General features: G+C 44.9%; 41 protein-coding genes, 1 tRNA gene and 1 pseudogene (1 of these 43 running past the window's edge). 22 read left to right on the forward strand and 21 right to left on the reverse strand.

All coding sequences use genetic code 11. From position 1 onward, the window contains the following. Window positions 1-37: 37 nt before the first annotated feature. A pseudogene (locus HMPREF0650_RS13105) lies at window positions 38-199 on the reverse strand (IS1380 family transposase); the annotation flags it as partial. Between the two features lie 87 nt (window positions 200-286). Between HMPREF0650_RS13105 and HMPREF0650_RS06875 the strand changes: the two are divergent. Next, a complete protein-coding gene (locus HMPREF0650_RS06875) occupies window positions 287-1,207 on the forward strand; it encodes an IS256 family transposase, variant Zn-binding type (RefSeq protein WP_445991588.1) in 921 nt (306 codons plus the stop codon). A 97-nt stretch (window positions 1,208-1,304) separates the two neighbouring features. Here HMPREF0650_RS06875 and HMPREF0650_RS12460 read toward each other — a convergent pair whose 3' ends face one another. The 8 genes from HMPREF0650_RS12460 to HMPREF0650_RS06910 form a co-directional block, all read right to left on the reverse strand. Next, a complete protein-coding gene (locus HMPREF0650_RS12460; protein WP_050774849.1) occupies window positions 1,305-1,841 on the reverse strand; it encodes a hypothetical protein in 537 nt (178 codons plus the stop codon). An 84-nt stretch (window positions 1,842-1,925) separates the two neighbouring features. Beyond that, window positions 1,926-2,282 (reverse strand): DUF6984 family protein, encoded by a 357-nt coding sequence (locus HMPREF0650_RS06885; protein ID WP_004349491.1) that lies wholly within the window; start codon window positions 2,280-2,282, stop codon window positions 1,926-1,928. A 109-nt stretch (window positions 2,283-2,391) separates the two neighbouring features. Continuing rightward, window positions 2,392-2,916: a hypothetical protein gene (locus HMPREF0650_RS13530; protein WP_245543472.1), complete on the reverse strand. Its 525-nt coding sequence runs from the start codon at window positions 2,914-2,916 to the stop codon at window positions 2,392-2,394. A 125-nt stretch (window positions 2,917-3,041) separates the two neighbouring features. Further along, on the reverse strand, window positions 3,042-3,224 hold the full coding sequence (locus tag HMPREF0650_RS13535; protein WP_040562768.1) for a hypothetical protein: 183 nt from the start codon (window positions 3,222-3,224) through the stop codon (window positions 3,042-3,044). Between the two features lie 13 nt (window positions 3,225-3,237). Beyond that, window positions 3,238-3,762 (reverse strand): hypothetical protein, encoded by a 525-nt coding sequence (locus tag HMPREF0650_RS06900; protein WP_245543473.1) that lies wholly within the window; start codon window positions 3,760-3,762, stop codon window positions 3,238-3,240. Between the two features lie 125 nt (window positions 3,763-3,887). Then, window positions 3,888-4,010 (reverse strand): hypothetical protein, encoded by a 123-nt coding sequence (locus HMPREF0650_RS13660; RefSeq protein WP_004349493.1) that lies wholly within the window; start codon window positions 4,008-4,010, stop codon window positions 3,888-3,890. Window positions 4,011-4,023: 13 nt separating this feature from the next. Then, entirely contained in the window at window positions 4,024-4,692 is a 669-nt protein-coding gene (locus HMPREF0650_RS06905; RefSeq protein WP_004349495.1) for a hypothetical protein, read from the reverse strand. A gap of 63 nt (window positions 4,693-4,755) precedes the next feature. Further along, window positions 4,756-5,919: a penicillin-binding transpeptidase domain-containing protein gene (locus HMPREF0650_RS06910; protein ID WP_004349497.1), complete on the reverse strand. Its 1,164-nt coding sequence runs from the start codon at window positions 5,917-5,919 to the stop codon at window positions 4,756-4,758. A gap of 540 nt (window positions 5,920-6,459) precedes the next feature. Between HMPREF0650_RS06910 and HMPREF0650_RS06915 the strand changes: the two genes are divergently transcribed. From HMPREF0650_RS06915 to HMPREF0650_RS06960, 10 genes are all read left to right on the forward strand, one after another. Then, complete coding sequence (locus HMPREF0650_RS06915) at window positions 6,460-8,622, forward strand: GH92 family glycosyl hydrolase (protein ID WP_004349498.1); 2,163 nt, start codon at window positions 6,460-6,462, stop codon at window positions 8,620-8,622. Between the two features lie 40 nt (window positions 8,623-8,662). After that, entirely contained in the window at window positions 8,663-9,484 is an 822-nt protein-coding gene (locus tag HMPREF0650_RS06920; RefSeq protein ID WP_004349500.1) for a DUF4886 domain-containing protein, read from the forward strand. Window positions 9,485-9,583: 99 nt separating this feature from the next. Continuing rightward, window positions 9,584-11,200: an ABC-F family ATP-binding cassette domain-containing protein gene (locus tag HMPREF0650_RS06925; protein ID WP_004349502.1), complete on the forward strand. Its 1,617-nt coding sequence runs from the start codon at window positions 9,584-9,586 to the stop codon at window positions 11,198-11,200. A gap of 119 nt (window positions 11,201-11,319) precedes the next feature. Continuing rightward, window positions 11,320-11,934 carry a nucleotide exchange factor GrpE gene (locus HMPREF0650_RS06930; RefSeq protein WP_004349503.1) on the forward strand — a complete coding sequence of 205 codons (615 nt, stop codon included), beginning with the start codon at window positions 11,320-11,322 and terminating at the stop codon, window positions 11,932-11,934. 44 nt (window positions 11,935-11,978) lie between these two features. Beyond that, a complete protein-coding gene (dnaJ, locus tag HMPREF0650_RS06935; protein WP_004349505.1) occupies window positions 11,979-13,145 on the forward strand; it encodes a molecular chaperone DnaJ in 1,167 nt (388 codons plus the stop codon). A 51-nt stretch (window positions 13,146-13,196) separates the two neighbouring features. Continuing rightward, a complete protein-coding gene (locus tag HMPREF0650_RS06940; protein WP_004349506.1) occupies window positions 13,197-14,492 on the forward strand; it encodes a bifunctional folylpolyglutamate synthase/dihydrofolate synthase in 1,296 nt (431 codons plus the stop codon). Window positions 14,493-14,606: 114 nt separating this feature from the next. Further along, window positions 14,607-15,698, forward strand: coding sequence for an aldose epimerase family protein (locus HMPREF0650_RS06945; protein ID WP_004349507.1), 1,092 nt, complete (start codon window positions 14,607-14,609; stop codon window positions 15,696-15,698). A 50-nt stretch (window positions 15,699-15,748) separates the two neighbouring features. Next, the gene (locus tag HMPREF0650_RS06950; protein WP_004349509.1) at window positions 15,749-17,032 is read left to right on the forward strand and encodes an MFS transporter; all 1,284 of its coding nucleotides are present in this window, start codon (window positions 15,749-15,751) and stop codon (window positions 17,030-17,032) included. Between the two features lie 104 nt (window positions 17,033-17,136). Then, entirely contained in the window at window positions 17,137-18,297 is a 1,161-nt protein-coding gene (gene galK, locus HMPREF0650_RS06955) for a galactokinase (RefSeq protein WP_004349510.1), read from the forward strand. A gap of 96 nt (window positions 18,298-18,393) precedes the next feature. Next, the gene (locus HMPREF0650_RS06960) at window positions 18,394-19,560 is read left to right on the forward strand and encodes an aldose epimerase family protein (RefSeq protein ID WP_004349511.1); all 1,167 of its coding nucleotides are present in this window, start codon (window positions 18,394-18,396) and stop codon (window positions 19,558-19,560) included. Between the two features lie 471 nt (window positions 19,561-20,031). On the opposite strand, the gene HMPREF0650_RS06965 is transcribed toward HMPREF0650_RS06960, so the two are convergent. The 6 genes from HMPREF0650_RS06965 to HMPREF0650_RS06985 form a co-directional block, all read right to left on the reverse strand. Beyond that, entirely contained in the window at window positions 20,032-24,681 is a 4,650-nt protein-coding gene (locus HMPREF0650_RS06965; protein ID WP_004349513.1) for a T9SS type A sorting domain-containing protein, read from the reverse strand. A gap of 57 nt (window positions 24,682-24,738) precedes the next feature. Beyond that, window positions 24,739-24,900, reverse strand: a complete 162-nt coding sequence (locus HMPREF0650_RS13120; RefSeq protein ID WP_155813603.1) for a hypothetical protein — start codon at window positions 24,898-24,900, stop codon at window positions 24,739-24,741. 1,132 nt (window positions 24,901-26,032) lie between these two features. Further along, entirely contained in the window at window positions 26,033-28,171 is a 2,139-nt protein-coding gene (locus HMPREF0650_RS06970) for a M6 family metalloprotease domain-containing protein (RefSeq protein ID WP_040562772.1), read from the reverse strand. A 166-nt stretch (window positions 28,172-28,337) separates the two neighbouring features. Next, window positions 28,338-30,719 carry a carboxypeptidase regulatory-like domain-containing protein gene (locus HMPREF0650_RS06975; RefSeq protein ID WP_004349516.1) on the reverse strand — a complete coding sequence of 794 codons (2,382 nt, stop codon included), beginning with the start codon at window positions 30,717-30,719 and terminating at the stop codon, window positions 28,338-28,340. A 201-nt stretch (window positions 30,720-30,920) separates the two neighbouring features. Next, complete coding sequence (locus HMPREF0650_RS06980) at window positions 30,921-31,538, reverse strand: OmpH/Skp family outer membrane protein (protein WP_004349517.1); 618 nt, start codon at window positions 31,536-31,538, stop codon at window positions 30,921-30,923. A 77-nt stretch (window positions 31,539-31,615) separates the two neighbouring features. Next, on the reverse strand, window positions 31,616-31,810 hold the full coding sequence (locus HMPREF0650_RS06985) for a hypothetical protein (protein WP_040562775.1): 195 nt from the start codon (window positions 31,808-31,810) through the stop codon (window positions 31,616-31,618). Between the two features lie 93 nt (window positions 31,811-31,903). Here HMPREF0650_RS06985 and HMPREF0650_RS06990 point away from each other — a divergent pair, with 93 nt between their 5' ends. Next, window positions 31,904-33,364 carry an aminoacyl-histidine dipeptidase gene (locus HMPREF0650_RS06990; protein ID WP_004349520.1) on the forward strand — a complete coding sequence of 487 codons (1,461 nt, stop codon included), beginning with the start codon at window positions 31,904-31,906 and terminating at the stop codon, window positions 33,362-33,364. Between the two features lie 127 nt (window positions 33,365-33,491). On the opposite strand, the gene HMPREF0650_RS06995 is transcribed toward HMPREF0650_RS06990, so the two are convergent. After that, window positions 33,492-36,206 carry a 3'-5' exonuclease gene (locus HMPREF0650_RS06995; protein ID WP_004349522.1) on the reverse strand — a complete coding sequence of 905 codons (2,715 nt, stop codon included), beginning with the start codon at window positions 36,204-36,206 and terminating at the stop codon, window positions 33,492-33,494. Between the two features lie 134 nt (window positions 36,207-36,340). Here HMPREF0650_RS06995 and HMPREF0650_RS07000 point away from each other — a divergent pair, with 134 nt between their 5' ends. Both HMPREF0650_RS07000 and HMPREF0650_RS07005 read left to right on the forward strand, forming a co-directional pair. Beyond that, window positions 36,341-37,237: a DMT family transporter gene (locus HMPREF0650_RS07000; protein WP_004349524.1), complete on the forward strand. Its 897-nt coding sequence runs from the start codon at window positions 36,341-36,343 to the stop codon at window positions 37,235-37,237. Between the two features lie 40 nt (window positions 37,238-37,277). Further along, window positions 37,278-37,637: a hypothetical protein gene (locus tag HMPREF0650_RS07005; RefSeq protein WP_004349525.1), complete on the forward strand. Its 360-nt coding sequence runs from the start codon at window positions 37,278-37,280 to the stop codon at window positions 37,635-37,637. Window positions 37,638-37,850: 213 nt separating this feature from the next. Here HMPREF0650_RS07005 and HMPREF0650_RS07010 read toward each other — a convergent pair whose 3' ends face one another. Then, window positions 37,851-38,960, reverse strand: a complete 1,110-nt coding sequence (locus tag HMPREF0650_RS07010) for a hypothetical protein (protein WP_004349526.1) — start codon at window positions 38,958-38,960, stop codon at window positions 37,851-37,853. 135 nt (window positions 38,961-39,095) lie between these two features. Between HMPREF0650_RS07010 and HMPREF0650_RS07015 the strand changes: the two genes are divergently transcribed. The 6 genes from HMPREF0650_RS07015 to HMPREF0650_RS07035 all read left to right on the forward strand — a co-directional run bounded on the left by HMPREF0650_RS07015 (window position 39,096) and on the right by HMPREF0650_RS07035 (window position 50,319). Next, entirely contained in the window at window positions 39,096-40,283 is a 1,188-nt protein-coding gene (locus HMPREF0650_RS07015; protein WP_004349528.1) for an ATP-binding protein, read from the forward strand. Window positions 40,284-40,406: 123 nt separating this feature from the next. Next, the gene (gene nifJ / locus HMPREF0650_RS07020) at window positions 40,407-44,087 is read left to right on the forward strand and encodes a pyruvate:ferredoxin (flavodoxin) oxidoreductase (protein WP_004349530.1); all 3,681 of its coding nucleotides are present in this window, start codon (window positions 40,407-40,409) and stop codon (window positions 44,085-44,087) included. A 425-nt stretch (window positions 44,088-44,512) separates the two neighbouring features. Then, a complete protein-coding gene (locus HMPREF0650_RS13745; protein WP_375342087.1) occupies window positions 44,513-44,815 on the forward strand; it encodes a hypothetical protein in 303 nt (100 codons plus the stop codon). Beyond that, window positions 44,812-46,509 carry a transcription termination factor Rho gene (rho, locus tag HMPREF0650_RS07025; protein ID WP_004349532.1) on the forward strand — a complete coding sequence of 566 codons (1,698 nt, stop codon included), beginning with the start codon at window positions 44,812-44,814 and terminating at the stop codon, window positions 46,507-46,509. Before HMPREF0650_RS13745 ends, rho begins: the two co-directional genes overlap by 4 nt. 2 nt (window positions 46,510-46,511) lie before the next feature. Further along, window positions 46,512-49,337: an excinuclease ABC subunit UvrA gene (gene uvrA, locus HMPREF0650_RS07030; protein WP_040562777.1), complete on the forward strand. Its 2,826-nt coding sequence runs from the start codon at window positions 46,512-46,514 to the stop codon at window positions 49,335-49,337. A 52-nt stretch (window positions 49,338-49,389) separates the two neighbouring features. Next, a complete protein-coding gene (locus HMPREF0650_RS07035; RefSeq protein ID WP_004349535.1) occupies window positions 49,390-50,319 on the forward strand; it encodes a glycosyltransferase family 2 protein in 930 nt (309 codons plus the stop codon). A gap of 272 nt (window positions 50,320-50,591) precedes the next feature. Here the strand turns inward: HMPREF0650_RS07035 and HMPREF0650_RS07040 are convergent. Further along, window positions 50,592-50,666: transfer RNA gene (locus HMPREF0650_RS07040), tRNA-Arg, on the reverse strand. Window positions 50,667-51,304: 638 nt separating this feature from the next. Then, entirely contained in the window at window positions 51,305-51,925 is a 621-nt protein-coding gene (locus HMPREF0650_RS07045) for a TetR/AcrR family transcriptional regulator (protein WP_040562791.1), read from the reverse strand. Between the two features lie 180 nt (window positions 51,926-52,105). Here HMPREF0650_RS07045 and HMPREF0650_RS07050 point away from each other — a divergent pair, with 180 nt between their 5' ends. After that, window positions 52,106-54,397, forward strand: coding sequence for an NADP-dependent malic enzyme (locus HMPREF0650_RS07050; protein ID WP_004349540.1), 2,292 nt, complete (start codon window positions 52,106-52,108; stop codon window positions 54,395-54,397). Window positions 54,398-54,475: 78 nt separating this feature from the next. Next, window positions 54,476-55,315 carry a 4-(cytidine 5'-diphospho)-2-C-methyl-D-erythritol kinase gene (gene ispE, locus HMPREF0650_RS07055; RefSeq protein WP_004349541.1) on the forward strand — a complete coding sequence of 280 codons (840 nt, stop codon included), beginning with the start codon at window positions 54,476-54,478 and terminating at the stop codon, window positions 55,313-55,315. A gap of 32 nt (window positions 55,316-55,347) precedes the next feature. On the opposite strand, the gene HMPREF0650_RS07060 is transcribed toward ispE, so the two are convergent. Next, on the reverse strand, window positions 55,348-56,076 hold the full coding sequence (locus HMPREF0650_RS07060; RefSeq protein WP_040562792.1) for a sugar phosphate nucleotidyltransferase: 729 nt from the start codon (window positions 56,074-56,076) through the stop codon (window positions 55,348-55,350). An 86-nt stretch (window positions 56,077-56,162) separates the two neighbouring features. Further along, on the reverse strand, window positions 56,163-57,671 hold the 3' portion of the coding sequence (locus HMPREF0650_RS07065) for a RapZ C-terminal domain-containing protein (RefSeq protein WP_004349543.1). It continues 33 nt past the right edge of the window; the window shows 1,509 of its 1,542 coding nt (coding positions 34-1,542); its start codon lies off the right edge, out of view; its stop codon occupies window positions 56,163-56,165.

Genomic DNA, 57,671 nt, shown 5'->3' on the forward strand with positions numbered 1-57,671 from the left:
AAATAATATTTAAAGAGCATTAAATCCAAATCGGTCATTAGGATTTCTCTGTGTCGTACGGCAAAGAGAAATCCTTTAATTTTTTCCATATGGACAAGAATGATTGTCGTGTTTTTAGTGATCTGGCCAAATATAGGATATGCTTGTCTTTTGTTCGCCCCAGATAGGCTGGCGTTGATAGCAATTCGTACCGAATTGTCGGCTAATGTGACAAAAATGTGCATAAAAACGTTTCAACTACTTGTAAATCATTACCTATGTTCCATTTATATATTTATGGCAAAAAATCTGCTTTTATTGCGGCTCAAAATTGGTGGTAAAACGCGGCTTTCACAAGAACCGTCAGCGTTGGTATTGCAAGTCCTGTGGCCGGACATTTGTAGGTCACAAGCGGCTCACCGAAGAAACAGTGAACACCCGTTACTCAAAAGGCAATCTCACCGTCGAGGATTTGGCCACGGAGTACGCTGTGTCCACGAGGACTGTTTACCGCAGGCTGTCGAAGACCTACAAGGCTTTTCTTCCCACATGCCGCGCGCGTCCCATAGTGGTTCTGATGGACACAACCTATTGGGGACGCAACTTCGGCGTGGTGATCATGAAGGATTCGCTAAGCGGCGAGGTGCTTTGGTACAAGTTCATAGACAGGCATGAACGTCTGGAGGACTATTGGGAGGGAATCACATATCTCAATTCACTCGGACACACCATATTGGCTATCGTTGCGGATGGCTTCAAGGGGCTCAGGAAGATGTTCCCCAGGTATAAATTCCAGCTTTGTCAGTTTCACCAGGTGATGACAGTCAAGGCCAAGCTGACTTCCAGACCCAAGCTGGAAGCCTCTCGGGAATTGCTCAGGCTCACGCTTATGTTATGCCACACGGACAAGGAATCGTTCGTCGGAGCCTTGGAGGCGTGGCACGCAAAATGGGAGGATTTCATAGGGGAACGGACGGTATCGCCAGACGGGAAGTCCCATTACACACACAAGGCCGTGCGTAGCGCATATCTGAGCCTGAAGAGGAACATGCCGTGGCTGTGGACGTGGTACGACCACCCAGAGCTGAACATCCCGAACACGAATAATGCCTTGGAATCACTAAACTCTGAATTGAAGATAAAATTGAACCTGCACAGGGGTATGAGTGTGGAGAGAAGAAAGATACTCATCCAGAACCTAATAAAAGGGCACAAGCCTAGTAGATAAACGGAACACAGAAGATTCCATGCACATTTTTGTCACATAAAAGAAAACGACTCTAAATTATGCACATTTTTGTCATATAAGCCTGCATGCTTCATAATCATCTATTACCTTTTAAGCCGTGTATCAACTCTACTCGCAAAGTGTCATTGGTTATTCGTTGGCCATTAATTGTAATGAAGTCTGATGGCAGGATAGACAACACCAAGGGATTTACTATGCCAAGGGATTTATCTTTACGTTCAAATCCTAAAGGAATAGAGAGATACTCTTCCTTTCGCAGTTTATACGTGCGAACACCCTTAAGAGGCAAGTAGTTATGAATCACTAAATTATCATCATTAGTCTGCAATTTAAGGGAGTCGTAATTCACAGTACACTCACCTTTCATATAATAATCTAAATAATAACTGCCCCGAAAATACATACAATTAATCCGTATCGTTCCCATATCTGTCTTTATACAGATAAACGGATGGGACTGTCCTTCGATTGTTAGATTATGCCATATATCGCAAGAACATAAAAAGTAAGGTAATATTAAAACAAACAAACAATGTTTTAATTTATTACCATACAGGACGCGTATCCCACCATGGATAATAGTTGACAAAATCTTCATAATAATTCCTTTCATCGACAAAGTTTCCTTTTAATAGCAATGCGTTCATGCCCTGAATTCCATCATTCGCTAAAGACAAATCAATTTTCACTGCAGATTTTATATCTTCTGAATGTCTTCCATACAATCAACAGAAGGGATATGATGAATTTTGGAATTATCAACCTTCCACAAATCCAACTCATAAAGCATACCCTTCAAATCTACTAAAAGATATGCTGCGACTTCAATATTATCTGTGTCATAAAATTTACAACAAGAGATAATGCGACTTCGTTTTCGAGTATATTCTTGCATATAGTCTCTTAAAAGTCCGATACTACCTATTATCTCCTTTGTGAGAGGATAGGCTGCAATATGATTTTTCCAATCACTTTCCAAGTGATAATTAACTTTATTGGCCAAGAACGCAATGAGAGCCATTTCCTCAGAAGTTACTTTTCTGCTATTCTCCATGAATTCTTCCTATATTATAAATGTATTTACCATATATTATTTTTCTTCGTAATACGTTTTCTTGACGGTACCGATATTGAAACGGTGTTAAAACAGTTAATTTCTACAGTTATTTTTTCTTTGGTCTCCTCAATACTATTCTCAACGAATCGGTGAGTACTCTTTTATCATTACTCATTATGAAATTTGATGGCAAAACAAACAAGGCTAAAGAATCATCAAATACTTGATTTTTATCTTTACGCTCATAACGTAATTGTACTGAAATTAAACGATTCTTTATGTGTGTATTATTTTTCTTATATGTATTTGTTGCAGAAAAGGGTAATGATTTCCCTATCTTTATGTTCTTATCGCAAAATTCCAATTTTAAGGAATCGGGATTCATTACATATTCTCCTTTTAAATCAAAGAGAAGGTAATGCCAGCCACCGAAGTACATACCGCTAACCTTAACCCTACTGTCCTCCGATAGAGAAATGTTATAGCTAAATTTGTTGTTATCTAACGGAAGTATGAATCCCGTATCGCAAGATAGAACAGATAACATAAAAATCATGTAAAGCCCAAGCCATTTAATGTGTCGGCCACCCTCTGTAACTATTGACAAAATCTTCATAATAATTCCTTTCATCGACAAAGTTTCCTTTTAATAGTAATGCCTTCAAGCCTTGAGTTCCATCATTCGCTAAAAACAAATCATTTAATGCACTTGACTGTCAAAGCTGATGAGAGCAACAAACAACAGTTCCTACGGACTCATAGGAAGCGTCCCTCATCCATAACGCAGAGGATGCTCCCTAAATTGTCCGTGAAGGCAGGATAATACTTCACCGTGCCGCTATCTCTAATGACAATAGCCATGTATCTATCGTTCCTCCTATTACGATTACCTAAGTGCACCAAAATCTGGGCATCTTTGCCACATTGATACTTGTACATTCCAAAAGGCTGCCTAATGTGAATTTGATGACATACCTACAGGTCTGTACTCGAAGAAGCGATCATGGAAATCTTTCTTGGTTACAACCTGTCGGTCATAGAGTTTTCTCTCACGGATTTTATCTAATGTATAACGTTCAATTATCTGCTTTTTTATAGCATATATGTAACAGGTATCTTTAGTGTCAAAAAAGCATGGACATACAAACACAGTTGAGTCTGGCAATGCATAGAAACGTTTATCTAAGACTACTTTTTTGTTATTGATATATATCTCGGTTGTGTCTGTAGGCCAAGTTGGAGGCATCAAATCAATCGAATCCTCGCACCAATATATTAAATCACCAGGAGAATCTGACTCTGAAAGTTCTATATAAAGAGTGTCATTAGAACTATTCCTTATGCCAAATAAGGTCACTGTGTCTATAACGCAGGAAGTGAACATATAGGTACAAAAAACAAGAAATACACTACCATACAGGACGCGTATCCCACCATGGATAATAGTTGACAAAATCTTCATAATAATTCCTTTCATCGACAAAGTTTTCTTTTAATAATAATGCGTTCATGCCTTGAAATCCATCATTCGCTAAAAACAAATCATTCAATGCACGTGACTGCCAAAGATGATGAGAGCGACAAACAGCAGTTCCTACGGACTCATAAGAAGCGTTCCTCATCCATAACGCAGAGGATGCTCCCTAAATTGTCTGTGAAGGCAAGATAATTCTTCACCGTGCCATTCTCCCTGATAACGATGGTGTTACCGTCAAGGTAGTACACATACTGCTGCTCCTTAATGTGCTTCCGTCAACATGATATATATGGTTGCCTCCAGTACCTTGTCTGGGATTACCACATTCTTTCTCTTGACTTTTGCATTATGAATGTAAAAGTCATTTATATTAATAAAATAGGGAGTTTCAGTAATCACTTCCTTTACAGTAAGACCATATACTGACACCATCTTATTTATATCATTCATAAACTTAGATTTTGCAATTACATCTGACACATTGCTACTTTGTATGACATCCTCATTTCCATAGAGATCTATATATTTTTTCGATAAATTCAAACTTTCCTCTCCAAAAGAAGATATATCAAATTTTAGACAGTGTAGATTCTTTATATCATATTCTCGTGTCATATAATTCAAAATAAGTTCTATACACCGCACAACATCTTTGTATTGCAATGCTCTTGCGTTTGAATTCTGTTGCTGTGTACTTATCGTCCTATAATCTGTCACCATTCTAAGGTAAATATCCTTGTGCTCCAATCCTCTTTGTGAGGGAAGAAACACTATATTTGAATTTTGGCCTTTTAATGAAATTCTATATTCTTTATCACCCAAGTTATTTTTGCGTGTATAAATTTTATAGTCAGAAACAAAGGCATTATAATGACAGGATAAAAGAATGAATGCCATATATGCATATATGAATTTTCTCAGTGCCATCATGTTGTTGCTAAATTTATTCGGTGAACATTAACCTTATTCTACCACCTGTGCTCATGTCCCTTATCACATGTCATCAAGTGTAATGGGAATTTCTATCGGGGTGATTTTCACTTTCTTTTTCGCCCACCTCTCAGCCTTTTGGGCCGACTTCTCCGACAATCGGCCATTGAGGTATTGCTCGATGATGAGAGAGGCCATCGGTGCAGCCAAATCAGCACCGAAACCACCATTCTCAACATATACGCTCACAGCGATGCGAGGCAAATCTTTTGGGGCGAAACCCATGAAGGTAGAATGGTCATCCCCTTTGTTTTCAGCGGTTCCGGTTTTGCCACATATCTCATATTGATGAGCGTTGATGGCGTGTGCCGTGCCTCCTTTGACGGCTGCTCGCATGCCTTTGATGACAACGTCAATGGCTTCGGGCGTGGCCATGCAGTGGTGTCGCGTGGTGTCAACGGCATGTCCGGAGGCGTTTTCGTGAATATAAGGAGTGATGTAATAACCGCGATTACCAACCAGTGCAGCCAAATTGCAAAGTTGTAAGGGCGTGGTTTTTACTTCCCCCTGCCCCATTCCTACCCACATAATGGTTGTTCCGTTCCATTTCCTGTGCAGGTTTTGCAGATAAGCCGAATCAGGAATCAATCCACTGTCTTCATTTTCCAAATCAATGCCAAGCGATACGCCCAGTCCCATGCTGTGCATGTAGTCGGCCCACCGATTGATGGCGGCGGAAGGTGATGCATACAGCTGCCGGTTGTCGATTGTTTCTTGGAACGATTTGCAAAAAAATGCGTTACACGATTGTCCAATGGCTTGAATCATTGCCAGCGGCGTGCGATGTGGATGACAGCCAATACGAATGCCATTGAACGAGAAGCCATGGTGACAAGCATACGTCTTCTTCGTGTCTATGGCTCCTTCTGACAGCATGAACAAGGCTTGAGCCACCTTGAAAGTAGATCCGGGCGAATAAGATGTGGATATGGCACGATTGACGCCATCGTCCAATTTGTCGTTACTAACCAGCGCCAGCACTCGCCCCGTAGCTGGCTCGATGGCCACAATACTGCCCTGCTTGTTTCGCAACAGGCGTTTCGCCAGGCGCTGTAGCGATTGGTCTATCGTTAGCTGTCCCTCACTTGGCCCCTCTTGGGAATATCCTTGGAGGGGAAAAACAACCATGAAAAAAGCGAAAAGTATCTGGAAAATAGTTCGTATCATCGTTTAGTTCAACTCGTTGAATTTTCAGGCAAAGATAATAAAAATTATCGACCGCCGCAGCAATTTTTCTTAAAATGCCAGAACGACTTCAAACCTTCCTCATCTGGCGAAAGCGGCACGATTACGGCATCCGCCCAGAGAGGAATCTCCATGATATTAAAGTGCCGCTTTAAAGTCATTGACTTTACGCCTCATAGTCAATGACTTTAACGTCTAAACTCCATGACTTTGGCGCGTAAAACCCATGACTTTGAAAAGACTACATAATATAATGATTGCCAACGCTTTACTTCATCGAACATTTACTCTAAAATGAAGTAATACCCGTCAATTATCAGCAGCGTATTTTTCGTGGAAAAACCGGACCGTTTTCAGCACTGGCTCATGATGTAGATGCATCATTTGCGTTTTTTCAAGCTGTCCGGTTCTTTTTTCAAAAAATAAAATTGTACCTTTGCTTCTGCTAATGGATAGGCCGCCATCTTTTCTGGTAATGCGGCCTGCCCTACCCTAACTAAACTATAACTTAACGATAAGTTCATGAAAAGATCTGCCCTGCTCTCCGTGCTGCTTGTTTTCTTCACTTACCAAGCTTGGGCCACAGAGAATCTCACGCAATATGTAAACCCATTTTTGGGCACGGCCACCCTATGGACTCAACAAGATCTTCAATACGAGAGGAAACGAGAAACTCGCACATGGGGCGGCGAAACTTTCCCAGGTTCGTCTTTGCCACATGCCATGGTACAACTCACACCGGTAACCATGTATCGAAGCGGAGCCGGTTATCAGTATGAAGACAAACAGATTTATGGATTTGCACACACCTGTAAAGGCCACTGGAATTTGCTGCATCTGCCCCTATTGCCCACGAATGCAGAACGGGTGAACGCCGACGACTTTGCATCACCCTTCTCGCACCACAACGAGAGTGCCCACCCTGGCTACTATCAAGTGTACCTCGAACGCTATGGAATCAATGCTGAATTGACCTCTACCCTGCGATGCGGCTACCACAAATACACGTTCAAACCGGGAGACCAGAAGCGGCTGATTGCCGACATGACGCGCACCAATAACCACGTTCGCGAGTGGGCAATCGAAAAGGTGGGTGAGCATTCGTTCTCTGGCTATCAGCATGCGGATGGCAAAATATATTTTTATGCGATATCCAATTATGCAGTCGACCACATCGGACGGCTGCAAGGAAGGAACCACACCGTTTCGGTAGTTGACTTTAAGAATTCGAACACCCAGCAACCTTTGGAGCTCAAAATTGGCTTCTCGTTTGTGAGCGTAGCAGGTGCCAAAGCCAATTTGGAAGCCGAAATGCGACAAAAAGATTTCGAGCAAGTGAGAAAAGAAGCTGACCAGACCTGGGAGGCGCTGCTCAACAAGATTCAGGTGACAGGCGGTACGAAGCGGCAAAAACAATTGTTCTACTCCTGTCTGTACCGCTCATGCTTATGGCCTTGCCTCAGAAGCGACGTGAACAAAGACTATACAGATGCACGAGGAAACACGGTAAACAATGGATTTCACTACTACACCAACCCTTCGTTTTGGGACGATTATCGCAACAAGCTGGTGTTAATTGGACTGATAGAGCCGGAGATTACCGTCGACATCTTGCGTTCGCTCATTGACGAAGGCGAGAAGCGCAACGGTTACATGCCAACTTTCTTCCATGGCGACCATGCCTCGACCTTTGTTGCCGGTAGTTATCGACGGGGCTTACGCGGATTTGACCTCAACCGCGCCTATCAACTTATCTTGAAAAACGCCACGGTGCCAGGCAAAGGTGGAAGACCTTATCTGGATGAATACCTCAAACAAGGATGGATTGCAGAGAAGGACACAACCCAGGTTCCTTATTACGACGAATACAAGGCGGCCGTAACCAAGACCTTGGAATATGCGTACGATGACTATGCAACGGCGCAGGTGGCTAAAATACTGGGTGACACCAAGAACTATAAACTGCTGATGAAGCATTCACAAAATTACAAGAATGTATTCGACCCATCCACAGGGTTCTTTAGAGGAAGGATTGCCGACGGCTCATTTATCAAGGAGTTTGACCCTTATTATCCATACTTTGCGTACATGTACCGTGAATCCAATGCATGGAACAACCTGTTTTTCGCACCTCATGACATACCGAGCATCATCGGTTTGTATCCTAACAAGAAAACAATAGAAAAGAAGTTGGACAAGATGTTTTCGGAACCATGGCGGGGATACGAAGTTGAGAATCTTACTGGCTTCATCGGTAACTATTGCCATGGCAACCAACCTGGGCACAGCATACCCTACATGTACTATTTTGTGGGACGCCAAGACAAGGCACAGTGTGTTTTAGACAGCATCATGAACCACTATTACGATATGGGTGAAGACCGTTTGGCCTTGGCCGGCATGGATGATGCGGGGGAAATGTCATCCTGGTTTGTCTTCAATGCAATGGGCCTTTACACCCTATCGCCAGCCGACCCCGAATACATTGTAACCGTACCTTTGTTCGACCAAGTAAAACTGAAATTGAACAATGGCAAGACGTTCACCATACGCAAGCAGGGCAAAGGCAATCAAATCAAGCGCATTGAATATGGCGGTAAACGATTGAAAGGATGGTTTATTCAAGATGCAGCCCTTCAACAAGGTCGTGAGCTGACAATAGTGACCGCACCTGGAGATTGTTAAAAATAAAAGTTAAATATCAATTATCTATAAAATTACAAACATGAAACATGCATTATTAACATTATTGTTGCTGATATCGGTAACCCTGTCAGCAAAAACCATTAGAGTGTTGGCCATAGGAAACAGTTTTTCCGAAGACGCCGTTGAACAGTATCTTTACGAACTTTGTGCCGAGAACGGTGACCAACTGATTATCGGAAATGCCTACCGAGGCGGACAAGGGCTTGAATCGCACTGGAAAGTCGTGGTGAACCAAGAGCCGGCTTTCAGCTACAGGAAGATTGTAAAAGGCAAAAAGACGACATCTGAGAAGCGCACGCTTACCTCTATCGTCATTGATGAAGAGTGGGATATCATCACCTTTCAGCAAGTAAGTCAGGACGCTGGTTTGTATCGTACCTACGAACCTTTTCAGACAAACCTCATACGATACGTCAAAGCGATTGCCACGAACAAGAACCCGCGCATTGGTTTCCACATGACGTGGGCCTATCCACAATATTCAAAACACGGAGGATTCAAGAGCTATAACAATGACCAAATGACCATGTACAACGCCATTTGCGATGCCGTTCGTCAAAACTTGGAGCATCATCCTGACATCCATTTCGTCATTCCTTCTGGTACGGCTGTGCAAAACGCTCGCGCCACCTATCTTGGCGATCACCTCAACCGCGACGGTTTTCACTTGGATTTGGGCTTAGGTCGCTACATCGCCGCATGCACATGGGCAGAAGCACTGACGGGGAAAAGCTGTGTAGGTAAGAAGTTCCGCCCCGCAAAAGTAACGGCCAAGGATGCATTGACAGCACAAAAAGCCGCACATGCCGCTGTAAAAGCCCCGTACAAGTTGGCAGAATAGCAACGACTGGCTGGTGTAATTTATCAGCCAGTTGCACCAAAATTGTAGATAAAAATGATTACCTTTGCACCCAAATCATAAATAGTTAAGGTAAAGAACATGATAACAGTTTCAAATCTTGCCATCCAATTCGGCAAGAGAGTACTCTACAAGGACGTCAACATCAAATTCACGCGCGGAAACATCTATGGGATTATAGGTGCCAACGGTGCAGGAAAATCAACACTGCTGAAAGCCATCAGCGGCGAATTAGAGCCCAACAAAGGGACCATTGAACTGGGACCAGGTGAGCGTTTGTCGGTACTCGAACAAGATCACTTTAAATATGATGAATTCAAGGTGATGGATACCGTGTTGATGGGGCACGAGCCTTTGTGGAACAACATGAAAGAGCGCGAAGCCCTTTACGGCAAAGCCGAGATGACGGAAGAAGATGGGAATCGCGCAGCAGATTTGGAACTGAAGTTCGCAGAAATGAATGGTTGGGAGGCAGAGAGTAATGCAGCCCAGCTCTTGCAGAATCTTGGCATCAAAGAAGACTTGCACAACAAGCAGATGGCAGAGCTTTCGAACAACGAGAAAGTGCGCGTCATGCTGGCAAGAGCCTTGTTTGGCAATCCTGAAAACTTATTGCTTGACGAGCCTACCAACGACTTGGACCTTGACTCGGTGCAGTGGTTGGAAGAGTATTTGAGCAACGTAGAGCAAACGGTGTTGGTGGTTAGCCACGACCGTCACTTCCTGGATGCCGTCAGCACACAGACCGTTGATATCGATTTTGGCAAAGTAACGGTATTCTCAGGCAACTATTCGTTCTGGTATGAAAGTTCACAGTTGGCATTGCGTCAGGCTCAGAACCAAAAGATGAAAGCCGAAGAGAAGCGCAAGCAGCTGGAAGAGTTTATCAGACGGTTCTCTGCCAATGTGGCAAAAAGTAAGCAAACCACCTCTCGCAAGAAGATGTTGGAGCGACTGAATGTGGAGGAAATTCGTCCGTCGAGTAGAAAATATCCTGGAATTATCTTCCAAATGGATCGAGAACCAGGCAATCAAATTCTGGAAGTTGAAGGACTGAAGGCGGTAGACACCGATGGAACGGTACTCTTTGACAACGTCAGCTTTAATGTAGAAAAAGATGAGAAGATTGTTTTCTTGAGTCATAATCCCAAGGCCATGACAGCACTCTTCGAAATCATCAACGGCAATCGACAGGCTGATGCGGGAACTTACAAATGGGGTGTGACCATCACCACCGCCTATCTCCCACTCGACAATGCCGAATATTTCAACTCAAAGCTGAATCTTGTGGACTGGCTCAGCCAGTTTGGGACGGGCAACGAGGTGGTTATGAAAGGCTATTTAGGACGCATGCTGTTCTCTGGCGAGGAAGTATTGAAAGAGGTCAACGTGCTGTCGGGTGGTGAAAAAATGCGCTGCATGATTGCTCGCATGCAACTGAAAAATGCCAACTGCCTGATATTAGACACCCCAACCAACCACCTTGATTTGGAGAGCATTCAAGCGTTTAACAACAACCTCGTGTCGTTTAAGGGTAACATTCTGTTCTCCAGTCATGACCATGAATTCATTCAAACGGTAGCTAACCGCATCATCGAATTGACACCGAGTGGCACTATAGACAAACTAATGGAATACGATGAGTATATCTACGATGAGCAAATCAAAGAACTGAAAGAAAAGATGTATAATGCTTGAGAAAGAACGGTGTGCATTCTATAGCAGTATCTCACAAAGACAAAACAGCTTGACAAGTGATTAAAACTTGGCAAGCTTTTTGCTATGATATAACAGAAGAATTATCAATTATAAGGAAAATGAGCAATAAAAATAAATTGAAGCACCAAGCGAAAGAAGACATTCTCAAAAATCAAGAAGGTGATGTGGACACACAAGCTACAGTAGACAATGAAGCGAACGCCGAAGTTTCAGAGAAACAGAAAGAAACCGAAGAAATAGAAGATACTTCAGAAACTAAAGAAGATCCGCTTCAGAAGGCACAAGCCGAGCTTGATGAACTGAAAGACAAATATCTACGCACCGTCGCTGAGTTCGAAAATTACAAAAAACGCACGCAAAAAGAGAAAGCTGAATTGATTTTCAATGGTAGCGAAAAAACGGTTTCGGCCATTCTGCCCATCCTTGATGACATGGAAAGAGCAGCAGCAAATTCAGCAAACACAGAGGATATCCAGGCATTGGAAGAGGGTTGGGAGTTGATTTTCAAGAAACTTCAAACCACATTAGAGGGCTTGGGCGTCAAGAAAATCGAGACAAAGGACAAAGATTTTGATGTAGATTTTCATGAAGCCGTTGCCATGGTTCCTGGTGTGGAAGAAGACAAAAAAGGAAAAGTAATTGATTGTGTGCAAACAGGATATACCCTAAACGAAAAGGTTATCAGACATGCCAAAGTGGCTGTAGGCCAGTAAACGAGGAACAGTGTATATAAGAGAGTATATATAGGATTAAATAAATGGCAAAACGTGATTACTATGAAGTGCTTGGCATTGACAAGAACGCTTCAGAAGACGAAATAAAGAAAGCTTACCGCAAACTGGCTATCAAATATCACCCCGACCGCAATCCCGACAGCAAGGAAGCTGAAGAGAAGTTCAAGGAAGCAGCCGAGGCCTATGACGTGTTGCATGATCCGCAAAAGAGACAACAATACGATCAGTTTGGCTTCAACGCTCCCGGTGCAGGGGGATTTGGAGGATTCGGAGAAACAGGCGGATTCTCCATGGACGACATATTCTCTATGTTCGGTGATGTATTTGGCGGACATGGAGGTTTTGGTGGATTCAGTGGATTTGGTGGCGAAGGCAGTAGGCAACGACCTCAATACAGAGGTTCAGACCTGCGGCTGAAAGTGAAACTCTCGCTACAAGAAATCGCAACCGGAGTTACCAAAAAGTTTAAAGTAAAAAAGGATGTTACCTGTACGCACTGCCATGGTAGCGGTGCTGAAAATGGAAGTCAGTCGGAAACCTGTCCGACCTGTCACGGAAGTGGCGTTGTGGTCAAGACGGTAAGAACCATGCTGGGCATGATGCAAACACAAACAGAATGTCCAAACTGTCATGGTGAAGGCACTGTCATCAAGGACAAATGTCACCAGTGTCACGGTACCGGAGTGGTAAAAGGCGAGGAAATCGTTGAGATTAAAATACCGGCAGGCGTGGCAGAAGGTATGGTTGTGAACGTACCGGGCAAGGGTAACGCTGGCCAACGAAACGGTATCAGCGGGAATATCCAAGTGTACATCGAAGAAGAGGAAAACGATACTTTCATTCGTGATGGTCAGGATATCGTTTACAACCTGCTGCTCGACTTTCCAACTGCCGCCCTTGGCGGTGAGGTAGAAATACCTACATTGGAGGGAACGCGCGTTAGAATCAAGATTGATGCTGGTACACAACCCGGGAAGACATTGCGCCTGAGAGGCAAAGGATTACCCGCCGTACAAGGATATGGCAGCGGAAAAGGTGACTTGGTGGTACACATCAGCGTCTTCGTACCAAAGACTTTGAGTCGTGAGGAAAAGAACATGCTGGAGAATTTGCGCAATAATGATAATTTCAAAGGCGACAACGTGACCAAACGGTCTATCTTCAAGAAGTTCAGAAATTATTTTGATTAAGTTAAACTCGCAGTTGATGGCTATCATCAACTGCATTTTTTATCGTTTAAGATGACATACGAAGAAACGATTGATTACCTCTTTCACGCAACACCAGTCTTTGAGAAAGTGGGGGCATCGGCCTACAAAGAAGGATTAACTAACACCTTGGCACTGGATGAGCATTTTAAACATCCACACCGACAATACAAGACCATACATGTAGCAGGCACCAATGGCAAGGGGTCATGCTCGCATACATTAGCCTCGATTCTGCAAGCAGAAGGGTATAAAGTAGGACTTTACACCTCTCCACACCTTATTGATTTCAGGGAACGCATACGCGTCAACGGCGAATGTATCGACCAAGAACGCGTGATTAGATTTGTTGAAGAAGAAAGAAGTTTCTTTGAACCCCTTCATCCCTCATTCTTTGAACTGACAACTGCACTGGCATTTACATATTTTGCAGAGCAGAAAATCGATGTTGCGGTTATAGAAGTGGGACTGGGAGGTAGGCTCGATTGTACCAATATCATCACCCCTATCCTATCCATCATTACCAACATCAGTCTGGATCATACGCAATTTCTGGGTAACACACTGCCATTAATCGCCAAAGAAAAAGCCGGTATCATCAAAAACCACATTCCTGTGGTGGTGGGTGAGACGACGGCAGAGACGAAAAACGTGTTTGAAGAAGTTGCAAACCAACATGAAGCTCCCCTGATTTTCGCAGAAGAAAGCAATGAAATTATCGCCTCTAAATATGATAATGCGTTGCAAGAAAGAGTCTATAAAACGCAGTCGCTCGGAGAAATTCATGGTGACTTGATGGGAAATTATCAAGACAAAAACGCCAACACCGTCTTGAATGCAGTGAAAGTGCTGAAGAACTACGACCTCATCAAGTTGTCTGACAACAGTGTACGCCAAGGCTTCAAACAGGTTTCGACCACCACCGGACTGCTGGGAAGATGGCAATGCATTCAAAAGTCGCCGGCAACATATTGTGACACGGGACACAATGTAGGCGGTTGGGCCTATCTAAGCCAACAATTGGCGCAACAAGATTGTGCGCAAATGAGAATTGTATTCGGCATGGTGGACGATAAAGACCTGTCGACTATCATGAAAATGTTGCCTCAGAATGCACAATACTACTGGACACAACCTTCATGTCAACGCGCTTTTCCTGTTGAAAAAGTTGCACAATTAGGTCGTGAAAACCATCTCCATGGAAAAGCGTTCCCAACCGTGAAGGATGCATACCAAGCAGCCATGCATGACGCAGATGCGCAAGATTTCATTTTCATCGGTGGAAGTAGTTATGTGGTAGCCGATTTATTGACCTTTTTCAAACAATGATACTTTAATAGATTTTAACACCAAAAGTCAATGTTTTTTTATGACTTAAGTTTGTCATATTCATTTTTTTTCAGTTACTTTGCAAAAGCATCAAGTAACTAAAAACTTATTTTTATGACGAACACAACAGAAACAGAAAACCTCTGTGGATTGAAGTCCAAGGATTTTCAAACCACCATAGACGGAAAAAATACAGATCTTTATATTCTCAAAAATAATGTTGGCAACGAAATAGCCATCACCAACTACGGTGGTGCCATCGTTGCCATCATGGTTCCTGACAAAGAAGGCAAACTCGCCAACGTCATTCAAGGACACGACAACATCCAGGACGTCATTGATTCACCTGAACCTTACCTGTCTACTTTGATAGGGCGATATGGTAATCGCATCGCAAAAGGTAAATTTCATTTGCATGGCAAGGAATATCACTTGCCCATCAACAATGGACCAAATTGCCTTCATGGGGGCAACAAAGGGTTCAATGCCCGCGTTTGGGATGCCCTTCAGATGGATGATCAAACCCTGGTTCTTAAATATGTAAGTCCTTATGGCGAAGAAGGCTTTTCAGGAGAATTAAGGACAACGGTTGTGTATTCGTTCAATGATGACAATGAACTGTCGATAGAATACATGTCGACCACCAATAAAAAGACCATTATCAACCTCACCAGCCATGGTTTTTTCTCACTGCCAGGCATCGCAAATCCTACTCCTACAATAGAAAACCAGATTTGCGAAATCAATGCAGATTATTATATTCCAATCGATGACACCTCTATTCCTACGGGTGAAATTCGATTTGTAGAAGGAACACCATTTGACTTCCGTCAGCCAAAGCCCATCGGTCAAGACATAGAAGCAGACGACATACAAATTAAAAATGGTGCCGGATATGACCATTGCTTCGTGTTGAATAAGAAAGAAGAAGGTGAACTAAGCTTTGCAGCCAGATTGACAGATCCAACGAGTTGCCGCATCATGGAAGTGTATACCACCGAACCAGGCGTACAATTGTACACTGACAACTGGGCAGACGGTTACAAGGGACAACATGGTGCTACATTCCCACGCCGCAGTGCCGTTTGTTTCGAGGCGCAACATTTCCCAGATTCACCCAACCATCCTTATTTCCCATCAGTGGTATTGAAACCTAACCAAGAATATAAGCAAAAGACTGTTTATAAGTTTTATACGCAGAAATAAACCAGGAAGAAATATCTAAAATAACTAATAAAAAAATCTTTCAACTAAAAATGGAACAACAGACAAACAAAAATGGCGTCATTGTTGCGATTATCTCAATGATGTTCCTCTTTGCTATGATTTCATTCGTAACCAATCTTGCAGCACCATTCGGAAACATTTGGGGTAAAACCTACTCTTGGGCTGGTATGGTTGGTAACTTAATGAACTTCTTGGCTTATCTTTTCATGGGAATTCCAGCAGGCAAGATGCTCGTGAAATACGGTTACAAGAAAACCGCTTTGATTGCTATCGCAGTAGGTTTCGTCGGCTTGTTTGTACAATATTTATCTAGTATGTTTGGCGGTAGCAGTGAGATGTTCAGCGTTCAGGGACAGCCTGTCATGTTCAACTTCATTGTCTACTTGTTAGGTGCGTTCATTTGCGGATTCTGTGTATGTATGTTAAACACGGTGGTGAACCCTATGTTGAACCTTCTTGGCGGAGGCGGTAACCGTGGAAACCAACTCATCCAAACCGGAGGAACATTAAACTCACTCGCAGCAACACTCACCCCGTTCTTTGTTGGTGTGCTCATTGGTCAAGTTACCGACAAGACCAGCATGTCTGACGTTACCCCCTTGCTTTGGGTTGCCATGGGCGTGTTTGCCGTTACCTTCCTCATCATCTCATTCGTAGCCATTCCAGAACCACAGTCAACCGCTCCAGGCGTTAAGTCTGAATACAGTCCATGGAACTTCCGCCACTTTATCCTCGGCGTGATTGCCATTTTCTTCTATGTGGGAATTGAAGTTGGTATTCCAGCTGAATTGAATTTCTACATCACCAAGCTCGATTTCCCCGGTGCGGCAGCCGTAGCTGGTGGCATCGTAGCCATCTATTGGTTGCTGATGCTCGTTGGCCGTTTCGTCAGCAGTTTCATCAGTGGTAAAGTATCTTCACGCACACAGATGATTTTCACCTCATCATTGGCCATCATCCTTTTATTGATTGCCATTGTGCTCCCCGAGAGTTCTGCCGTGTCATTCCGTGGCTCTGAAGTTCCTATCAAGTGCTTCTTCATCATTTCATGTGGTATCTGTACCTCAATCATGTGGGGCTGTATCTTCAACCTGGCAACAGAAGGTCTGGGTAAATACACGGCCGCAGCGTCAGGTATCTTTATGATGATGGTTGTTGGTGGTGGTGTGATGCCATTCATCCAAGACCAAATTGCAACCAGCCTCAACGATTACATTGCTAGCTACTGGCTTGTTATTGCCATGCTCGCATACCTACTCTACTACGCTCTGGTAGGCTGCAAGAATGTGAACAAAAACATTCCTGTAGAATAATAAGCAACAAAGAATGCTGAATGCTTATCCCAGATAAGTACATTCAGCATTTTTTATGATAAAACAATTTTTAGATTATAAACCCCTAAACCCTATTAATTATGATGGACATAGATCATGTAAGAAGTCGTTTCATCAAGCACTTTGATGGCAAAACAGGAAATATTTATTTCTCACCAGGTCGTATTAATTTAATTGGCGAACATACAGATTATAACGGTGGATTCGTATTTCCAGGCGCAGTAGACAAGGGAATCATGGCTGAAGTTCGCCCCAATGGCACCAATACGGTCATGTGCTACGCTATAGATATGAAAGACCGTGTAGAGTTTAAGGTAGACGATCCCGAAGGTCCCCGCACCAGTTGGGCGCGCTACATCTACGGCATGGTGCAAGAAATGAAGAAACTTGGCGTCGACGTAAAAGGCTTCAACACCGCTTTCTCTGGCGATGTGCCACTTGGTGCCGGTATGTCTTCATCGGCAGCATTGGAAAGCTGTTTCGCCTTTGCCTTGAATGATTTATTTGGTGATAACAAAGTGTCTAAATGGGACATGGCTTTGGCAGGACAAGCTACAGAGCACAAGTATGTAGGTGTTAACTGCGGTATCATGGATCAGTTTGCCAGTGTCTTCGGACAAGAGGGTAAGCTCATGCGCCTCGACTGCCGTAGCCGCGAGTTCGAATACTTCCCATTCAACCCTGAGGGCTACAGACTCATGCTCGTCAACTCATGCGTGAAACACGAATTAGTTGGTTCGCCATACAACGACCGTCGCAAATCCTGCGAGAATGTCGTTAAGCACATTGCAGCCAAGTACCCCAATGAGAAATTTGAAACCCTGCGCGACTGCACATGGGAGCAATTAGAAGCCGTGAAAGCCGAAGTTGGTGAGGAAGATTACAACCGCGCCCGCTTCGTTCTGGGTGAGAAAGACCGCGTGCTGGCCGTTTGCGATGCATTGGAAGCTGGCGACTACGAGACGGTGGGCAAGAAGATGTACGAGACACATGAAGGCCTGAGCAAGGACTATGAGGTATCTTGCGAAGAGCTTGATTTCCTCAATGACGTTGCCAAAGAAAATGGCGTAACCGGCAGTCGTATCATGGGTGGCGGCTTTGGTGGCTGCACCATCAACCTGGTGAAGGATGAAATTCATGACAAGTTCGTGGCCGATGTCACAGAAAAATATCTTGCTAAATTCGGCAAGAAACCAGAAATCTATGACGTAGTGATCAGCCAGGGCTCTCACAAAGTATGCTAATTGATAGCAAAGAAAGATATCTGTTATCAACATTGTGATAACAGGTATCTTTTTGTTTTTACTCATTCATAACAAATATTACCAAAAACATTCAAGATGAAACTAACTAAAGGATTATTCGTGGGCGCAGCATTTGCCATGGCTCTGTTTACGGCTTGCTCGTCCAGTAACAACAGTAAATTAACCGTTTCCGGTCTTGACCCCGCCAAATTTGACACAACACTCAACGAAAAGCCAGTTAAGCTGTTCGTTTTAAAGAACAGCAATGACATGGAAGTTTGCGTCACAAACTTTGGTGCACGCGTCGTGTCAATCTGCGTACCCAACAAAGCCGGTGTTGCTACCGATGTCGTTTTAGGATATGACAACATTGCGCAGTATGCCGATTCTGTCAATAACGCCAGCGATTTCGGCGCAGCTATTGGTCGTTATGCCAACCGCATCAATCAGGGTCAAATCACAGTTGCAGGAAAGAAGATTCAATTGCCACGCAACAACTTCGGACACTGTTTGCATGGTGGCCCCTCAGGCTGGCAATATTCCGTATACGAAGGTAACCAGTTGAACGATTCAACGCTTCAGCTTGTCTTGCATTCTCCTGATGGTGACAACAACTTCCCTGGCAACGTAACAGCAACAGTTACCTACACCGTAACCAGCGACAACACCTTGGACATGAAGTTTGAGGCCACCACCGACGCAGAAACCGTCATCAACATGACAAACCACTCGTACTTCAACCTCTCAGGCGATCCGTCAAAGGCTGGTACCAACATGGTTCTTTATGTCAATGCCGACAACTATACACCATGCGACAGTACCTTCATGACAACCGGAGAGATTAAACCAGTTTATGGCACACCCATGGACTTCACCAAGCGTCACGCACTGTATGAAACCATCGGCGACACTACCTTCACACAACTCAAATATGGTAGAGGGTATGATCACAACTATGTGCTGAACACTTACAAGGACGGTAAGGGTGACGACACCAAGGTGGCTGCCAGTTTGTACTCTCCCGAGTCGGGCATCTACATGGAAGTGTACACCAACGAACCTGGCATCCAGGTTTATTCTGGCAACTTCCTTTCTGGCAGTGTCACCGGTAAAAAGGGCATCGCCTACCCACAGCGTGCCTCAGTTTGTTTGGAAACACAGAAATTCCCTGATTCTCCGAACAAGAAAGACTGGCCTTCACCTTACCTCAAGCCAGGTGAGAAATATTTCAGTCACGTTGCCTATAAGTTTAGTGTAAGATAAACATAGCTGCGGCAACAATGTTCCGCATCAACACTATTAAGTAGGAGATAAACGCCCATCATGGAGGTTTATCTCCTACTTTAGTCTTTACTACAATCCATGGTTTCGTTTTAGCAATGTAACGGCAGCATCTAATACTACAAAGCATCCCCTATTTACCCTACGGCCATTGAATAATAACCTCTTATGTCTGCTACATATATACGTTGCGCTATAAATATCGGATGCTTACCTTGCATCTTCCTAAACCAAAGAATCTCTCCTTACAAAGAAGAGATCATATCCTCATAAAACAATGCGGGTTACAACGATTCTAACTTCGTCGCTTCACCATCATGAACTTGTAGGTTTGCTGCTACCCTGTATGTTTGAATTGAACACAGATGACACAACGACGAAGACCTAAAAAATATGGGCAACGAGCTTTGCGCCCGCTGCCCACATATTGTAGCATTGAATGAAGCTTACTGCTTACTTCGTGATAACCATCTTCTGGCTCACCGTCTTACCATCCACCTGCATCGAAACGATGTACACACCGTTTGGCAGTTGAGCCTTGAGGCGATTCAGGTCTTCAGGCTGGTTCACATTGGCCACGCGTTCACCCGACACGGTGTACACAACAGCCGGACCATTCCAAGTTGCCGTCGTTACCCCTTGAATCTCGGTAGGCAAATTGCCGAAAGTGGTTGCCGTGGTGTTCACCAACTTAAAGCGGTTGCTATCCACACCTGTATGACGCATGGTGTAAGAATAAGAGGTAACATCCTCACGCAAGTCAACCAACTGACGAGTGGTGTAGTCTACCAACTTCAGATGCTCGTACTGTGGCAGGTTCTTCTTGCGGATGGTCAACGTGTACAACTCGTTGTCGCTACCCTCTACAGTAACTTGCTGCTGCGTGAGGTCGGCAGTTGCGTTCACCTGCATCTGTCCATCAACAGTTTGTACATACAGACTGGCAGGTGCATTGGTCAATAGTTTGCGACCATCCCAACCACGGTCGTAGCGGTCGGTGGTGCCTTCTGCCTCGATGAGCCAAAGCACATCGCTGCTCTTGCTGCTCTCCAAAATCATCTGCACGGCTCCAGGCTCTTTCGTTGTGACCTCAAAAGGTTTCGCCATAGCTGCCCGTTCGTTCTTCACCACACTTTGGTAAGGAATAGTAACTGTTGCAGGCACGTCACTCACCTTGGTCGCTGCGTCGGTGAACTTCAGCAAGAAGCCCTGCATAGAAGGTATCGACTTGTAACCAATGGTTGATGCCGAGTTCTTAGGAACAGCCAGATAGCCACCTGCTGCCACATTCAAATCTTGCGTTCCGTTGGTCGTCTTATTTTCATACCAGTTGTTGAAACTACCCGTATGGTACACATACACTGTAGGATCAACTTCATCAGGGAAGTTAAGTTGGGCAATATCGATGGCAGCTGTGTAAGAGTTGGCAAAGATATTTTGTCCCAATCCCCAGTGCTTCTCGCCCACGTTGGCAGAAGTAGATTTTGTGACCTCCGCAGCCTGGCGTGTCAGTGTCAAGTTGTGGTCGCACAGGTTCAACTTACCTGTCAAGGCATATACCTTCGGTGCATCTTGTGTCAGCTGATAGCCCACGAATGGCGACATTGCGTCGCCCTTAGCCATCCAGCTCCACTTTTGGTAATACTGTTTCGGACTGTTCTTGGCCTCGGAATAGTATTGCAGGTAAGAACCCTTGAATACAGGACTTGGTGTCATGTCCGTCACAGGAATACCAATCTGTTGCCATGAGTAAGGCTCCGACTCTAACATGCGGCCGTAGGTTGGCGAGCCTTGAAGATTGTCTTTAGTCTTCACATTCTCGTTGCCAGTCTTCTGTCCACGTCCATAGAGTTCTACCGTTGCATATACATCAGACTTGCATGGATCGGCATACGATACAGCAAACGAACCGCCAGCATCCGTTCCTTTCTCGTCGGTCTTAATCACCAACTTCTTGGCATCGCCTGGCTGATTGTAACCTACCAACGCAGTAGAAACAACCACACTACTCTTCTTCGATACTACAAGTGCCTTGTCCGACTGGTTCTCCAGTGTTCCGATGGTCAGCACCTTGCCTTCTGGCAATACGCAATCATTCTTGGCAGCTCCTTTCTGTGCAGGGTTCTTAGGATTGGCATTGTTCGATTCGGTAGCAAATACCACGTCCTCACCATCTCCTGGCACTTTGACTGTCCAGTTGTTTTGATTCTCAAACTTATTGTCCTCATTACCTACCCAAAGGTTTTTCTCCATCGGTCCCGTGCAGTCACCAACAGTGATGATTACCTTACGTTCGCCGCCAGAGCTGCCAGCACAATTAGGTATAGATTGTGCAAACATGGTACTTACGGTGAACTCATACCTTCCTGCTTTGGGGAAAGTAGCATCTATGGCGTTGCCTGTACCAACCTCCACCGTCTCGCCTGTGTCAAGGTCTTTGCGAGTCCATGTCACATCATACATATAGGTAGAAACAGGAATTTCCAAATGGTTGGGAGCTAATCCCTGCCCATAGCATTTCTCTGTCCACTCTGCTTCTACTTCAGGAATTCCTACAGGAGAGATATAAACGTTTGACACCTGTGCAGGACAGCCATTACCATAATTATATTGTGCAGTTACTTGATACCATCCCTCTGCAAGTCCACTAAACACGCGAAGAGATGCGTCTGCACCCCTATCTTCGGTGATGTGCGCTGTCTTTAGAACTTCTCCAACAGGAACTATCACTTTATTCTTCTCGGTGGCTTTCTTGAGTTCGTAGTGCAAAGGATAAGTTGCTTCAAGTCCACGCCTGATGCCCACGCTGATAAGACCAGAGTTGGGATCTTTCAAATTGCACATGGCACCTTGAACCTCAAAAGCACCGTTGCCCGTGGCGGAAGGAAGTGGTATCTTGAATGACTTGATAGCAAAATTATTTTGACCGATATGTGTCCCAGGAACATAAGGGATATACTCACCCATCAGCACGGAATATTTCTTATCGTTTTCATCCTTTGGCTGATGTACATCTATGCTTGCCTCAAAATAGCTCAACGTTCCTACCCATAGTTTCTTATTTTCCTTATATTCTTGGGGACCCATAGGATATTTCTGGTCATCAGTGCACCAACCTGGATAGTAATCCATTTCCATCCAATCAGGGCAGCCACCAGCATTCCAAATGCCAAAGTTCATAAGTACGTCGTTCCTATCACATCCTGTTAATATCTTGAAGCCGTTCTTGTACCCATCGGTATTACAAGGACTATACTTACGACCACCTGCAATATCCAATGGATAAGTTTCAGAAGGATGTCCACAACGGTCCTGCAAAGTAATCTTGTACTTTCCTATCGGCATATCATAAAGAACATACTCTCCTGTTTTCTTGCCATACTGATCTTTTAAAACCCTGGTAGGTGCAAAGTTTTTCAGAATAATAGGAAAATTCAACGTATAATCATATTCTACATCACTGAGGAACTCCGTAACCTTGTATGTACCTGTTGAAGCACCATCAGCTCTCTCAATCTTGATATCCACATTGTCGGTATAGTCAGGAGTATATATAGCCGTTCCACCTGCATTCCCATGAATGCCATAAAAGCATTTGCCTCGCAGCTGCCCGTTATCGTTTTCTATCACTAAAGTGTTTAGTGGGGGATCTGCTATAACAGCTTCCTTTGAAAGTGCTACCGTGCTGCATCCATCGGTATATACGATGCGGTAAGTGCCAGCACCATACTCGTTGAGATTAAGGTTGCGACGCGGTGCTTCTTCAAACAGGGGTACACCATCGAGTGGCACATTGATGGGCAGTGTCTTCCAGCTGCCATCTCCTTGTTTTTGTTGGATTTGCGCCTTTGTTCCCGTGGGGAAATAGTATTTAATACTTTCCCCCGTGATGTCATAACTTAGCGTGTAGTTTCTCTTGGTATTGCAGTTATTGTCAACTTCTACGCTGGCGGTGGGTGTCAGTTTCATAGACTCCCTGAGAAAGTGGTCAGACGCCGGAGCACCAAAGTCGACTACTCTGGTAAGCGTTCCCCACACTTTTGTCATAGATCCAGAACACAAGTCTTCATAATTCAGAGATAAAGATCGACCCGTAAAGTCAATTCCCGTATTGATAACCTTGAAAGTTAGATATGTGTTATTGTCTGAGGTACCGCTCCTGCTCTCATCATATTCCAATTTTGCCACTGCATTTTCTTGATTTTGAAAAGTCAGCCGAGCCGTTTTCTTAATCAGCTCTATCTGTTCTTGCGTCGACTCTGCCGTACCACCAGAAACTCGGAAGCGTACATAATCATTAAACTGGCAGTTACCTAAATATTCACGATAATAACTTGACGTATGTGTCACACCCGGGCCACTGGCTCTTCCCATTTTTCTTGTGATCGTAGCTGCCGTTGCAGTAGTGGGACATATACCATTTTGTGTATCTGCCACGGTTATCTTCACTTCATCGCCTTCCGAAAGGTTTTCTATTTTCCAGGTACGTTCGTTGGTGGGAGAAGCGCCCGATGTCAGTGTTTTCTTCGTACCATCTGTACTTGTTATTTCAGCCGTAAAGTGGAAAGGACCTAAACCATTGTGCACTTTTACCTCAATGCTTCCATTGTTTCTACCCCTGGAAGTGCAATAGGGATCCGACTGGGTACAGTCCATGTCAGGCGTATAATACGTTTCGTTGATTTTCTTTACCTCTACCCGACCAGCATACTCTTGTTTTTTGCCAGTAGTGATAAGGAAGTACACGTCGTATGTGCCCTCTGAAAGGTTATACCATGTTTTAGTCCACGTGTTAGGATCGGTTGACGACTGCCGCAAATTGGCATCATCCAACTGCTGTACACCATTTACTGTGATGACGCTGGTGGGATTACCTGGCCTACGAAGTTGTGCTGAGCCATTAGGCTTAACTCCGCTCGTGCCTGTCACACTTAACGTAACAGATCCCCCAGACGCTCCACAACCAATGTCTATCTTTGACACTTTGTAGGTGTAGCTTTGGGCAAAAGCAGCCACTCCAAAGGTGAGCATCATGGCGAGCATGAGCAGGCAGCGTTGCCACACTTGAGGTCTATACGACCTCGAAGAAGTAAAATTTTTCATTGCATTTTCTTTAAATCTTTTTTACTGTTTCAAAACATACATACAGCATTGATGCCATCAGTCGAACCATCCGGCATTCATGTCGATGTCTTCGTCGTACGCTCCGTCCTTTGCACCAATGGGTTTCATACCCCCATTGTCTTCACCACTCACTCCCGCATTGGGTCCGACTTGCAGGGGAAGCAATAAGATACTTGGCGTTACATAACTTTTCCTCATAAAATCTATATTTAGTTTAACATTTTAAAATTAAGTACGACTTTAAAATGTGGATAAGTCGTTCTAATAATCGGTGCAAAATTATGAAGTTTTGTTAAAATTACCCCCCCCCGAATCGTTAATTATACATAAATATTGATTAACTCTATTAATTCAACAAGATATTAACATAAAAGTTGCACATCTTATTGAAATTGTAGCAACTTTGTTATATGGAATCTAATGAAACACAAAAACATCGCTTTATGCAACTACATCCAAAAAATCAAATGATACTTGAAATCTGCAAGCAATATTCAAGGAAATACAAAAGGGATAAAAATATGTGAGAACAGCCCTGAAGGATGCAAAGGAAGTTTAAATGGTAGAATGAAAATATAATTTATGTTATAAAAACACCCTGTATAGACCAGAAAACTTGCACGAATGGAATATTTTACTACCTTTGCATTGTGTTTTTCATGGTATTAGATTATTAAGGTTAATGAAGATTGGTTGTCGTGAGACAATCAATTTTTTTTTGCTATGCCACGTTGTCGAGCTACACAGACAACAGCACGCCTTCAGGAGCCCATTCTGTAGTTACAAAACGCTTTTTTAGAGAGGAAAGACAATCATCACTTGTCCGTTTATTTCAAAATTTTCAAGTTTCAAAATAGAAAAAATGCGAAGGTTGAGGAGGTGTTTTTATGCACCTCAAAACATTGAAAAACCGTTTTTCACAGCAACGGAACACGGTGTTTCTCCCAATTTGCATCCTATTGCCGTATTAGTAATAACATATTGGCCTCCAACCAATATGACTTTGTTGCATAATAGCATGCATATTGGAGGTCAACAAACATGCTATTGGCCCAATAATGGATTCACCTTTTAATCGAAAAAGCCCTTCATCGCAGTAACTCATTGTATCACAACAGAATATGAAACCAGCCTATAATTTGCGTATTTGCGCACTACCTTCCTGTTGGTTGCAAATACGCGAGTATTGAAGGCGCATGTAAAAATATTTCATGAAATAGACAAGCTGATTGCAGGCATGATGCGATCCATCACCATCCTACAATTCGGAGCGTGATGAATCACGCCCCTACAGCTCAAAATCCCTTAAGACGGTCGGTTGACTGTTAGCTCAATATTTCAGAATTTTCTTTCCATTCGATATGTATATCCCCTTTGGCAGGGCATCGAGTTTTGTTCCCACGAACTGCCCATTGAGATTATAAATTTTGGAAGGCTGATGAGTGTCGAGCTTCGCATCAAGCTGTTTGATGCCAGTTTCCTGCTTTCTCGTAGGTCCTATCACCTTTACATCATCCAAGAAAAAGCGGTTGTAAGGTACAAACTGAATGGTCGTCGCTCCGGTTCCCGTGAAAGGAACCTTGATGGTAGTCCACTTCCCCCTTTCTAATGTAAAGACACCCAACAGCGAGTCGTTGACGCGTACATCCAACGTGTTTTCATCTTTTCCAAAAGGTGCAGCTACGAAGATGAGTGTGTCATTACCGTGCGCATCAAATTCGGGTGAAAACACGGTACCATTCTTTGATGAAGTGCCAAACTTTGCACATCGATCGCCACCGTATGCGGCACCAGATGGAACGTTCCAGCCTTTCACATCCGTCATGAAATCATTCATGCTTCGGGCCACTTGCCCGCTAAACTTGCCGTCATTTCCACCTGTACCCTTACACAGGTCAAATGTTTCATGGAATAGAATGCCATCAGACGGTGTCTGATTCGGTTTCGTCGAGGCTGCAACCACCTTAAAGCGAAAAGATATGGTTCCGTCCTCATTTCTTGTAATCTCATTCACGTCCTTATGCATGAAATAGGTTCCCCACCTGTTCGCATTGAACAAGCGAGCCGCAGGCTTAGAGTTGGCAGTCAGACTGTCATTAGCCCTAAACGGATAAGCATCGCCTGCAATCTCTGAGGCACTATAAATTCCGAATTTGTCAAGGTAAGCATCCGAATTGTCAGCATGAAAAATGGTACATCTCTGATGATTTTTCTGACTGTTAACAGTATTATCGGCCCATGTCTTGGCATCAAAATCAACGTGCAGAATCAGCAATCCTTCTCCGCCAAGTCCTGCATCCCAACCTGTTTTGCGCCTGTTTTCCAACAGATAATATTCGTTTCTATTATTTTCGTTGTAAATGACATACGCCTCACCTTGCTCACTGAGCGGCTTCATATTCGTAACAGTGAGGTCGCTGGTTAGTTCTATCGGATTTAACCAACCTAAATAAGTACGTTCATAACTGGTATAACCAGCCGGAACAAAGCCATCACCGTTGTAACTTCCTTGATCCATTACATCCCATGAAAACATGCCATAAGCCTCGCTATTGAGCGTGTCATACATGTCAGGAAGTCCTAACACATGCGAAAACTCATGACAGATGGTTCCGATACCTTCAATTTTTGTTCGTGAAGACAATTCAGGACCGCAGGCATAAGAATCGATGGTTACTTGATCCAAGTTAAAATCAAAGTTGTTTTCAGACAGCTCCGCCTGGTGAGGCCACACGCGCTTGGAATCTTGCCCATCTGCTGAATTTTCCCCTTGACCGGCATACAACACGTACAGCGCATCAACTTTCCCATCGTTGTCCCAATCATAATCTCGAAAATCAACCTCCGCATCTGCACCCAAGCAGGCCTCTTGTATCATTTCTTGCGGACGGATATCGTAACCTTCACGGTCGTTGGCACCATAGTAAGCATAGCCTTTCTTCATGCGTATGGGGCCTACAACATCAAAGGTTAAATCAAATTTCCCTCTACTCTGGTCGCGGAAATAATCTCTTACACTACCTCTAAATCCTAATTTGTGAACAAATCCCAGCTTGTTGGTTATCTGTTGGTAAAGCTCTTTTGTATGCGTTTCGTTGAATTTGGCATCCTCAAAATCCACCAAAATCATCAAACCTTTTTTCTTTCCTTCATAGCCAGCGTGCTTTTCGCCTAAGGAAGCCCGTGTCTTTGCCTGTCTACGAACGGCTAATCTGCGCCTTTTTGCAGCAGTTTTTCTTGCTAAGGTCATGAAATCGGCAGGTTGATAAGCCTGAAGTTGTTCGTCTAAAACGTATTTCTGACCATCTTCAGCCTCCATGTAATGCAGGTATTCATCGCCTTTGAACATTGCTCTAACCTCCACTCCACTCGCAAGACGAATGATTTTCCACCCGCTCTTTTTGACTGGTATGGCGACAACCCACTGCGTCATCCATATAAATAATAAAACGGAGAATAATCTTTTCATGCCATACTTTCTATTTGATGACAAAAATAATGAAAAGATTTTTAAAATCATCGCGAAGATTCAAATAAGAAGTACATAACCATTAAGCACGTACGTTCACATGCTTTGTGCTTTCAAAACCGTGACAAGAGCATCATGCACGCTCACCAATGGACATCTTTTGAGCTTACAGACCAAAATGCAGGCGGTAGACTACCATGGGGAAAAAGGAGAAATGATATTGTGACACATACGCACCTTTGTCAATATCATAAAATATGTATGCTATATTTTTTCGATCGGTGAGGTTAATTAAGTCAATTCCCCACTCCTGTGAGACCTTCTTACCATTCAGTCTGCCGCCCAAACGAGTGTCCAATCTGAAGTAAACAGGCATTTGTTCTTGATACCACTTATCGTATTGGTACACCTGGTCGTGAGTCGCTTGAGATGCCACCTCGTCAACAGGCGTGTATCTCAAGCCACCCGAGAGCGCCAACTGAGGTGAGGCAAAGAGGGTCCACTTGCTGCTCACAGGCCATTCAAACCCACCAGTGACATTGAGGATGTAACCACCATCAAACACTGTGCTGAATTCATGGTTGAGTACTGGGTCGGTATAGCGTGAGCGATAGAGGGTGCCGGACATCAAGAAGAAATAATTTTTGCTGAAGAATTTTTCCACCGTAAGTTCAAGTCCATAGTTTCGTCCCCTGCCAATATTGCGAAGTCCGGCGATGCGTTCCATGGAGTTTTCGCCTGCTCCATAATTGAGTAGCGACACTCCATAGGCTTTGTTCTCAGCCGCAATATCAAAAAGCCATTGATAATATAGTTCTGTATGCACACGCCAATCCTTGTTAATTTGGTAGTTGTGCGAGAGGTTTGCATGCCAACTCTTGGAAAAACCCAAGTGATGATTGCTGTCCGAATAATGACCATCGGCCTCTCTGACAAAGAAAAAAGTGTGCGGAGGCAACTGACTGTAAAGGCCTCCTGCGAGGCCAATGGTGTGATGGGTACCAAGTTTCAACTCAGCAGCAGCGCGTGGTTCCAAAGCATAGTTACCATTCAGGGGCAAATAACTACCATGTACGCCTGCAGTGACAGTAAAAGCATCGCTGAACAAATGCTGATACTGCGCATAAGCGCGATAAAGGGATAATGTGCTTGTATCGTCATTGAGGGGATAGGGTATATCTTCCACCTCATTGAACATATTGAGAAAATATTGATCGACAACCGTACCCACATAAAGATTGTCGTGATGCGTGGATAATCGATGACGGATGTCGGCCGAAAACGAGAGTTTATGTTCCTTGGTTAGATCCGTAAAAATCATTTTAAAGTCTTCTTGATTGGCCATTTCCTTATTGTACACTCTCATCTTTATATCATTGTAGTTCCAAGAAAGTGTGGCATGAAGATCGGTCCGAGCAGCCAGTTGCCCATGATAGACCATACCTAACAATGCCAAGCCACTGCGTAAGTTAACCTTTTGGTCAAACGATAGATTGTCAACTTGCACGGTCATACCCGCCCCGGAGAGTTCTGATGTCTTGAGATGAATGCTACTAGTACCTACAATGCCAATTAATGAAAGCGTGTGACCCTCGTGGATGCGCCAATCTATCTTGGTTGTTAGGTCTTGATATCTTGGCACAACGGCCATGGATTTGCCGAAAATCTTCATGGCATAGCTTGCCAACTCTGGGATGGAATAACGATAGGAGGCAAGATAGGTCATCGAACCGTCCTTGATCATCGGCCCCTCTGTCATGAGTTCGGCCCCATTATAGCCCATCTGGAAGCGCATTTGATGGTTGTTGGGATTGCCTTTTCTCAGATTCAAATCAAAGATTGCCGCAAGTGCATTGCCTTTTGTTGCCTGCCAACCGCCCAACAAAAAATCAGAGTTGGTAACAACATTCATATTAAGGGCAGTTACCTGTCCAGCCGTCATTCCCAGTCCGGCGTTGAAATGGTTAGGATTTGGAATTTCAATCCCATCCAATCGATATTGAACCCCTAATGACGAGTTGCCTCTCACCACAATCTCATTACGCGAATCATTGATGGGCATCACGCCTGCAAAGCTCCTCACCATCCTGCTTGGATCGCCTAACGAACCCGCATATCGCTCTGTTTCTTCCACACTAAAGCTGCGAGCGCCTGCATAGGCAAGCTGCTGTAGGGGCCGAGCTTTGTTGTAATATCGCTTCACCTCTACGCCCTTGAGATTATAAGTGGCAGACTCCAGTTTGACATCAAGTGACACTTCTTCACCCATAACCAACAACAAGCTGATCTCCTTGTCCTGGTAGCCCACTGAACTGGCCCGCAAAACTTGCCTGCCCATCGGAACTTGTAGTTCAAAACGACCCGCTTTATCTGTGGTTTGGGTGATTGAAGGCTCCGCGTTTACAATGCTCAAACTAACATCAGCCAACGGATTTCCATGAACGTCCGTCACCCTACCCAATACCCTTTGCGTTCTGTTTCCTTGTGCCATCATGGCCATGGAAACAACTAACAACAGCATACAAGTGCCAATCCACCTTTTCATCATACAATGGTTATAAGATTTGTTCGCGCCAAAAATAATTATATCATATTACAAACCTGTTAAAATCCCATCAATTACTCATGAACGTTCACTACTTTCTCATTGAAGTTTTGCTGAATTAAGCAAAAAAAAAATCGCGAACAAGGTGCTCGCGATTTTATCATGTACAATGACAATATAGGAAACTGTGCAAAAGAAACGTTCTTATTTCTTTGCGTCAGCTTTTTTCTTTGTGTCGATTGGCTTATAAGCCTTGTTCAAACCAGCAACCACATCCTTGGTGATGTCATAGCTCTTGTCGGCATACAGCAGATTATCTCCTGCCTTGGAAAGGATAAGACTATACTTCTTATCCTTGTTGTAGCTTGCCAAGAAGTGCTGAATAGAATCGCGGAGAGCCTTGTTATACTTATCGGTTTCTGTTTGAAACTCATTGCTCAAACGCTGATTGAGCGCCTGAAGATCGGCACTTTGCTTCTGCAATCCAGCTTGAATGGATTCTGCCTGGTCACGAGTATATGCGTTTTGTTGAAGCTTCTGCTGGAAGTTAGCAGCTGCTTGCTCCAATTGTTTCTGCTTTCCAGCCAACGTGTTCTGAATGTTTTGCCCCTTCTTCTGCAAAATCAAACTATAGTCTTTGCAGAACTTATACTGGGTCATGATGCTGTCTACCTCAACATAGGCAATTTTCATGTCTGTAGGAACAGCAGCTGTTGTACCTTCTGACTTCTTATCAACCTGAGGTTTTGAATTGTCACATGCCGTGAAAGCCAGTGTTGCGAGTGCTGCAACCGCTACCGAACGGATAATCTTTTTCTTCATTTTATATTTTGATATTTAATTGTTTACATATTATTTTGTTTCATGAGCATGACAGCATGCTGCCCATGACATCCATTTCAAAACGCCTTATTCTGCTTTCTTGCCTCTTTGTCTTGATCTACCACACAATGAATGCCACGTTCTTTCATAGCGTCACTGTCATGTATGTGCATGGAATCGAACTTTCCATTCTTCTGAAAAATCAATTTCACAGCCATCAATGCAATACATATTGCAATTATTAACATGCTAAGAAGTAATGTTTTCAACATTTCTTATTATATTTGCAGTGTCACTTTGTCATTTCAATTTGGCAAAGGTAGTGCAAATAGAGCAATATACAAAATAAAATAAGAAAAAATAGTATGGAAAAGAAAGACTTACAACCAGCTAGCGTCTTCAAGCAGTTCGCCAAAATTAACGAGATACCACGCCCTTCCAAGCGTGAGGAAAAGATGATAGAATACCTCAAAGAGTTTGGCAAGAGTCATCAACTGGAAACGTCAGTAGATGAAACAGGCAACGTGATTATCCGCAAACCAGCCACCAAAGGCTACGAGGATCGTGCTACGGTGATACTCCAGAGCCACATGGACATGGTGTGTGACAAACTTGTGGACGTTGAGTTCGATTTCGATAAGGATGCCATCCAGACCTACATTGATGGCGAATGGCTTACTGCCAAGGGCACAACGCTCGGGGCAGACGATGGCATCGGTGTGGCTATGGAGTTGGCTGTGCTCGAAAGTGACGACATCGAACACGGCCCGATAGAATGTGTTTTCACCGTTGACGAAGAGACACAGCTAACGGGTGCGTTGGGAATGAAAGCTGGATTCATGACGGGTGATTATCTCATCAACTTAGATTCTGAAGACGAAGGCAAAATATATGTAAGCTGTGCGGGTGGCCGTAGCACCATTGCCACCTTCGACTACAAGGAAGAAGAGGCTCCAAAGGACCACTTCTTCATGCAAATCTCGCTGAAAGGTTTGGTGGGAGGCCACTCTGGTGACGACATCAATAAGAAGCGTGCCAATGCCATCAAGGTTTTAACGAGATTTCTTTTCAACGAACAAGAGAAGTTTGATTTGCGCTTAGCAAGTTTTAATAGTGGCAAATTGCACAACGCCATCCCGCGTGATGGAAAGGTTGTGTTCGCCGTTCCCAATGATGCGAAAGAGCAAGTGCGTGCCGATTGGAATGTTTTCCAGCATGACGTGATGCAAGAGTTTCATGTTACAGATACCGACATGGTGTTCAACATGGAAAGTACCGAGCCCCAACAGGTGCTTCCAAAGGATGTAAGCAGCAAACTGATACTGGCTCTGCAAGCCGTTGACAATGGCATCTTTGCCATGTGCCAAGATGAATTATTGGCCAATATGGTTGAAACATCAAGCAACGTGGCAGCGGTGAAGACCATGGATGGCAAGATTGAAATTTTGTCGTCGCAACGCAGCAACGTGATGAGCAATTTAGACAACATGTGTAACACCGTGAAGGCTGCTTACCAATTGGCAGGCGCTAAGGTTGAACAAACCGATGGTTATCCGGCTTGGAACATGAACCCAGACAGCAAATTAGTGAAGCTGACGGTCGATGCTTACAAGAAATTGTTCAACAAAGAGCCAGAAGTATTGGGCATTCATGCTGGTCTTGAGTGCGGTTTGTTCTCCGAACGTTATCCCCATATCGACATGGTTAGCTTCGGACCCACACTTCGTTTCGTTCATACACCCGATGAACGTTTGCACATCCCTACCGTACAAATGGTTTGGGATCACCTTCTTGAGATATTGAAGAACATCCCTGTGCGCAAATAGTGCGAGCAAATAGCGAAAATGGATTCATGGTTTCAACCGACACCGTGAATCCATTTTTCATGCTCTTTTCGCAAGTCTTTACCAAGAAGTTAAAGACATTAAACTGAGCTTGCAACCCCCTTTACCCTCATTCTTCGAAGAATTTCAAAATTGGCGTCATGAAGGGAGTGATGTCGCGCGGGTGAGAACGATTGTAATAGTCTATCCTTGTGGTCGACCAAGCCACATAAAGACGTTTCTTGGCCCGCGTCATGGCTACATAAAATTTACGCTTGTCTTCGGCCAACAGCCGTTCGTTGTTTTGATTGTAGAAGTTGGGATAGCGCCCGTCAACGGCATCAAAAATGATGACATTGTCAAACTCCAGTCCTTTCGCCTTGTGAACGGTTGTCACGAAGATACGCTCTTGCAGCGTTTGACTATTGCACAAGTCGGCCTCTTTCAGCGTGTTTATTTCCGTAACGTAGGCCCACAGCTGCTCCACCAACGATGGTGCCACTGCTTGGTCAATGATATCATCCGTGAGAAACTGCGTGACATAATGCAACTTATCTTGCGGTTCCAACAATTTTTCACTACAAAGAAACGCATAGAAGCGTTGCATTTCCCGCACCAATACAGGCTCATCGCCAGGTTTTTCTCGCTGATACAGCCGCTGTTTGGCCGCATTGTATATGTCTGAATAGTTTTTTCGCAACACCTCTGCCCGCTTCTTGAACCGCGGATGGCGTATCCATTCCAACTGAGAAGGCACCATGAGCTTGGCTTTTCCATAGCAATGGCGCACCACATTGCACGTTGCGTCAACGTCGGCATCGGCCAAATGGGCGTTTTCTCCTTCCAAATGCAACACCGAGAGCAAATGCTTGAGTTTGTACTCACGCAGGTTTGGCTCCAACAACCGAACGAGTTTGAGCGAATCCAGATAGCGCGGACACTGCTCTTTCAACGATATGGCGGGCAAATAGCGTTGCAGATTGAAATCCAGAATATGATAATCGTAGTCGGCATTGTGTCCCAACAGCATGCTGTCGCCCACATAATCCATGAACATCTGCAATCCTTCAGCATGACTATGCAGCACATGTCGCTGCATTTCAGCAATCAATGGATTTTCAATCTCTCCCAGTTGTTGCGGAATGTCACGGTCGGTTTCCATAAAAACTACAAACGACGAGCCGGGAACCACTTTCCCTTGCCGCATCCTGACAGCTGCAATCTGCACGATGTCGTCCTCAAAAACGTTCAGTCCGGTGGTCTCTGTGTCGAACACCACAATATCCTGCTGCTCATAACACTTTACAAATTCCTGCACATAACTGCTCTCTGGGTACGTCAGAAGGTCGGTTGGCAGCATCGCCCTGTCCAACAATCCCCGCACAAAGCCACGCGCTGCCGCATTGCTCTCAAAGACATGCAGCCCCATGAACAATCGTGACCACCCGATGAAGTTGTGCTCGTTGGCCAAAACATTCAGGTGAGCCAGCAGCAACTTTACGCCCTGTGAGGCGAACAAATCATCTCCTGACACCTTAAAATGCGATAATGACAAATCGTTCAACGCCCTACTCATCATTTCGGCATCGGCATTGGCACTCACGATGACCGCCGTTGTCTCCTTCGCATCCGCCGCTTGCAACCGAAATACCACATCGGCGACGTCACGATATTCCGAGTCAATGGTCACACTATCCATCACTTGCAACTCATCTCCCTTGCGTTGGGGAAGATAATTGGTCGTTGGCAGCACGTTTTTGTCTATTCCCAGCTGCTGTTCGGCATAAACATTGAACACGTCAAGCAAGTATTGTGGGGAACGATGGTTGACAAATAGCCGGTGAACATGCCCCTCACAACGCTCCCTCAGGGCGTCCAGCGTGCTCATCTTGGCACCCATGAACGAAAAGATGGCCTGCTGCTCGTCACCCAGATACATCACGGTGTGGAAGTCGCTACTTGTAAATCCGTCGACAAGTGCCAGCTGCAACGGGTTGAGGTCTTGCACCTCATCAACCTGTATCCAGTCATACCGCTTCAGCTCATGCTTGTCGTCGGCCCGCAGCGCATCGTAAGTAAGCATCAACAAGTCCTCAAAATCCAGCAACTTGTTCTCTTTTTTGTATGCCATGTAATGCCGCGCCTGCTCCATTTTTTTCAGTAAGGCGCCAATGTCACGCTGACTTCCCAAGTCGTATGCCTCGGTTTGGATGAGATCCTCATACACATCCGAATGCGTGAACACATCGAGCATCGTCTCAGGCGTCATCTCCATTTGTTGCACTTGGCACAGGGTGCGCAACGCCGTCACGTCCCTTGCCGTCACACATTCAGGGTGTAGACGCAGTTTTTTGGGATGTTCATGCACCAGTTGATGGATGAATCCCGCAAAATGAAAAACCTCTATATATTCACTCTTCGCTCGATAATTCGCCTGCACCGCATATTCATCCTCATCCCGATAGCGAGCCAGGATGCTGAAAGCATCTTCATCGTCAATAACCGAACTCTCGGCAGGCACCAAACTGTTATCGAACAAGAATTTGGAACAAAACCGATGCACGTTTCCCACATACACCTCGTTCACGCCTTCATCCGCGATATGCGCCTCAATACGTTCTTTCATGCCACGGGCAGCGCGGTTTGTAAACGTCAAACACAGCATCTTATCGAATGGCATTCCTTGTTCGTGTGCCCTACGAATGCGCTCGGTAAGAATTTGGGTCTTGCCACATCCCGGCGGAGCCAGCACCAGATGGTACCCACCCTCAGCCTGTATCACCGCCTGTTGAAATCGGTCGGGCGTAAAAGTTGTCTGAATCTTATTCGTGTTCATGGTCTGCATCGTTATCGTTTAATCCTACAAATATATCATTTTTATTTGAGCTACCCGGCATTCTCCAAAAAAATACTATATTTGCAGTTGATTTGTAGACGATGAATGACCATCTACTCGCAACGCAAACCCAATTAAACATGATGAAAAATAAAAACAAAATACAGGCACACAGTGCCGTGATACTGGCCAACGTAATCTTTGGTTTAGGTGTACCCGTTACCAAACTCTTGCTCGACGAATGGGTGTCGCCCATGGGATACATGTTCACTCGATGCCTGGGTGCTGCGGTGATATTCTGGTTGATTAGTCTGTTCATGCCCAAAGAGCCTGTTGAGCGCAAAGACCTGTTCATCATCATGTTGGGTGGTTTGCTTGGATTTGTGGTTTCACAAACGCTCACCGCCTGGGCTTTGGTATACACCACGCCGGTTTACTTCTCACTGATTGCCACACTGACACCCGTTGCCACCATGCTGATGGCGGCAGCTTTTTTGAAAGAGACGCTCAATGGAAAGAAGACGATAGGCGTTCTCATCGGTATTGCCGGCGCGCTCTTGATGGTCTTCATGGGCTGGCAGAGCGGCTCAGGAACCAACGACGTGCTGGGCATCTTCCTCACCATTCTGAGTCTGCTCACCTGGGTCATCTATCTGTTGATTACTCGAAACGTTTCTCAGAAATACTCGGCCGTGACCCAGATGAAGTGGATTTTCCTCATTTCTACCATCGCCGTGCTGCCTTTCGCCGCCCCCGAATGGGGTCAGCAGAAACTTTTCTCTGCCGCATGGGCCTGGACAGGCGTAGCCGAAATGGCCTTCATCGTGCTGTTCGCTACCGTGATGGGCTACTTTGCCATACCGTTCGCCATGCGCTACCTGCCCGCTACCACCGTAAGCATTTACACCAATCTGCAACCTGTGGTTGCTTCGTTGGTAGCCATCTACATCGGACAGGACGTGCTGACCTGGGACAAACCGGTGGCCGGCATTCTCGTTTTGCTGAGTGCCTACATCATCACCAGAAAAAACGTGGAATAATAAAACACGGAACCACACAAAAATCGTTCACATCACACCCATGCTCATCGTTCACAACCGACTGATACCCTTCAAAAATTATGATGCCATCAACATTCTGGGAATGTTGTTTTGCCGCAAAGGAACGACCATCACGGCCGACCTTATTCAGCATGAGCGCATCCATACCCGGCAGATGATTGAACTGGGATTTGTATTCTTCTATCTCTTCTACGTCATCGAGTGGCTCATTCGCCTGCCAATGAGCGGGCGCGCCTACCTCAACATTTCGTTCGAGCGCGAGGCGTACAGGCACATGGACGACCCCAACTATTTGCTCAACCGACGGCCATACGCTTGGACGCGCTATCTGAAAAACCCGAGTAAATCTCGCACGAAATCCCCCAAAAAATCGAATTAAAAACGAAGGTCATAGCCTCCATGGATGGCACCCCACAAAGGCCGCCAACCAAGGGCGTTGACTTTGGGCACCAATGTCATACACTTTGGACCCCAAAGTCATAGACATTAACCTTCAAAGTCAATGCTTTTAGTTTCACAAGGGAAAAAAGAAGAGAAATGAGGACATGCTTTACTTCAACAGAAGTAAATAACGAGCTTTGTATCAATTGGTTTATAAAACGTACGGTATCAGCAAATCATCACCGGCCAACGACACTTTCAAGCGATACTTATCGGTGTACTCCACATGCATGAGTTGTTTGGGGGCGGTAGACTGCGGTTCGGTCAACGCCAAGGCCACATGCCCCATGGTACGGCGGAGATTGAGTTCGACACAAGGATGGATGCACAACTCCTCCCGATCCTCCATCCTCACCACCATCATGTCGATGCCAAACGGCCCCACATATTTGCCTTTGAAGAGCGAACCCACCAGCGAGATGACATGCGCCTGAATGAAATCGAGCAATTCGAGGGGTACATACCGCGCCATCATGTCGCGCTTCACCGCCTCCGAAGCGATGACGTTACCCGTATAAGCGCCATGAACTGTCGAGAACAGTGACAGACCAAGGTATGCCACACGGCCGTTGTCCATAGCCATGAATTCCATTCCAAAATCACAGACCTTATTATATTGCGGTTCTATCATGATGCCACCCTGCTTCTTGATGAGGTTTCGGCACCAACCTTCAACATGGCCACTGAAATCATGATCTACATATCTCAACCCCCTGCCGCTACTGCTCCAAGGTGCCTTCAATACAAATCGCTCGCCATCTACCATGAGCCGGTCGGCCAACTGAGCGGCATCGCCCGAGAAAAAAGTGCTGGTTCCTACGAAACGCTCGTGTGATGCTGCAAGAACAGGTAGCAAATGGGTTGCAGCGAACGTGCGACTGCTCAGTTTGCGCATAACATCTAATTGCTTGGCCGTGGGCACTGTTTGTCTAAACGTCGCGTTGGACGACACTAAATAGTGACACAAGGCCCTGTTCCACCCCCAAGGTTCGACCTTCACCGTGGAGAAATCGATGGGAACACGGCACAAATCGGCATGCGAAATAAACAACACATCATGCACCAAACCGCCAAGACGGCGTGCCGATTCGAGTGCAGCCGACACGTCATCTACCAGCACCATGTCACCATCGTCAGCCCACAGAGCCGGCAGATAGCCCAGGTCGGCACGCAATTCGCGTGCAGCATGCGGAGCCGTGAAAGCATCCATGTTGGACGCCAATGCTACATCGTGATCTGGATTGAAGATATGTAATTTCATTGTCAGAAAGCCTCATTCTTTTAACTGGGTACAAAAATAATAAAAAAAGATGATATTTTGCAATATAGAGTTTGCAATTATAGAAATTAATAGTATCTTTGCAGTGACGATTATGCAATTTAAAAGGATTTAGAAATGGAATCTTTCTTCCGCACTCATAAGAACCTTGTAGAGCACACCAAAGCGCCAGTTCGTCGCACCCTCATGGATGAGATTGACTGGAACGACCGCTTGATTGGCATCAAGGGAACAAGAGGTGTGGGAAAGACCACATTCTTGTTGCAATACGCACAAGAAAATTTTGAGAGTACTGATCGCCGCTGCCTGTACATCAACATGAACAACTTCTACTTCCAAGGCTGCGGAATAGATGATTTTGCGAAGCAATTTGTTGAGCAGGGCGGTAAGGTGCTGCTCATTGACCAGGTGTTTAAGCAGCCAAACTGGAGTGAGGAGCTAAGGCGATGCCACGACCGTTTTCCGGAATTGAAGGTGATTTTCACCGGCTCGAGCGTGATGAGGCTCAAGGAAGAGAATCCCGAACTGAACGGTATTGTAAAAAGTTACAACCTGCGCGGGTTCTCGTTTCGCGAGTTTCTCAACCTCAAGACCAACAACCAGTTTACGCCTTACACGCTTGACGAGATACTAACGAATCACGAACACATCATCAAGCAAATCCTGCCAAAGGCCAGTCCGGCGAAATACTTCATGGACTACATCCACCATGGCTTCTACCCGTTCTTTCTGGAGAATCGCAATTTCTCGGAGAATCTGCTGAAGACCATGAACATGATGACGGAGGTAGACATTCTGCTCATCAAGCAAATCGAACTGAAATACCTCACAAAAATCAAGAAGCTGTTCTACCTGTTGGCCACCGAAGGGCAGTGTGCGCCCAACATCAGCAATCTGGCGCACGAGATACATACCAGCCGCGCTACGGTGATGAATTACATCAAATACCTGGCCGATGCCCGATTGATTAACATCATCTATCCCATGGGTCAAGATTTCCCGAAGAAACCCAGCAAAGTGATGATGCACAACACCAATTTGCAATATGTGATCTATCCGAACAAGGCAGATACACAGGATTTGATGGAGACTTTCTTCGTGAACTGCATGTGGAAAGACCACGCAGTGAACCAAGCTGGCAAAGACCGTTTCTACCTGGTTGACGGCAAACAGAAGTTCAGAATTTGCGATGCAAAGAGCGAACATAAAATACATTATAGCAGTGATACCGTCTACGCCCGATACAACACTGAGGTGGGGCAAGACAACCGCATCCCCCTATGGCTGTTTGGTTTTCTATATTGACAAGCGACAGAGGGGCGAATCAAGACAAGCGAACAAATAAATACAGCAACAAAAGAACAAGAATGATAGTAAAGAATTAAAAGATTCATACGAAACATTTATTCATATTTTATTTATAACAAAATGGCAAAAGAAAAAAAGTTTATCACTTGTGATGGTAACGAAGCCGCAGCTCATATCAGTTACATGTTTTCTGAGGTAGCTGCCATCTACCCCATCACACCGTCTTCTCCTATGGCCGAACATGTTGATACATGGGCTGCCAAGGGACGAAAGAACCTATTTGGTCAAACGGTTACGGTACAAGAAATGCAGTCGGAAGGAGGCGCAGCCGGTGCCGTGCATGGCTCTCTTCAATCAGGCGCATTGACCACAACCTATACAGCATCGCAGGGTTTGCTGCTCATGATACCAAACATGTACAAGATAGCTGGCGAACAGCTGCCTTGCGTTATCAACGTTTCGGCGCGTACCATTGCCACACACTCATTGTGTATCTTTGGTGACCACTCTGACGTAATGGCTTGCCGTCAAACTGGTTTCGCCATGTTCTGCGCTGGATCCGTTCAAGAGGTGATGGATTTGTCGACTGTACCTCATTTGGCTACCTTAAAGACAAGCATTCCTTTCATCAATTTCTTCGATGGTTTCCGTACTTCGCATGAGTATCAAAAAATTGAAATGATTGACGAAGAGGAAATCAAGAAATTGATTGACTATGACGACATCAAACGTTTCCGCGACCGCGCACTCACTCCAGAGCGTCCAGTAACTCGCGGTACGGCTGAAAACCCAGAGACATTCTTCACACATCGCGAAGCATGCAACAAGCATTACGAGGATGTGCCAGATGTTGTGGAAGGCTATCTGAAACAAATCTCTGAGCTTACAGGTCGCGAATACCACATCTTCTCTTATTATGGAGCAGAGGATGCAGAGAACATCATCATCTTGATGGGTTCGGCTACCGAAGCCGCTCGTGAGGTGATTGACCATCAGTTGAAGGAAGGTAAGAAGGTCGGAATGATTTCGGTACACCTCTATCGTCCATTCTCTGTAAAACACCTGTTGGCCGCAGTGCCAAAGACTGTTAAGCGTATTGCAGTGTTGGATCGCACGAAAGAGCCAGGTGCCGAAGGCGAACCGCTGTACCTTGACGTGAAGAGTGCTTTCTATGACGTAGAAAACAAGCCACTGATTGTGGGTGGACGCTATGGACTGGGTTCAGCTGACATCACGCCAAGCCACATCATCTCTGTGTTTGACAACCTGGAGATGAACGAGCCGAAGAACCACTTTACGGTTGGTATTGTTGATGACGTGACCTTTACTTCACTTCCTTTGCTTGAAGACATTCCTCTGGGAGCCGAAGGAACGTTCGAAGCTAAGTTCTTTGGACTGGGTGCTGACGGTACTGTAGGTGCCAACAAGAACTCTGTGAAGATTATCGGTGATAATACCGATAAATATTGTCAGGCCTACTTCTCGTACGACTCGAAGAAGTCAGGAGGTTTCACCTGCTCACATCTTCGCTTTGGCGATCAGCCCATTCACTCTACCTACAAAGTAATCACACCTAACTTTGTGGCTTGCCACGTTCAGGCATACTTGAGAATGTATGACGTGATTCGCGGTCTGCGCAAGAATGGTACCTTCCTTTTGAACACCGTATTTGAGGGAGAAGAGTTGGCCAACTTCATTCCAAACAGACTGAAGCGCTACTTTGCTCAAAACAACATTACGGTATATTACATCAATGCAACGAAGATTGCACAAGAAATTGGTTTGGGCAACCGTACCAACACCATTCTACAGAGTGCCTTCTTCCGTATCACCGAGGTGATTCCTGTTGACCTTGCCGTTGAACAGATGAAGAAATTCATCGTGAAGTCTTATGGTAACAAGGGACAGGACATCGTTGACAAGAACTACGCAGCTGTAGAACGCGGTGTGGAGTATCAGCAATTGACGGTTGACCCAGCATGGGCAGACCTTGCAGATGAAGAAGAAGCACCAGAAGAGGATGTTCCCGCATACATCAAGGAAATCGTACGTCCTATCAATGCACAGAATGGCGATTTGCTGAAAGTATCCGATTTCGTGAAATACGATATGATTGACGGTACCATGCTGAATGGTTCGTCTGCCTATGAGAAGCGAGGTGTTGAAGCATTCAACCCAGAGTGGACACCCGAAAACTGTATCCAGTGTAACAAATGTGCTTACGTTTGTCCTCACGCAGCCATTCGTCCATTTGTATTGGATGAGGAAGAGGTGAAAGGCTTCAATGACAAGACCCTGGCTATGAAGGTTCCAAGACCGATGGCTGGCATGAACTTCCGCATTCAGGTAAGTGTACTCGACTGTGTAGGTTGTGGTAACTGTGCCGATGTCTGCCCTGGAAACAAACAAGGTAAGGCATTGAAGATGGTTCCATTTACACGCGATGAGAAGATGATTGAGAACTGGAACTACCTCACCAAGAATGTAAAGAGCAAACAACATCTTGTTGATATCCAGAGCAATGTGAAGAATTCTCAATTTGCACAACCCTTGTTTGAGTTCTCGGGTGCATGTGCAGGATGTGGTGAAACACCTTATGTAAAATTGGTTTCACAATTGTTTGGCGATCGTGAAATGCTTGCCAACGCAACAGGTTGTTCATCCATTTACTCTGCATCACTGCCTTCAACACCATACACGACCAATGCAGACGGTAAGGGGCCGGCCTTTGCCAACTCATTGTTTGAAGACTTCTGCGAATTTGGTATGGGTATGGTAATGGGCAACAAGAAGATGCGTGACCGTCTTGCTGTCCTTCTCAACCAATTGGTAGAAAAAGAAGATTCGTCTAACGAGTTGAAAGAGGCCGTTCAGAAGTGGATGGAAGCGAAAGAAGACGCTCAAGGCTCTAAGGAAGCCACAGAACAACTCAAGCCTCTTATCAAGGCAGGTGCAGAGAAAGGTTGTGACACTTGCAAAGAACTGATGACGCTGGAGCACTACCTCATCAAACGTTCACAGTGGATTATTGGTGGTGACGGTGCATCGTATGACATCGGTTTCGGTGGACTCGACCACGTTATCGCATCAGGTGAAGATGTTAATATCTTAGTTCTCGATACGGAAGTTTACTCGAATACGGGTGGACAGAGTTCAAAGGCAACACCACTTGGGGCCATTGCTCAATTCGCAGCCCAAGGAAAGCGCATCCGCAAAAAGGACTTAGGCTTGATGGCTACGACCTATGGGTATGTGTATGTTGCACAGATAGCAATGGGTGCCGACCAGGCTCAAACGCTGAAAGCCATTCGTGAAGCTGAGGCTTATCCCGGACCATCGCTCATCATCGCCTATTCACCCTGTATCAACCACGGCTTGAAAGCCAAGGGTGGCATGGGTAAGAGCCAGGCAGAGGAAGCTCGTGCCGTTGCTTGCGGTTACTGGCACTTGTGGAGATACAATCCTCAGCTGGCCGATGAAGGCAAGAATCCATTCATGCTCGACTCTAAAGAACCAGACTGGAGCAAGTTCCGCGATTTCTTATTGGGTGAAGTTCGCTACCTGTCTGTGAAGAAAGCATATCCTCATGAAGCCGATGAACTGTTCCAAGCTGCAGAGGATATGGCGAAACTGCGCTATAACAGCTATGTTCGCAAATCGCAAGAGGACTGGAGTATGTCAAATGGAGAAGTAGACAAAACCGCCAATGAGGATCCTAATACAGCCGAAGCTACAGAAAAAGTGGTAGCAAGTGAGCCGAAGGAGGATTCAAAGGCCGAGCATGTTGATGCAAAATCTTAAGCAAGAAACATAGCTCATAATATTTAGAAAAGAGGGAGTATCAGCAACATGATACCCCTCTTTTTTTCTTATTTTACGATGGATTGAGGGTGATTGAATTATTTTCTGGCTTTCTAAGAATATGAATATAGGAGTGTATTCTATCCCTTGCAGCTAAACTTGGGGCGTAATACATCGCATACAGCACTAAAACCTATTTAACGAATAAGACTTCTTTGTAGATTTAAAGCTCCTTCTGCTGATGAACCAGTTAATAGAAGTCTAACCTCCACCCTATCTGTTAACAAAATTTAAAGGCAGTAAAAAGTATTGTTGGGTGACCTTATGCTGCATTCTTTTTTTGTATCTTTGCAAACAAATAAAAACATACAAAGTCGTTTCTCTTCTGAAACGCAGAAATTTCTATCAACACTTATTATACAACAATGTATAGCAAAGACGAATTATCATCTAAAGATATCCAGGAATTGTCGGATATCGCTCAAAAACTGGGTGCCGAAATTGACGAAAACAATACGCCAGAAGAAATCATATATTCAATACTCGATAAACAAGCTACGTCAGAAACAGATGAAAACGCCACAGGTACCAAGCGGCGTCGTATTCGCATACCAGTACGTGAAACTGACAGAGTGTACTCGGTGAATGGGAAAGAGGGTGAGAACTTCGACCTGAAAAAGAAAAACCAGCAAGCGAGCCAACTTCTTTATTCAAAGAGGATGACATGAGCAAAGATGATACTTCGACACAAGAAGAGCAGGAACTGACACCGGAAGAAGAACTTGCAGCCATTCCTAAGCATAGAGGGAGAAAGACAAAACGCGAGCTTGAACTTCTTGCAATGATTGATGCCAAGAAGGAAGAGAACCAAGAAGATACAGAAGAGCAAGAAATAGAGGCAGAAGATAACGACGATACCGAAGCATCACGCTCAAATGAAGCACATGATGAGGTGTATGAAAAAGATTCTGAGAACGCGGAAGAAGAGGCTTCAGAGGCAGATGCAGAAGGCACATCTCATAAAGACTCTGGTATGAGTAACTTACTGGAACGCTTACAAGCGAAAGTGAATGCGCACAATGAAAACGAGCAAGAACGTCGCGAGGCCATTGCAGAAGGCATTTGGGAAGGAGATCCTGCCGATGGTACAGACTTTATCGTTGTGCAAGACTTACCCATCGTAGATCAAGGTGCGGTGCCGAGTTATGACATGTTTGACAATCCAACCACACCCGTCATGCCTTCGGCTTCATACCAAACGCCTGTTAACACGAACGCTTCCAACCAACCAGCATACGACTTCTCAGACATTATTGAAGCAAATGGTGTCCTGGAAATCATGCCAGATGGCTATGGATTTCTGCGTTCCAGCGATTACAATTATCTGTCTTCGCCTGACGATGTGTACGTGGCCAGCTCACAAATCAAGAAGTATGGCTTGAAGACGGGTGATGTGGTGCAATGTCATGTTCGCCCTCCGCATGACGGAGAGAAGTACTTTCCATTGACCAACATCGACAAAATCAACGGAAGAAACCCAAATGAGATTCGTGACAGAATACAATTTGAACATCTCACTCCACTCTTCCCAGAAGAGAAATTCACACTCTGTGGCGATAAAGCAACTACCAATTTGTCAACAAGAGTGGTCGACCTCTTCTCTCCTATCGGTAAAGGTCAGCGTGCCTTGATAGTCGCTCAACCCAAAACCGGTAAGACCATCTTGATGAAAGATATTGCCAATGCCATCGCTGCCAACCACCCCGAGGCGTATTTGATGATGCTTTTAATCGACGAACGACCTGAGGAAGTGACCGACATGGCGCGAACCGTGAATGCAGAAGTTATCGCATCCACGTTCGATGAACCGGCAGAGCGACATGTTAAGATTGCAGGAATCGTGCTTGAGAAAGCCAAACGAATGGTTGAATGTGGGCATGATGTGGTGATATTCCTCGACTCTATTACCCGTTTGGCCCGCGCCTATAATACCGTGAGCCCTGCTTCAGGCAAGGTATTGACCGGTGGTGTGGATGCAAATGCATTACAAAAGCCGAAACGATTCTTTGGTGCGGCCCGCAACATTGAAGGCGGTGGATCACTGACTATCATCGCTACAGCACTGATTGATACGGGTAGTAAGATGGATGAGGTAATCTTCGAAGAGTTTAAGGGTACCGGTAACATGGAACTTCAATTAGACCGGTCACTTTCTAACAAGCGCATCTTCCCAGCTGTCAACCTGGTTGCATCGAGCACTCGTCGTGACGACTTGCTGCAAGACAAGACCACACTGGATAGAATGTGGATTCTACGCAAGTATATTGCCGACATGAACCCAATTGAAGCAATGAACTCAATTCATGACAGAATGATAAGAACCCACAGCAATGACGAGTTCTTGATGTCAATGAACTCATGATAATGAACGAATATATCGAAATAAAAGGTGCCCGTGTCAACAATCTGAAGAACATCAGCATCAATATTCCCCGAAATCAATTTATTGTTATAGCCGGACTATCGGGTTCCGGCAAATCATCCTTGGCCTTCGACACATTATATGCCGAAGGCCAACGTCGCTATGTAGAATCACTTTCCTCCTATGCAAGACAATTCTTGGGGCGCATGAGCAAACCCGAATGTGACTTCATCAAGGGACTACCACCTGCCATAGCCATTGAACAGAAAGTGATTTCTCGCAATCCTCGAAGCACAGTAGGCACGTCTACCGAAATATACGAATATCTACGTTTGCTTTTTGCGCGCATTGGCAAGACATACTCCCCCACCAGTGGCGAAGAGGTAAAGAAGCATTCAACTGACGACATCGTCAACTGTACGCAACAATACTCTAAGGGAATCAAGTTTGCCATCCTGGCTCCATTGCACCTGATTGAAGGCAGAACGCTGGAAAAACAACTTGAAATGGAAATCCAGGAGGGCTACACTCGTCTTTGGTTCAAGAATGATTTCGTGCGGATAGACGACTTTCTGGCGGACAAAGAAGCATTGGGAAAAGCAAAGGTTGATGAGATTTTCCTGTTGATTGACCGCCTGTCTGTTGACGATGCCAAGGATGTCATCTCCCGATTGATAGACTCAGCCGAAACTGCCTTCTACGAAGGACGTGGCGAATGCCGACTGGTGTTCTTCCCATCCAACATAACTTATGAGTTTTCCATGCGTTATGAAGCCGATGGAATGACCTTCGAGGAACCCAATGACAACATGTTTTCATTCAATTCTCCTTTGGGAGCATGCCCCACTTGCGAAGGGTTTGGCAGCATCATAGGTATTGATGAAAAACTGGTCATTCCCAACTCTACCCTCAGCGTCTACGATGGTTGTGTACAATGTTGGCACGGCGAAAAGATGGGCCAATGGAAAGATGAGTTCTGTCGACGAGCGAAACGAGACGACTTCCCGATATTCAAGCCCTACCTGGAGTTGACAAGAAAAGAGAAAGACATGCTGTGGCATGGCTTACCATCCGACATGCACGAAGACGAGCGTGACCGAGTGAGCATTGATGCCTTTTTCCAAATGGTGAAAGAGAATCAATACAAGATTCAATACCGTGTGATGATGAGTCGCTATCGGGGCAGAACCACTTGTCCAACCTGTCATGGTACACGCCTGAAAAGAGAGGCCAGTTGGGTGAAAATCAACGGCATGAGCATCACTGACCTGGTAGAAATGTCCATCTCCAACCTCCATGCATGGTTCAAACAACTTGCCTTAGACGACCATGACGCAGAGATTGGCAAACGATTGCTCACCGAAATCAACAACCGATTGCAGTTTCTCATTGACGTGGGACTGGGCTATCTCACGCTCAACCGCCAATCCAACACATTGAGTGGCGGCGAGAGTCAGCGCATCAACCTCACTACTTCACTGGGAAGTTCCTTGGTGGGCTCGCTTTATATCCTGGACGAACCCAGCATTGGCCTGCATAGTCGCGATACCAAACGATTGATTAGTGTGCTAAAAAAGCTACAAGCATTGGGCAATACCGTTATTGTTGTGGAGCATGACAAGGAAATTATGCAAGCCGCAGACACCCTGATAGACGTAGGTCCCAATGCGGGTAGACTGGGTGGAGAAATTGTTTTCAATGGATCCATCAAAGATATTGACCGCAATAAGGAACAATTTGCCAAACAATTCTCTCGCTCTCACACCATTCAATACCTCACAGGAAAAGAAACAATCGACAAACCCAGTTCTCGAAGGTCATGGAACATGGCCATCGAACTGAAAGGTGCCAGACAAAACAACTTGAAGGGAATTGATGTAAAGTTTCCGCTGAACGTGCTGGATGTGGTGACTGGCGTTAGTGGATCGGGTAAGTCAACCTTGGTGAAGGGCATCCTCTACCCCGCCTTAAAGCGACATTTGAATGAGGTAGCCGATCAGCCCGGCGAATATATTTCGCTGGAAGGCGACTGGAAACACATCGAGCATGTAGAATTTGTCGACCAAAATCCTATAGGCAAGAGCACGCGCAGCAATGCGGCAACTTACGTCAAGGCCTACGATGCCATCAGACAATTGTTTGCCGAACAACCGCTTGCCAAGCAAATGGGCTTCTCACCACAATACTTCTCCTTCAACACCGAAGGCGGCAGATGCGAAGAATGTAAGGGCGCAGGAACCATCACCGTTGAGATGCAGTTTATGGCCGACCTCGAATTGGAATGCGAAGCGTGCCATGGTCAACGATTCAAAAAGGACATACTGGATGTGCGAGTAGATGGAAAAAACATCAATGACGTGCTGAACATGACGGTTACAGAGGCACTTGAGTTCTTCAATCGCTTGAATGAGAAAACGGTTGTCAGCCGACTACAACCGCTGGATGACGTGGGATTGGGATACATCAAGTTGGGACAAAGCTCGTCTACGCTTTCGGGTGGTGAAAACCAACGCGTAAAACTGGCTTACTTCATTGGGCGCGAGAAGCAAGAGCCTACCTTATTTATCTTTGACGAACCAACCACCGGACTACATTATCTGGACATCAAGCGTCTGCTGTCGGCATTCGATGCATTGATAGAACGAGGACACTCCATCATCGTCATCGAACATAATCTGGATGTCATCAACTATGCCGATTATGTCATCGACCTCGGTCCGGACGGGGGTGACAAGGGCGGCTCATTGGTTGTCGCAGGCACACCTGAAGAGATAGCCAACTGTAAGACAAGTCTTACGGGGCAGTACCTTAAAGCTGAGCAGTTGTAACAACCAACTGAACTCATATCAAACGATATCACTCCCATTATTTCAGACAACCATGAATCGCAGCGAGCTATCCATCCTAATCCCTACCTACAACGATTGTTGTGTAGATTTGGTCAAAGCACTGGCTTGTCAAGCAGCGAACATACCCAAACTACACTATGAAATCATCGTGGTAGATGATGGTTCCACACGCCCAGAAACGAAACTGCAAGCTACTGAAATCAATGCGTTGGACAACTGTAGATTCATCAGTAGGAACATCAATGTAGGACGTGCTAAAATTCGAAACATACTTACTGTCATGGCGCGCCATCACTGGCTGCTGTTCTTGGATAGTGACATGAAAATCACGAGAGACGATTTCATTCTGCAATATCTTCAAGCAAATCGACAGGCAATGGTCATCTATGGAGGCAACTGCGTGCAACGCCCGATGAAACCTGCCGACGGAACGTTGAAATATCGTTATGAGACTGCGGCTGAGGATTCACATTCGGCAGCAGAGCGCAACAAGTCACCTTATCAACAGTTTAACACTTCCAACTTCATGGTGGCCAAGTCGGTGATGGAGGCTCTTCCTTTTGATGACCGAATACAAACCTATGGCTATGAAGACGTGCTGTTTGGCAGGTCTTTAGAGGCAGCCGGCATCAACATTTACCACATTGACAATCCTGTTGGTTTTCAACAGTTTGAATCAAACGTCAGCTTCCTGGCAAAAACAGAGGAAGCCATGTACACGCTCAACTTATACCACGAAGAACTGAAAGGCTATTCGAAAGTTTTGGATGCTTATCACAAACTTCGTCTTTTGGGCCTGGCCCCACTCGTTCGGTGGTTCTTTCATGCCGCACAAACAAAGATGAAAACCAATCTACTTGGTACCCATCCCTCTCTCTTCATCTACAAATGTTACAAATTAGGGCTTTACGCAACCATTGCACACGGTAAGCATCGTAACAAGAAAAAAATAAAAGATTAAATTTTGCTGGACGTTCATTCAGGTGCTGAACTCTATAGATAATTTAAAGGTATTGTTTTCATATCACTTTATCATTAATTTTACAACCTCAAAACAGCAAAATGGTACGAGCAGTGGTACGAATTTGGTACGGATTATGTACCAAAATGTTCCTTTTTGTGCCTTTTTGCTCCTTTTTTGTAAAGTGATATTACGCTATCCTAATAGCAGATAAAACATTGAATACCAATTAGTTATGAATTTGGTTTTCGTTGTTTTTTGTTGTTCTCAAGTGATTCCGTTGGGGTTCGAACCCAAGACCCACAGCTTAGAAGGCTGTTGCTCTAATCCAACTGAGCTACGGAACCGATAATCGACTGCAAAAGTAATCATTTTGATTGAGAGTAAGGCGATGAAACGGCTTGTTTCAGTAGAAGTTAGCATTTTTTAACAAACACGGTTAGTCATTTGTTGGCGAACCTCACACTACTCACAATCTGCTGCTACTCAAAAAGTTCGTTCGTTATTTTTGTCCTATAAAATGACAATAAAACGATTATGAAAAATATCTAATCTAGAAAAAATTAATAGGCCGATGGTATGCAAAAATTGAATTGCATGGTTAGAAAAAACGAATTTTCGGCATAAACGATGCAAAAACAGCATTTTTTAGCACCATATTGGCGGACAACCATCATGCTCTAAAGTGCTAAAAGCATGGAGATTGGAGGCATAGAGCATTGCTTTTGCGGCCGAGATGAACTTCAGAAGGAGCAAAGATGGTTACCAACAAATGCAAATCATTCATTATCAACCAACTACAAATCTCTCTCATTTAGGCTGTATTTCGAAGCAATGAAAGGTTGATTCATCAATAAGCGAAATATAAGCGGGCTGTTGTCAAGATAAATTTATCATCAACCACCTGCTTACCAAAGGGTTCAATGACATTATAACAAGCATGAGAAATGCCTTATTGAGAAATGACAACGGCCTCTCCTACTCGTCATTCAATGCGTTCAAGCATCTTTAATCCGTTGAGCGTGCATATTCCACGGATGAATAATAAAATGATGTTACGAAAGACTATCTGTAGGCCATGTTCCTTATACAGCTGACTGGTCATTGCAAAACGAACAGCTTCACGCGCCACTTCCACAACGATGTGATAATTAGTGTCTGGCCTAAAGAAGCCCTCTTTTACGCCTCTATCAATAAAGTTATACGCATCTTCATCCCGTTTCTTATGCTTGTTCTCAAGATAAGTTTGAACACGTTTGTATTTTTGCACTTCATCAAAATATAGCGGAGAAATCTCTGACAAACGATGGGCCTGGTAATTGTAGAATTCAATCAATATATCCATGACATGATGGTTGTCCTGCTCACTGAAATCCTTCATGTGCTCATCAAATTCTTGCTCGGCAGCTTTCATGCCTTCCAGCAGCAGTTCCTCCTTGTTGCTGTATATCTCGTACACCGTGCGCTTGGATATGGATAATCTCCGGGCGATGTCATCCATCTTGACCGCCTTGATGCCCTTCTCGAAAAATTCGTTCATGGCTGCTTTCAAGATACGCTCACGCAACTCTTGTCGATAAGGCGTTTGACCGATCACTCTATTCATTCCTTTTACCATAACAGCGCAAAGATACAAAAAAGCATAAAAACTTGTTATTCTTTAATGGTTTTTTCTTAACTTTGTTCCGTTATCAACTAATAAAACGTTTAATCATTGGGAGAGATAGCTGGGTAGATTTTTATTAAATTCATGCCCTTTTTACCCTCCATTTAGTACTATAATCCAATGTTAAAAATCACCAAAGAAGCAGCTCTTGCTTACCATGAGGGGGAACGTCCCGGCAAAATCGAAGTGAAACCGACCAAGCCTTACAGGACACAAACCGACCTCAGTCTGGCCTATTCACCAGGCGTGGCCTACCCGTGTCTTGAGATTCAGAACAATGAAAATGACGCTTACAAATATACCAACAAGGGCAACTTAGTTGCTGTCATCTCCAACGGCACGGCAGTGCTGGGCTTGGGGGACATTGGTGCCATGAGTGGTAAGCCCGTGATGGAAGGCAAAGGCTTGCTATTCAAGATATATGGCGGCATCGATGTGTTCGACATCGAGGTAAACGAGAAAGATCCCGTGAAATTTTGTGAGACCGTTGAAAGGATTGCACCGTCGTTTGGCGGCATCAATCTGGAAGACATCAAAGCGCCTGAATGTTTCTATATCGAGGAAAGGTTGAAGAAAAATCTCGACATCCCCGTAATGCACGATGACCAACATGGCACGGCCATCATATCAGCCGCAGGTCTGAAGAACGCTTTAGAGGTTGCCGGTAAGGACATTAAGAAAGCCAAATTGGTTATCAATGGCGCAGGAGCTGCTGCCATCAGCTGTACCAAATTGTACGTGGCTTTGGGGGTGAAGAAAGAAAATATCCTGATGCTGGATTCGCACGGAGTGATTACAACAGACCGTACCGACCTGAACCCAGAAAAAGCAATATTCGCTACCAACCGCAAGGACGTACACACGTTGGAGGAAGCCCTTAAGGATGCCGACGTATTCGTGGGTTTATCAAGAGGCAATATTCTATCCAAAGACATGATCCGTTCGATGGCTTCCAACCCTATCGTGTTCGCATTGGCCAATCCCGTGCCTGAAATTAGCTACGAAGACGCCCTTGACAGTCGGCCAGACGTCATCATGTCAACCGGTCGCAGCGATTATCCTAATCAAATTAACAATGTCATTGGCTTCCCATACATCTTCCGTGGTGCGCTGGATGTACATGCCAAGGCCATCAATGAGGAAATGAAGATGGCCGCCGTACATGCCATAGCCGACCTGGCCAAACAACCCATTCCGGATGTGGTCAATGAAGTTTACCACATCAATGACTTGAGTTTTGGTCCCAAGTATTTCATTCCAAAGCCCATAGACCCGCGCCTCATCACAGCAGTGAGTGCGGCTGTTGCCAAAGCAGCCGTAGAGAGTGGTGTGGCCAGGACACCTATCAAGGACTGGGATAAGTACAAGGAGAATTTGAAGCAGTTGCTCGGACAGGAATCTAAGTTTACGAGAACCCTGCATGCCACGGCCGCTCGGCATCCGCAGCGCATTGTGTTTGCAGAAGGTGGACACCCCACCATGATGAAAGCGGCTGTGCAGGCGAAGCAAGAAGGCATTTGCTTCCCCATTCTGTTAGGAAATCCAGACAGGCTTAACCGACTGGCTAACAGACTGAAACTTGACCTCACGGGGATCAAAATCATAGACATGCGCGCAGATAAGGAACAAGGAAAGCGCGCGAAGTTTGCTAAACACATGTCAGAAAAGCTTGAACGACAAGGGTATACCTTCGAAGAAGCGTACGACAAGATGTACGAGCGCAACTATTTTGGCATGTCGATGGTTGAAAATGGTGATGCAGATGGCTTCATCACAGGACTCTACACAAAATACTCGAACACTATTAAGGTGGCCAAAGAGGTGATTGGCATTCGTCCCGGATTCAAAACTTTCGCTACCATGCACATCCTTGATACCAAAAAAGGCATCTACTACATCTCTGACACCTTGATTAACAGGCACCCAGACGAGAATGTGCTGTATGACATTGCGCGCCTCAGTGCTGACGCTGTAAGATTCTTCAATGACAAGCCAGTCATGGCGATGATTAGCTATTCCAACTTTGGAACAGACACGATTGGAAGTCCACAAAAGGTTCATGCGGCCGTAGAAAAAATGCAACAAGAGTTCCCAGACTTGGCTGTTGATGGCGAAATGCAGGTTAATTTTGCCATGGACAAAAAATTACGGGACGACAAATATCCATTCACTCGCTTGAAGGGTAAGAACGTCAACACGCTGATTTTCTCAAACATGAGCAGTGCCAACGGCAGTTATAAATTGCTGCAAGCCCTCAATTCGGATGCAGAAATCATCGGTCCGATACAAATGGGATTGAAAAAACCAATCCATTTTACTGACTTCGAATGTTCTGTGCGCGACATTGTAAACATCACAGCCGTAGCTGCCATCGATGCTTACGTGGAGAAAATCAAGAATTCAAAAAAATAAATTTAATGTAGAAAGTGCCAACAACGCAGTTTATGCTGTTTGTTGGCATTTGCATTTTGTCTATCAACCCATTGCTACATGATTACATTTCCATGTGCCAAAATCAATTTAGGCCTTAACGTAGTAGGCGTTCGGCCAGATGGTTACCACAACATAGAAACCGTGTTCTTCCCCATTCCGTTGCACGACACGCTTGAAATAACACGCATGGACGAACAGTTTCCGTCCGATAATCCGTGCGATTTGAAGATAACAGGGATGGCACTCGATGTTCAAGAAGACAACAATCTCGTCATCCAGGCTTACCATTTGCTGGCCAAAGACTTCCCACTACCGCGTATTCACGCTCATCTATACAAGAAAATCCCCTCACAAGCGGGCTTAGGAGGCGGATCGAGTGATGCTGCTTTCATGATCAGACTGCTCAATGAACAGTTCAAACTCAATCTCACCACCGCTGACATGGAGCAATATGCTGCCCAACTGGGTGCTGATTGCGCTTTCTTCATCACCGCCAAACCTTCGTTTGCGACGGGAATTGGTGACCAACTCGTGCCAACAGAGCTACCAAAAAGGAATCTTGAAGGGTGTTATCTCGCACTGATTAAGCCCGACATAGCCGTTTCAACCAAAGATGCTTATGCCAAAATTGAGGTGAAACAACCTGCCAAATGCTGCCGTGACATCATCGTTCAGCCCGTTGAAACGTGGAAAAACGAACTATTGAACGACTTTGAAATACCCGTATTCAAGTTGTATCCGAAGCTGAAACACATCAAAGAGCAGCTCTACCAGCAAGGGGCTGTGTATGCAGCCATGAGCGGAAGCGGCAGTACCATTTATGGTATTTTCAAAAAAGAACCACAAGGAATCAGTCAGTTATTCGACGATTGCTTTACAACCGTACTTCCCTTATAGGGTTTGAGAGTTAACTAAGGTGAAACGTAACCTCACAGTTGACGCATAAACTCTTCAGCTTCATGCAGCGTTTCTTGCTTGCCAACATCCATCAACTTGAGGTTTGACTCTACATGTCCAATGATGGGAACCTGATTACACACGCTTAAATAGAAATCAATCACGCCAAAACGGTCAGGAAAAGCATCCATCCATGGAAACAACTGTGGTGAAAAGGTGTGAATACCAGCAAAGGCAAGTTTCTTATACTGCGCCACATTCAAGTTTGGATAGGGCGAACGAACCTCCCCTGTCTTCACGTTCGTCCAACCAACCAAGCGCATGTTGTCATCAAAAAGCAGGTAACGATTGGTGTTACGTTCGCTTACCAGCAAGGTTGCCGCAGCCTCCGTATGCGCGAAATAAAAGCGTTGAAGGTTGATGTTGCTTAGTATATCAACGTTATGAATCAATATTCTAGCGTCCCCAAACAAGCGCTTTGCAGCCTTAATACCACCTCCCGTATCGAGCAACTGGTTGGTTTCATCGCTGATACGGATATCTAAACCAAAATAATGATTTACTTCTAAGTATTGAATAATTTGCTCGGAGAAATGATGCACATTGACAATAATACGATTAAAACCAGCATCTTTTAACTTGAATATTACCTGTTTGAGCAAAGGTTCTCCACCAACTTCCACCAAAGCCTTTGGCACATGGTCAGTCAGCGGTTTGAGTCTGGTCCCCAATCCAGCTGCTAAAATCATCGCTTGCATCATTTCTTTATCTTCATTCATCATTACTTATCTCTCTCACTCAACGCTGTCAAAACCAATAGACATTTCAGTTTTCACTCACAAAATGACTACTTTGCCTCCAACGTTTGCTCTATTTTCTGTTCACGGTGATTGATTCTAACCTCAATACCGAACTTGTCATGAATGTGTTCTGCCAAATGTTGCGCGCAATATACGCTGCGGTGTTGTCCGCCTGTGCAACCAAATGAGAATATCAAACTGGTAAATCCCCGCTCAAGATATCGTGCCACGTGATGATCGGCCAGTTGGTAAACATTATCAAGGAAGACGAGTATCTCGCCATCATCTTCCAAGAAACGAATCACAGGCTCATCCAAACCCGTCAAATTCTTATAAGGTTCGTATCGTCCGGGGTTGTGAGTTGACCGACAATCAAACACATATCCGCCCCCATTTCCTGTGGGATCTTCGGGAATACCTTTGTGATAAGAAAAACTGTTCACACGAACAATCAGCTCACCTCTATCATCATATTTGGAAAAAGTGGCGGGTCCATCAACCGGATTGGCCTTAAATATATTGTTATCCGTAATCTTGAAGCCGTCAGTTCTTTTCACTTTTCGCTCCTCTTTGTTGGCAAATTGCGGCAATTCCGTCATCTCTTTGAGGATGCTCATCATGTATGGATAGGGAAAAACATGCTCGCCAAGCTTTATAAGTTCACGAAGATTCTGCATGGCTGCTGGAATAGATTGAATAAAATGCTTCTTCCGCTCGAAATATCCACGAAAGCCGTATGCGCCCAAGACCTGTAACGTGCGAAACAGCACAAAGAGATTCAATCGCTCAACGAAGTGTCTGCTCGATGGAACTTCCGTATATTGTTTCAAAGACTCATAATAAGCAGAAACCAAATCACGACGCAATTTAAAAGGATATTTAGCTGATGCCTGCCACAAGAAGGACGCCAAGTCATAATAGTATGGTCCTTTTCTGCCTCCTTGGTAGTCAATAAAATAGGGATTACCATCGTTGTCAAGCATCACATTGCGTGCTTGAAAATCGCGATACAAGAAACATTCTGCTGGCTCTGCCGTTAAATCTTTGGCAAACATACGAAAATTGGCCTCCAACATCAGCTCGTGGAAATCGATTCCTGTCGCTTTCAGAAAGCAATACTTGAAGTAGTTCAGGTCAAACAACACGCTTTCTACATTGAATTCGGGTTGTGGATAACATTGTTGAAAGTCGAGTCCAACGGCTCCCCTCACTTGCATTTCGGGCAATGCTTGAAGCGTTTTGGTCAACAGCTGCTTTTCTTTTTGCGTGTATCTGCCGCCAGCATCACGGGCACTTTTCAGCATATCAAACAACGAAGTATGTCCCAAATCGGTCTGAAGATACCTCAGTTCATCGTCACTAACAGCCAAAATCTGAGGAACGGGAAGCTGTTTGACCGTAAAATGCTCTGTTAAATAAATGAACGCATGATTCTCATCCCGACTGGTACCTATCACTGCGATCACCGATTGGCCTGATTTGTTGCCAAAACGATAATAAACACGATTGCTGCCAGCCCCTTCCAACTTCTCTATAGTGGAAGGTTTCTCACCCGC

Source organism: Hoylesella buccalis ATCC 35310 (assembly GCF_000177075.1).
Taxonomy (GTDB): Bacteria; Bacteroidota; Bacteroidia; order Bacteroidales; family Bacteroidaceae; genus Prevotella; species Prevotella buccalis.

What these genes read in the sequence shown, in the direction of transcription:
- HMPREF0650_RS13745 (WP_375342087.1), top strand. Translation starts at nt 44,513, where the DNA reads ATGTATAGCAAAGACGAATTATCATCTAAAGATATCCAGGAATTGTCG.
- HMPREF0650_RS06960 (WP_004349511.1), top strand. Translation starts at nt 18,394, where the DNA reads ATGAAACTAACTAAAGGATTATTCGTGGGCGCAGCATTTGCCATGGCT.
- HMPREF0650_RS07015 (WP_004349528.1), top strand. Translation starts at nt 39,096, where the DNA reads ATGGAATCTTTCTTCCGCACTCATAAGAACCTTGTAGAGCACACCAAA.
- HMPREF0650_RS07005 (WP_004349525.1), top strand. Translation starts at nt 37,278, where the DNA reads ATGCTCATCGTTCACAACCGACTGATACCCTTCAAAAATTATGATGCC.
- HMPREF0650_RS06930 (WP_004349503.1), top strand. Translation starts at nt 11,320, where the DNA reads ATGAGCAATAAAAATAAATTGAAGCACCAAGCGAAAGAAGACATTCTC.
- HMPREF0650_RS06985 (WP_040562775.1), bottom strand. Translation starts at nt 31,810, where the DNA reads ATGTTGAAAACATTACTTCTTAGCATGTTAATAATTGCAATATGTATT.
- HMPREF0650_RS07000 (WP_004349524.1), top strand. Translation starts at nt 36,341, where the DNA reads ATGAAAAATAAAAACAAAATACAGGCACACAGTGCCGTGATACTGGCC.
- HMPREF0650_RS06950 (WP_004349509.1), top strand. Translation starts at nt 15,749, where the DNA reads ATGGAACAACAGACAAACAAAAATGGCGTCATTGTTGCGATTATCTCA.
- HMPREF0650_RS06920 (WP_004349500.1), top strand. Translation starts at nt 8,663, where the DNA reads ATGAAACATGCATTATTAACATTATTGTTGCTGATATCGGTAACCCTG.
- HMPREF0650_RS06885 (WP_004349491.1), bottom strand. Translation starts at nt 2,282, where the DNA reads ATGGAGAATAGCAGAAAAGTAACTTCTGAGGAAATGGCTCTCATTGCG.
- dnaJ (WP_004349505.1), top strand. Translation starts at nt 11,979, where the DNA reads ATGGCAAAACGTGATTACTATGAAGTGCTTGGCATTGACAAGAACGCT.
- HMPREF0650_RS06905 (WP_004349495.1), bottom strand. Translation starts at nt 4,692, where the DNA reads ATGATGGCACTGAGAAAATTCATATATGCATATATGGCATTCATTCTT.
- HMPREF0650_RS06995 (WP_004349522.1), bottom strand. Translation starts at nt 36,206, where the DNA reads ATGCAGACCATGAACACGAATAAGATTCAGACAACTTTTACGCCCGAC.
- HMPREF0650_RS13535 (WP_040562768.1), bottom strand. Translation starts at nt 3,224, where the DNA reads ATGTACAAGTATCAATGTGGCAAAGATGCCCAGATTTTGGTGCACTTA.
- HMPREF0650_RS07010 (WP_004349526.1), bottom strand. Translation starts at nt 38,960, where the DNA reads ATGAAATTACATATCTTCAATCCAGATCACGATGTAGCATTGGCGTCC.
- ispE (WP_004349541.1), top strand. Translation starts at nt 54,476, where the DNA reads ATGATTACATTTCCATGTGCCAAAATCAATTTAGGCCTTAACGTAGTA.
- HMPREF0650_RS06975 (WP_004349516.1), bottom strand. Translation starts at nt 30,719, where the DNA reads ATGATGAAAAGGTGGATTGGCACTTGTATGCTGTTGTTAGTTGTTTCC.
- nifJ (WP_004349530.1), top strand. Translation starts at nt 40,407, where the DNA reads ATGGCAAAAGAAAAAAAGTTTATCACTTGTGATGGTAACGAAGCCGCA.
- HMPREF0650_RS07060 (WP_040562792.1), bottom strand. Translation starts at nt 56,076, where the DNA reads ATGATGCAAGCGATGATTTTAGCAGCTGGATTGGGGACCAGACTCAAA.
- HMPREF0650_RS06990 (WP_004349520.1), top strand. Translation starts at nt 31,904, where the DNA reads ATGGAAAAGAAAGACTTACAACCAGCTAGCGTCTTCAAGCAGTTCGCC.
- HMPREF0650_RS06965 (WP_004349513.1), bottom strand. Translation starts at nt 24,681, where the DNA reads ATGAAAAATTTTACTTCTTCGAGGTCGTATAGACCTCAAGTGTGGCAA.
- HMPREF0650_RS06900 (WP_245543473.1), bottom strand. Translation starts at nt 3,762, where the DNA reads ATGAAAGGAATTATTATGAAGATTTTGTCAACTATTATCCATGGTGGG.
- HMPREF0650_RS06945 (WP_004349507.1), top strand. Translation starts at nt 14,607, where the DNA reads ATGACGAACACAACAGAAACAGAAAACCTCTGTGGATTGAAGTCCAAG.
- HMPREF0650_RS06980 (WP_004349517.1), bottom strand. Translation starts at nt 31,538, where the DNA reads ATGAAGAAAAAGATTATCCGTTCGGTAGCGGTTGCAGCACTCGCAACA.
- HMPREF0650_RS07035 (WP_004349535.1), top strand. Translation starts at nt 49,390, where the DNA reads ATGAATCGCAGCGAGCTATCCATCCTAATCCCTACCTACAACGATTGT.
- HMPREF0650_RS06910 (WP_004349497.1), bottom strand. Translation starts at nt 5,919, where the DNA reads ATGATACGAACTATTTTCCAGATACTTTTCGCTTTTTTCATGGTTGTT.
- HMPREF0650_RS06940 (WP_004349506.1), top strand. Translation starts at nt 13,197, where the DNA reads ATGACATACGAAGAAACGATTGATTACCTCTTTCACGCAACACCAGTC.
- HMPREF0650_RS13120 (WP_155813603.1), bottom strand. Translation starts at nt 24,900, where the DNA reads ATGAGGAAAAGTTATGTAACGCCAAGTATCTTATTGCTTCCCCTGCAA.
- HMPREF0650_RS07050 (WP_004349540.1), top strand. Translation starts at nt 52,106, where the DNA reads ATGTTAAAAATCACCAAAGAAGCAGCTCTTGCTTACCATGAGGGGGAA.
- HMPREF0650_RS06925 (WP_004349502.1), top strand. Translation starts at nt 9,584, where the DNA reads ATGATAACAGTTTCAAATCTTGCCATCCAATTCGGCAAGAGAGTACTC.
- HMPREF0650_RS06970 (WP_040562772.1), bottom strand. Translation starts at nt 28,171, where the DNA reads ATGAAAAGATTATTCTCCGTTTTATTATTTATATGGATGACGCAGTGG.
- rho (WP_004349532.1), top strand. Translation starts at nt 44,812, where the DNA reads ATGAGCAAAGATGATACTTCGACACAAGAAGAGCAGGAACTGACACCG.
- uvrA (WP_040562777.1), top strand. Translation starts at nt 46,512, where the DNA reads ATGAACGAATATATCGAAATAAAAGGTGCCCGTGTCAACAATCTGAAG.
- galK (WP_004349510.1), top strand. Translation starts at nt 17,137, where the DNA reads ATGGACATAGATCATGTAAGAAGTCGTTTCATCAAGCACTTTGATGGC.
- HMPREF0650_RS13530 (WP_245543472.1), bottom strand. Translation starts at nt 2,916, where the DNA reads ATGAAAGGAATTATTATGAAGATTTTGTCAATAGTTACAGAGGGTGGC.
- HMPREF0650_RS06915 (WP_004349498.1), top strand. Translation starts at nt 6,460, where the DNA reads ATGAAAAGATCTGCCCTGCTCTCCGTGCTGCTTGTTTTCTTCACTTAC.
- HMPREF0650_RS07045 (WP_040562791.1), bottom strand. Translation starts at nt 51,925, where the DNA reads ATGAATAGAGTGATCGGTCAAACGCCTTATCGACAAGAGTTGCGTGAG.
- HMPREF0650_RS12460 (WP_050774849.1), bottom strand. Translation starts at nt 1,841, where the DNA reads ATGAAAGGAATTATTATGAAGATTTTGTCAACTATTATCCATGGTGGG.